Raw genomic sequence first — 45,963 nt, 5'->3', positions numbered from 1 at the left:
AGCTGGGGCGCCCTCTGGGAAGGTTGGGAAGCCCTGCAAAGTAAACTGGATGGCTTTCTTGCCGCCAAGGATCTGATGGCGCAGGGGATCAAGATCTGATCAAGAGACAGGATGTACACAACTGGCGACGGGCTTTCACCGAGGTCCCGGCCTATTACTGGTTTGTCAAATCGCCTTATGGCGATCAGGTCTACAAACGGTTGGACTGAGATCTCGAAGCTCTGACTGCCGTTGACAGCAGGATGTGCCGAGAGGGCCACAGCGCCCGACTGTTTGCGGCGCCTTGGGCAACTTGCAGGGACTGCATATCGGCAGGATACTTTCAGCATCCCTTGGGGTTCAGAGACTATCCTGTTTGATTTATGCGTATTCCGGTGAAGTTGAACAGTGATTCCGGAATCTGTGAACACCATTTCCGGAAAGTATGCGGACAGGGATTCTTCGAGCAGAAGCTGAGCTTTGAGGGGAGGCATCTTTTCGACTCACTGAACAAGCCAGCAGCCAAGCGCAGCGCGGCAGTTGTGGATCCAAGACGTTGGAACAGGACGGTTCATCTGACATCAGAGTACGTGCACTGAGGTGTCCGGAATCGGTGTACACGCAAGCCGGAATCAGCGTTCATTTTAAACCGGAATAGGTGTTCATTTTCGACCGGAATATGCAATTTATGCAACAAGGAGCATGTATGAGCTCGAGCATCGTCACTCTCAGTATCTTCTTTCTAGCCATGGAGCTGATCGCCTTTGCTGCTGGATATCTCTACCTTGAGGGCAGAAAGCTGAAAAAACAGACAACCCAGACACCCAATAATTTCGATGAAAAGAGTGGGGCAGGATCCTGAAACCAATTGGTTAGGGAATTTGAGCTCAGCCCGTGAGAGGGGTGGGCTCAATGGGCGGGGATGACCCCCACTTTTCAGAGCCGCGCCAGAAAGAGTTTGCTTGGCTAATCCCATCGGGGTTCATCCTGAGCAACAGACCATTCGGCGGCGCGTTGACGGCCTTCTTCATTTAGTTGCTCTACGACATCCCTGTAAACATCCTCATCAGCCCTCTGTAGAGCCTCATGGAATAATGACCCACATAGCGCCATTTCATAGCGCGTCATGTCACGGCTCATCCTGTCAATTTCCATCAGTACCTCGTACGTCATTGGATTGGTGTCGGCCAGTTTTGCGATGCGTTGCAGATTTTGTGAATCGCCAATTTGCCAGCGGCGGATGCTGGTCGCCTTGAATAGGATTATGGCAAAGCGATGAAACAGATAGCGCAACATCGGTGATGAATGGCCCGCCTGGCATAATTCCTCCTTGGGGTGGTTTAGGTATAAGTAGGCATAGCCTTGGGGAAACTGCTGCACTTTGCGCAGCGTGCTGCGCTCGACGGCCAGCGCTGGATGAAGGTGCCAGCGTTTGGCAGGTTTATCTTGGGGCACGTGGAGATCAAGTCGCCACTGAGACCAGGGATATAACTTGCTGACAAAGGTCATAAAGCGGCGGAAGATTTTTGGAGAGGTGAATTTGATCCCGGCATGGGAGCTGTTTGAGTTGGTCAGGCAATAGCGGATGGCCCACCTGAACTCGGCCATCTGTTTGGGTCTCTTTCTCATGGCTTGGCAGACTGTCAAGACGTCAGCCAGTGCATGTTTCTCTGCGGTTGTGCCGAGTTCAGCCGGGAGCAGTTGTCGCTGCCGGTTGCGGGGAATCAACCGTGAGCGGGCTTTTTGTGTCACCAGATTGCCTAGTTCGATTGCGCTCGCATGCCAAGTCGCCAGCAACTCTGCGCTCAAGCCAAATTGGCTGGCTATCTCCCGTAGATCCTTTCCTTTTTCAAGATGCTTGAGGACGGCTTCACTCTGCACGTAATGACTGGCTCGGTTTGCATCGGCGAGGGTTTTCGCCTTGATGCCTTGCCGCACTTGGCGCGGTGGTGTTGCCTGATAGGCTCCCAGCCTTTTCAGTAGGTGGGGCATCAGCTTAGCCGGGGTCAGGGGCGTTGGTTTTTCCTGTTCGCAGTCTAGTGTGCGTTGCTTGTGGGTCGATATACCAAACAGATATTGGCTCTCTTGCCTGGAGAGCGGGGTTTGGTTGCATGCTAGGTGGCAGCCAAGTAACAGGTCGGTGAAGTGCAGGTAGTGATTCAGTGTGATCTCGGGACTGCTGTGCCCAGCCATCACTGCGAGCGCCATATAGCGATCCCGCAGGCGATGCTGGCCTGCGATCAGGCGGACAATCTCCTCGCGTTGTGTGTCGGGGTAGGGCAACAAGGCTCGCTGGACAATGTCTGGCAAGGACACCAGATCGTGGTGCAGCAGCAACTGCATCCGAGAAAAACAGCTGTGACGCAGGTGGTAGAGTCGATAATGAAGGCCGCCACTGAGTTGGTAGAGTACAGACCTGACCATCAGGGATATCTGTTGCAGGTTGACCCGCTCGTGGGGATTGCCCGCAGCGTGGAACAGCAACTCCTTGTTGCTATCCGCCTGCATCCGTCGCTCGCCAATATAGCGTTTGAGGAGATCGCGCTCATTGCCGGTGAGCATGGGGTAAAGTGGTACTTTGCGCAGTGCCGCATCGGTCTTGTTATGACCGTGGCGGTTGTTGCGGACAAAAAGCCACCCGATGGGGGAGGGCTCAACATCCATTAGCCGCAACTTGGCGAGTTCTCCGGGGCGCAAACCGGTGCGATAGGCCATGATAAGAAAGGATTTAAGCATCATCCGCAGAGTAACGTCGGTATCGATGAAGCAATCGACCTGTGCCAGCAAACCGGCAAAGAGGGGCTCATCGACTATGGCTGCGCTGACATGGGGGATTTTCTTCTCGCCGGTTGCAAGTGATTCTGGTAGCGCTGCCATATCAAACGCCTCGACGGCGAAGACATGCATGTCCTGAAGGCGGCCTGCCATGAAGTCACGCTGATATTGGCTGCGTGGGCGGTTAAGAATGCTGTGATAGAGTTCGGTAAAATCGATGCCATCGTAGCTTGCAAGCGGTAGTTGTGCGGTCATCGATAACCACTCCTTGCCGATGCTTTCGAGGTAGCGCTGAGCAGTCGACGGGGCCAAACGGCGTGTCAGAAGCAATGACAGCAACCAGCTGACTAGCACTTGTTCGCTGAGCGTAAGGGCACTCGTGTTCCCAAGAGCATCGAGTTCCGTGATGATGGTTTTCGGGCCCTTGGGCGCGGCTGGGTCTTGTCGAAAAATCGCTCTTAATTCATCTAGCAGATAGGGTTTTTGCGATGGCTGGCTGGTGCTTGCCATTGGCCATTTCGCCACGCTTTCTAGAGAGTTAAATTTCTGATAGGTGTCCTGGTTGGCTGGGTACAGGCGAGGTTGGAGCAGCCGGTGCCAGTATGCGAGAGGGAGGGATGCACTTGGGGTTCGTCCTGCTGCATATTCCAGCAGTACCTGCGGGAGTTCAGTACCAAGCTGATGTTCGGTTAAGCCGATGGCTCCTCTGCAGAGCGCTTGCTGGCTGATCTCTGCTCCCAATTCCTTTTGCAACAATCCAAGGCACTCTGCCTGTTTGGTTGGAGGGCACCAAGTTGCGGGGCGATGTTTGAGCAACTGCCGCAATATACCGAGGCTGATTGGGTCAGGCATGTAATTCACTTGGGTGATGGCCCGTATACCTGTCTGGTGTATCTCGTTGTGTTCTGCATTGCCATCGTGTTCGTCATGACGGTAATAGCTGTTACTGGGAAGCTCGCCAGGCTCGAGGGTTAGGGTGATCCAAGTTAGTTCATGATTACCGGACAGCGGCTGGATTTCGAGCAATGCACGCCCCATGGCGAGCCACAAATAGGGGCGATTGAGCCCGCCATAGAGGATTCCGCAGACGAGCAAACGGGCGAATAACCGGTCGGGATCTTGGGTCGGTTCACTCAATGTGGTACGCCAAGTATGAGCTGCGTTGGCCATAGTGATAGTCGCTTGGTGCCAATGCTCGGAGCGAAATGGGTGAGGGCGTCGCACAGTCAAGTAAGGAGGGGGGATCGCAATGCACCAGATTCCCTGCCGGTTCCCCATCTCCAGTTTCTGGCAGATAACCGAGTAGGCAAAGCGGTAGGCGTGCAGGGTCTTTAGATCTTGCCGCAGCTGGGCATCAATGTCTGGCCACAACCGTTCAAATCGGTCGGCACAGGGAGATTCTTCCAACATCTCTGGCAGATGATGACGAAAGATCTTGATGGCCTGGGTGATCACCACTTCGGCCTCATCTTTACGGTCCTGTCGGCGCTTATCTCGGCCAAGTTGTACCATCAGCTCACGGCGCCGCGGTGATAGGATCAGAGGATTTGCCATCCTGCCCTTGCCTCAATCTGGTGAAAATTCAAATGTGCTTCAATGAGGTCGGCAACGTGTTGCAGAGTCTGGATGGACAGGCAACTGTGGCGACCGAATATCGACTCGCCGATCTCCTCGTGCCCCATCCAGCCATCGATCACTGACGGTGCCAGTTCGCTGCGCAGCAGGACGCTGCGTAGGTGGTGGCGAGCCCAGTTGTGTTGGATCGGCAGCCGGTTACCCAGTTGCTGATTGAGGTTGCTGGGTGTGGGATCCTGAGGCAGCAGATGACCCTGACTGTCATGAAGGATGAAAAACAGCAGATTTTTGCTGCCATCAAGTGCGGCATCGCAGCGCTGTGCCAGCTCGCGATGCAGGAGTCGGTAGCGTTGACCCAGGGCATGTAGATGGGCTTGGTAAAATGCGACCTGGCGAGCGGCGGTGACAGGGATCACCAAGGTCCGAGCCGCCAGCCCATTACGGATCTCTTTATCGCTTATCCACCATGTACGCGTGATGGGGTTGTAGTCAGCGAGCGATCCCAGTGGAGCAGTCACATCCCGGTGACCAGTTACAAACGTGAGCAGTGCCCACACGTAGCAAAGGTAGTGATTGTGAAAGCTGGCCACCTCCTCAAGGACTGCATCACGCTTGGGGGCCGGTGGCGGTATTAACAGCCGGTTAAACAGGTTATGCAGCACCTTGCCCGGCAGGAGCAGACTACTGCCAACCGTGGCAGGGATGCTACGGGCTGGCGGCAGACCCGCATCCAGTCCCGCCAAGTTAAACAAAAACTGTAGATAGGCTCGATGGTGCTTGGTCACCTGGTCGGTGGGGGTATTGCTGTACGCCAGAGCCGGTCGCTTCTTGTAGTCCTGACCCCGGACGAGCGCCACCTGCATCAGATCGAAGCCCTGGTTGATATACCAGTGCTCCAGATAACGAGTGACTCGCCCCAGGGTTAACCGGGTTTGGTGGCGTTCGTTGATAAGCGCAAGGTACTTTTTCAACAACTGTTCGCTCGGGGGCGGTGCATTGACAGCCAAATGTTGTAACACCGTTGGGAGCGGCAGAACGACACGTGAGTGGGTGGGGGGCAGCAGAGCATGCAGTCGTTCATCCAGTGTACTAGCTGGTACCTTGTGTTCAATAACGAGGCAGAGGCGCTCTTTTATGACCTGCAAACTACGGCCTGTTGCCAGACCGCCAGGGATACCGCCGCATACGAGAGCTAGCAATAACCAACCTCCAGCAGGGTCACCCTCGTTGACTGCATCCCTCACTAGATGCTCGATATCCCAATCACTGGCCTGCTCGAAGCTACACGGAAGTGACAGCTGACGCACTGCCAGTTGTTCGGTGACTCGCCTGTTCAATTCGGCGCGTAAAAATGGTGAGCGGTGCGGAGAGCTGGGGTCGTGGATGCGCACGGTCTTGGTATCAAGAGCGAAAGGCGGCTCATCGATCGGCTCTCCATTAGGCCCTGGTCGCATAACTAGCTCTTCGATCACGATGTCAGTGTCATCAGTTTTTTCTAGCTGAATCAATTGGACATAGTGCTCGGCGACGGGCAGTTTCTTTGATCTGCGATAGCGAGTGATGCCTTTTGCTAGGCGATAGGCATCGTAGATGACCACACACAGAAAACCTAGCCCTCGCTCGATGAGCGGCGATAGCGCGTGTTGGCGGTTGGCACGTAGCGTCGTGATGAGTGTCGCCAGATCTGGGTGAGCCGCCATATCCGGCAGTTCTTGCAGCACCGGTGTGTGCCGTGCTTCGGTAGCGATCAGACGGATCTCCCGCAGCGCGTTTTCGATGGCGGAGTCATGATCACCGATGAGGTGTAACTGTAGACAACTCACGATGACCAGTTGCTGGTAACGTCGATAGTGAGCGTGATCGTCATCTGACCAAGACAAGGGGGAAGTGATATTGATCGCAGCGGCGAATCCGCACTCGGTCAGTAATTGCTGTCGCCTGAGGTAGTGACAAGCCTCAAATGGGGTTTTTATGTTAAGAGCACTGGGGTTCACCCGATAGCGTGGATGGCTAGCCCAGCGTTCCAAATCTCCGTAACGGTGCCAGTAATCATCTGGCATGTTTCCCATCAGCCACTTGAGCATCGCGAAGGTGGTCAAGCGCAATGGGGCCGGTAGAAGCCTGGGGCATACCACATGGGACAGGTGGCACAGCCGTCTGTGGTAACGTTCCCGATCCAAGGGGGGGCTCTCATCCATGGTTCGGACTCCAGTCTGTATTGAGTTGCGCAATCGGATCAGCGAAGGGGTTGGCGACCGGAGTGTCGCTGACCGCTCGTCGGCGTTGCTGGACCAGCGTGCCCCGGCTACACCCCGTCCATAGGCAAAGGTCGGCATCGCTCACCTGCGACTTGTCGAAAAAATACTGTGCCATATGCCGGGGCAGTTGGGCCTGAAAACTCTCTCGCAAAGCGGCGAGCTCTCTGCTGTCGATGCTCATAACGAGCAGGCTGAGGGCGCTGGCCCACGCCTGTTGTTCAATGTCGGCATCGTTGGAGACGTGGGATGGGGTGTTATGAATGAGCAGCGTGCCCTCCGGCGGATAGGGAGCCTCCCAGTACAGCGCCGGCCACAGCGGTGAAAACAGCAGAAATTCCGTTGGGCGCATCTTTTTGTTTTTACCCTGCTGGTACAACATGACGCCCTGTAACGGTTGTCTGAGCAGTTGGCTGGTCAGACCGCCGGGCAGGTTTTTCCAAGAGACGAGACGGGGGTAGGTGAGGATCCACTGATACGCTGCGTGGGCGAGCGGATGGATAGAGAAACGGAGAGTCGGATCAGCGCGGGATAGGGTCATCGGCTCACTCATCAGACACCTCAAAATGGTGATTGGCCTATTTTGAGACTAACGCCCCGCAAATTCGTGATCAAATATTGATCATTAAAATATCGAGATTTTGTGACCGTGACCACGTATGTGGCGTAAATTGTTCTTAATGGTAAAACCGAATGTCAAAGGTAATTGTCATTAAAAAACAATTAATTACATTTAATGCCACATAAGTGAAATAGAGATAATCTGGCTGGAACGGCCTGTCACGCCGGGGGTCGCGGGTTCGAGTCCCGTCCGCTCCGCCACTACTCAAGAAGCCCAGTCTAACGACTGGGCTTTTTTTCGTTCCCGAGACAGCACTTATTTCCCCTTACATCAACATCGCCATCATCCGATCATCGCCCCTGACGGAGGTTGCCGCTATAATGGCCGCCCTCAAGCAAGGTGGTGGTATGAAAGCAGAGTATCTACAGCGATTCGGGGGCATAGCCCGTCTTTATGGCCAGCGTGCCCTTGGCTCCTTCAGCCAGGCGAAAGTCTGCGTGGTCGGGATCGGTGGCGTCGGCTCCTGGGCGGCCGAGGCGCTGGCTCGGGCCGGCATCAACCAGATCACTCTGATCGACATGGATGATATCTGCATCACCAACACCAATCGCCAGATCCATGCCATGCAGGGCACGGTCGGCCGTCTCAAGACGGAGGTGATGGCCGAGCGCATCCGTGCCATCAACCCGGATTGCGAGGTGATCGAGGTGGATGACTTCGTCACCGCCGACAACCTGGGCGAGCATATCAAGCGGGAGTTTGACTATGTGGTGGATGCCATCGACTCGGTCAAGGCCAAGGTGGCGCTGATTGCCTTCTGCAAGCGCAACAAGATCCCGGTGATCGTGGCGGGCGGTGCCGGCGGGCAGATGGACCCGACCCAGATCACCGTGGCCGACCTGGCCAAGACCATTCAGGATCCGCTGGCCGCCAAGGTGCGCTCCGACCTGCGCCGACTGCACAACTTCAGCAAGAATCCGGCGCGCAAATTCGGGGTGGAGTGTGTCTTCTCAACCGAGCAGCTGAGTTATCCGGATGGCAATGGCGGCACCTGCCAGGCCAAGGCGGCCAGCGACGGCAATATGAAGATGGATTGCGCCTCCGGCTTCGGTGCCGTGACGCCGGTGACGGCCACCTTTGGCTTGGTTGCCGCGTCCCGGGTATTGAAGAAGATTGCCGAGCGGGGAGCCCGCGCCGAGAAAGAGGCTGGAAATGAAGACGCAGGGTCGATTGGCGAAGCCTGATCGACCACTGTACAAGGTGGGTTAGGCAGCCTGCTCCCGGATTGCCAACACGATTGCCCTGAGCCCGTTGCCTCGCGACGGGCTCAGGTGTTTCTCGAGCCCCAATTCGCTGAAATAGGCATCCATATCAAAAGCTTGGATAGCGTCGGCACTCTGATGATTGAGTGCCGCCAGCACGATGACGATAAGACCGCGCACGATGCGGGCATCGGAATCACAGGCAAAGTGCCAGCAACCATCCTTGCTCTTTTCCCCCTTCAGCCAGGCCTGGCTTTCACATCCCTTAAGGCGAAATGCCTCCTGCTGCCACTCTGCTGGCAAGGTGGGTAGCAGCTTGCCGAGCTGGATGATGAGTCGGTACTGGTTCTCCCAGCCGTTTGCTGCCGCAAACTGCTGACGGATACTATTTGCGTCGGGCTCAACGCCTATCCGGGTGTAGGTTGCGAGGCTGTTCATCGGGTGTCTGCCTTAGAAGAAGTCACGGAGTTTGTGCAGGGCGGCCAGCAGGGCGTCGACATCGTCCCGATTGTTGTAGCAGGCCAGCGAGGCGCGCATCGTGCCGCCGACACCAAGAGATTCCATCAGCGGCATGGCGCAGTGATGGCCGACCCGCAGGGCTATGCCCTGCATGTCGAGCAGGGTGGCGGCATCTTGCGGGTGGATGTCGTCCAGCAGAAAGGAGACCGCGCCGGCGCGCTGACCGGGTTCGCCGACCAGACGCAGCCCTGGCATCTGTTGCAGTCCGGCAACCAGATAGTCGGTCAGCACCGCTTCATGGCTGGCCAATGAATCCTTGTCCTGCTCCATCACAAAGCCGATGGCTGCGGCCAGGCCGATGGCGCCAGCAATATGGGGGGTGCCTGCCTCGAATTTGAAGGGCAGGATGTTGAAGGTGGTGCCGCTGAAGCTGACTCTATCGATCATCTCGCCGCCGGCCTGCCAGGGCGGCATCCGCTCCAGCAGTTCGGTGCGCCCCCACAGCACGCCGATACCGGTCGGGCCGTAGAGCTTGTGGCCGGAGAAGGCGTAGAAGTCGCAGCCGATGGCCTGCACATCTACCTCCAGGTGAGCCACTGCCTGGGCACCGTCGATGAGGCTCAGGGCCCCGACCGCCTTGGCCGCTGCCACCATCTCTTTGACTGGATTGACGGTGCCAAGGGCATTGGAGACGTGAGCCACGCTCACCAGTCGGGTACGTGGTCCCAGCATGGCCAGATAGGCGGCCATGTCGAGATCACCCCGCTCATCGAGGGGGACGACCCGGATCACGGCGCCGGTGCGTTGGGCGATCAGCTGCCAGGGGACGATATTGGCATGGTGTTCCAGGGTGCTGAGGATGATTTCGTCTCCCGCCTTGAACTCGCTCATTCCCCAGCTCTGGGCCACCAGGTTGATCGCCTCCGTGGTGCCACGGGTCCAGATCACCTCGTGGCTGCGAGGGGCATTGATAAAGCGGGCAACCGTCTCGCGGGCATCTTCGAAGGCGCGGGTGGCCCGGCCGCTCAGGGCGTGGGCGGCACGGTGCACGTTGGCGTTGTCGGCCCGGTAGTAGTGATTGATCGCATCCAGCACGGCTTGCGGCTTCTGGGTGGTGGCGGCATTGTCCAGATAGACCAGCGGGTGGCCGTTGACCTCCTGCGCCAAGGCCGGAAACTGGCTGCGCAGCCGGTCGTGCTGTTGCTGGTTCATGCTCCCCTCACTGTCTGGAAAAGTAGTCATCATCTCGAAAAGTCGGTCATGATCCTGAAAACCGCCGCCGAACACAAGGCATCCGGTGAGGTATTGCTCGATGGGGCTGGCCGAGTGATTTCTGTTACAATGCCGCCCCTCATCATAAGCCAAGAGATCCGGCCCATGAAGCTCAACCCCAATCAGAACGAAGCGGTCAAGTATGTCTCCGGCCCTTGCCTGGTGCTGGCGGGTGCCGGATCGGGCAAGACCCGCGTCATCACCAACAAGATCGCCTATCTGGTGCAGCAGTGCGGCTACAATGCGCGCAACATCGCTGCCGTCACCTTTACCAACAAGGCGGCGCGAGAGATGAAGGAGCGGGTCGGACAGACCCTGGGCCGCAAGGAGGCGCGGGGGCTGATGGTCTCCACCTTCCATACCCTGGGGCTCGAGATAATTCGCCGCGAGCACAAGAGCCTGAATCTGAAAGCGAACTTCTCCCTGTTCGACGATACCGATCAGTTGGCCCTGCTCAAAGAGCTGACGGAAGCCGAACTCGACAACGACAAGGACAAGCTCTCGGCCCTCATCAGCCAGATCTCCAACTGGAAGAACGACCTCATCCTGCCGGCCAGAGCCATGCGCATCGCCCGCGGGCCGGAAGAGGTGCTGATGGCCCAGCTCTACGAGCGTTATCACCGCCAGATGGTGGCCTACAACGCCCTGGATTTCGACGACCTCATCGTGATGCCGACCCTGCTGCTCAAGAGCAACCAGGAGGTACGCGAGCGCTGGCAAAACAAGATCCGCTACCTGCTGGTCGACGAATACCAGGACACCAACACCAGCCAGTACGAGCTGGTGAAGCAGATTGTCGGCGAGCGGGCCCGCTTCACCGTGGTGGGGGATGATGACCAGTCCATCTACTCCTGGCGCGGGGCAAAGCCGCAGAACCTGGTGCTGCTGAACGAGGATTTCCCCAATCTGCGGCTCATCAAGCTGGAGCAGAACTACCGCTCCAAGCGGCGCATCCTCAAGTGCGCCAACATCCTGATCGCCAATAACCCTCACGTCTACGACAAGGCGCTCTTCTCCGAGCTGGACGAGGGGGTGAAACTCAAGGTGCTGTTTGCCAAGAACGAGGAGCATGAGGCGGAGCGCATCGCCGCCGAGCTGATGGGCCACAAGTTCATGAATCGTACCCGCTTCAAGGACTACGCCATCCTCTACCGGGGCAACCATCAGTCGCGCATCTTCGAGAAGGCGCTGATGACCAACCGTATCCCCTACCGCATCTCGGGGGGCACCTCGTTTTTCTCCCGCACCGAGATCAAGGACATCATGGCCTACCTCAAGCTGCTGGTGAACCCGGACGAGGACACTGCCTTCCTGCGGGTGGTGAATCTGCCGCGCCGCGAGATAGGCCCCACCACCCTCGAAAAACTGGGCCAGTACGCCAACCAGCGCGGCAAGAGCCTGTTTGCCGCCAGCTTCGAGCTGGGGCTGGAGCAACACCTCTCCGGGCGCGGTCTATCCGCCTTGCAGGCCTTCACCAACTGGCTGGTACGGCTTGGCGATCAGGCGCTGCGCGGCAATCCGGTGGAGGCGGTGCGGGACATGATCAAGGAGATCCACTATGAGGAGTGGCTCTATGAGACCTCCCCCAGTCCGAAGGCGGCGGAGATGCGGATGCAAAACGTCTCCACCCTTTATCGCTGGATCAGCGAGATGCTGGAGGGGGATGAGCTGGAGGAGTCGATGACGCTTGCTCAGGTGGTGACTCGCCTCACCCTGCGGGACATGATGGAGCGCAACGAAGGGGAGGATGAGGCGGATCAGGTGCAGCTGATGACATTGCACGCCTCCAAGGGACTGGAGTTTCCCTATGTCTACATGGTGGGCATGGAGGAGGGGTTACTGCCGCACCAGACCAGCATCGACGAGGACAACGTGGAGGAGGAGCGACGCCTCGCCTACGTGGGGATTACCCGGGCCCAGACCGAGCTGACCTTTACCCTCTGCAAGGAGCGTCGCCAGTTTGGCGAGTCGGTGCGGCCGGAGCCGAGTCGCTTCCTGCTGGAGCTGCCCCAGGATGACCTGGAGTGGGAAAACCAGAAGAAGGTGACGGCAGAGGAGCGCCAGCAGAAGGGGCAGGTTGGTGTCGCCAACCTGCGGGCCCTGTTCAAGAAGGATTGAGGCCGGAAGGCTTGGCCTCTCGGGCGGCCTGACCCAGCAGGGGGGGAATATCGGCTCCCGGCAGCGGGGGGGAGATGTGGCGCCCCTGCCCGAGGGCGCAGCCAAGCTCGATGAGCTTTTGCAACTGTTGCTGATTTTCGATCCCCTCGACCACCAGGGTGAAGTCGAGGTCCTGGCAGATGTCCCGCATGGCACGGATAAGCGCCAGATCCTTGGGTGAGTTCAACATGCGATGGGTGAAGCTGTCGTCCACCTTGATGTAATCCACCGGGAAGTGAAACAGGGCGTTGAGGGAAGAGAAGCCGGTGCCGAAGTCATCCAGGCTGACCTGGATCCCTTTCGCCCTCAGTTCATGCAAGGCTGTGAGGGAGTCGGCACTCTGCCGGGAGAGCTCGCGTTCGTTGAACTCAAAGATGAAACATGCGGGGATGACACCCTCCTCCTCCATGATGGTGAGCAGTTGCATGATCTGCTCGTGGCTGGCCAGGTGCTTGCCGGAGAGGTTGATGGCTATCCTGAAACGACCGACCCCGGAGGCGGGTTGCCAAAGCTTCAGTTGCTGGCAGGTGCGCTTGAGGATCTGGCGGTCCAGATCCTGAATGAGGCCGCACTGTTCCGCCAGAGGAATGAAGTCGAATGCATCCTTGAGCTCCCCTTCCTCCGTTATCCAGCGCGCCATCACCTCCAGTCCGACCAGGCGGCTGTCACACAGCCTGATCACTGGCTGGAAGTAGGGCACAATCCGCCCTTCCCGCAAGGCTCTGAAGAGCCGCTCTTCCGGTGACCCCGCCTGTTCGGTACAGGCCTCCGAATACATGACGATGCGGCTGCGGCCGTTGCGCTTGGCCTGGTACATGGCGAGGTCTGCCTGGTGCAGCAGTTCACTGACATCGGCCGTTTGCTCCGTCACGCTGGCGACCCCCAGACTGACGGTGATGGTCAGTTCGTTGCCCTGGAGCCGGAACGGATGGCCGATACGGCCAATCAGGCGATTGAGCACGGGGCTGATGTCCTCTTCCCGCTGGCTGTTGTCCAGATAGATGACGAATTCGTCCCCTCCGAGCCTCGCCACCATGTCATTTTGCCGGATGCAGCCTTGCAGCCTGCTGCCCAGCTCCTGCAGCAACTGATCGCCGGCACTGTGGCCCAGGGCGTCATTGACCTGCTTGAAGTGATCCACATCGACGAAAATCAGGGTGAAGCCGGCTGTCTGGTAACGGCGGTAGCGGGTCATGGCATGATGCAGGTGATTCATCAGCAGCGCCCGGTTTGGCAGCTGGGTCAGCGGGTCGTGCAGGGCATTGAACTGGAGCCGCCGCTCCAGCTCCTGATGATGCTTGAGCCGTTTCTGCAACCTCAAGTTGGTTTGGCGCAGCTGTTGGAGTCGCTGGTTGATGGACTCCTCCGAGTTGAGCTCATCGAGTTGCTGTCGCACCCTTTTGAGCTCCAGCAACAGGGTCAGCTGATGGCGCAGGAAATCGAGGAACAGCCTGTCATCGGTTTCCAGAGGCCGGGTCATGTTGAGGATGAGGTGGGCAAAGTATTGCTGCTGCTGGCGCAGGGGCAGGCTGTACCAGTAAAGTCCCTCTTCATGGCGCTCTACGCTGTTGGTGCTGTGGCACATGGCCCGAATGATGTCATCGTCGTATGTCAGGTGTGGTGGATAGAGTCGCTCCAGTCGCTGGTTTTCCAGCCGGATCAGCAACATGTCGCTTACCGAGAGCATCTGGCGCAACACAGCTTCCAACTGGGCAAACAGGGCATGCTGAGGCAGGTTGTGAGCCAGGCGCATGACTCGGCCGATCTTCTCGATTTTCTCCTGCCACTGGGGATCCCGCTGCATGAGAGGGGAAGCCTGCCCCGCCAGCTGGGTACCGGTCTGGGTTTCGTGCAGGCGTTTGGCCAGGCACTCCAACAGCAACCTCAGGGTGGGTGCCTGATCCGGGGTGCTGCGTGCCAGCAACCACTGCACGTCGATATGCTCCACAGGCTGCACGCACCAGCCCTGACCTTCATCGAGCCGGGTGAGCTGTTCGGTGAGGCGAGGTTCTTCCCGTCCCAATTGTTGCTTGAACACGTCGGGAAGCTGATAGGTGTAGCGCCAGTTCAGCCCCCCGTCGGCCAACCCCAGCATGGCGAAATGTTGCAGAGGGCAGAGTGTGTCCAGCAGACCGACCAGTCGGGCGTAATCCTCGGGGGAGGCAATGCCGGGGGCGGGGAAATCCATGATGGAGGAGACGACCGCCAGCAAGGAATGCGAGTCTGGCGGTGTGGTGGGCTGAACTGACATGCAACACTCCCGAAAAAACTTACCTTCAAGCGTAGTCGGAAGTGATGGGATTGAAAGGGCTGCAAGAGGAGCCCTTTCAATTACTTAGAGCTTGTCGATCATGTAGTGAATGGCGTTCTCGATCTCTTCGTCACTGCAGGTGGCGCAGGTCCCCCGCGGTGGCATCATGCCAGCCTTGCCGGTGAAGCCTTCGATGGCGTGTTTGCGCAAGGTGTCGAATCCCTGGGCGATGCGTGGCTCCCAGGCGGCCTTGTCACCTCGCTTGGGGGCGCCGGCGGCACCGGTATCGTGGCAGGCGAAGCAGGCACCCTTGAACACGGTCTCTCCGTCACGTGGGCCGGAGGAGGCTGCCGCAGGCGCGGCCGCGGCGGTCGCAATGCCTTCCAGATCCTTGGCGGTATAAACCTGGCCAACCGGGGCAATACGCTCGGCGATGGCCTCTGTCGACATGTCATCGGCGGCAAGGACGGCGCCGGACAGAGTGGCAGCCGCCATCCCGGCAGCCAGCAAATAGCTCAGTTTTTTCAACACGCTCATGTACTCCCAGCAGGCTCTTATTATCCCCAGAAAACGACGGGATTATAACCGAATAGTTACAGTCATTTAAACGCTTGTGTGTGAAGTGTTAAGCAATCTGCAAACAAAGTGGCAGAGCAGGAAAGTGTGATCCCACATAAAAAAACCCGGCATGCGCCGGGTTTCGTGAGGCTGAACAAAATAGGGCGCGCTGATTGCCCAGGCGCCCCTCGCGTGTCCTCAATCCCAGTTCAGGATCACCTTGCCGGACTTGCCCGAGCCCATGGCTTCGAAGCCCTGCTGGAAGTCATCGATATGGAAATGGTGGGTGATGATGGGGCTGAGATCCAGGCCAGACTGGATGAGGCTTGCCATCTTGTACCAGGTTTCGAACATTTCGCGGCCGTAGATCCCCTTGATGAAGAGTCCCTTGAAGATCACCTTGCCCCAGTCGATGGCCATGGTGGAGGGAGGAATGCCGAGCATGGCGATTTTGCCGCCGTGGTTCATCTTGTCGATCATGTCCTGGAAGGCGCTGGGCACCCCGGACATCTCCAGCCCCACATCGAACCCTTCGGTCATGCCGAGATCTTCCATGACATCGGAGAGCTTCTCCTTGGCCACGTTGACGGCACGGGTGGCGCCCATCTTGCGGGCCAGTTCCAGCCGGTATTCGTTGACGTCGGTGATCACCACGTGACGGGCGCCAACGTGACGGCAGACGGCAGCAGCCATGATGCCGATGGGGCCTGCGCCGGTGATGAGCACGTCTTCACCCACCAGGTCGAAGGAGAGGGCGGTGTGCACGGCGTTGCCGAACGGATCGAAGATGGCGGCCAGCTCATCAGGGATGTTGTCCGGCAGCTTGAAGGCGTTGAAGGCCGGGATCACCAGGTATTCGGCGAAGGATCCCGGGCGGTTCACACCCACACCAATGGTGTTGCGGCACAGGTGGGTGCGACCGGCACGGCAGTTGCGGCAGTGGCCGCAGGTGATGTGGCCTTCGCCGGAGACGCGATCGCCGATGGCGAAGCCGCGCACTTCCTGGCCGACGGCGACCACCTCTCCCACATACTCGTGCCCTACCACCATGGGGACGGGAATGGTCTTCTGGGCCCACTCGTCCCAGTTGTAGATGTGCATGTCGGTGCCGCAGATGGCGGTCTTGCGGATCTTGATGAGCAGATCGTTGTGGCCGAGCTCGGGAGCCGGGACATCGGTCATCCAGATGCCGACTTCGGATTTGAGTTTGGAGAGTGCTTTCATGACAGATTCCTCACGGCGCCATGCCGGGTACAGAGGGTAATAAAATGGGGCCCAACCTTGGCCCCCGTTTTAATCAGCCAGCCATGTGATCAAATCACACCGAGCTCGCGACCGATGCGAATGAAGGCATCGATCGCCTTGTCCAGTTGCTCCCGGGTATGGGCGGCGGACATCTGGGTCCGGATGCGCGCCTGACCCTTGGGTACCACGGGGAAGGAGAAGCCCACCACGTAGATACCGGCGTCCAGCATGCGGCTCGCCATCTCGGCGGCCAGTTTGGCATCCCCCAGCATGACCGGAATGATGGCGTGATCGGCACCGGCCAGGGTAAAGCCGGCGGCGCTCATGCGCTCGCGGAAGTAGGCACTGTTCTCCTTGAGGCGGGCACGCAGGTCGTGACCCTCGGCCAGCATGTCGATCACCTTGATGGTGGCCGAGACGATGGAGGGTGCCAGGGAGTTGGAGAAGAGGTAGGGACGGGAGCGCTGACGCAACCAGTCGATCACCTCTTTCTTGCCGGATGTGTAGCCACCGGACGCGCCACCCAGCGCCTTGCCCAGGGTACCGGTGATGATGTCGACCCGTTCCATCACCTCGCAGTATTCGTGGGTGCCGCGGCCGTTCTCACCGATGAAGCCGACGGCGTGGGAGTCATCCACCATCACCAGCGCATCGTACTTGTCGGCCAGATCGCAGATGGATTTGAGGTCGGCGATGACGCCATCCATGGAGAAGACGCCGTCGGTGGCGATCAGCTTGAAGCGGGCGCCGTCGGCATCGGCCTGCTTGAGCTGGGCTTCCAGTTCGGTCATGTCGTTGTTGGCGTAGCGATAGCGCCTGGCCTTGCACAACCGCACCCCATCGATGATGGAGGCATGGTTGAGGGCGTCGGAGATGATGGCGTCTTCGGCACCGAACAGGGTCTCGAACAGACCGCCGTTGGCGTCGAAGCAGGAGGAGTAGAGGATGCTGTCTTCGGTGCCGAGGAAGGCGGACAGCTTCTGCTCCAGCTCCTTGTGCTGGTCCTGGGTACCGCAGATGAAGCGCACGGAGGCCATGCCGAAGCCGTGGCTCTCGAGCCCCTGATGGGCGGCGGCAATCAGGTCGGGGTGGTTGGCCAACCCCAGGTAGTTGTTGGCACAGAAGTTCAGTACCTGCTCGCCGCCCACCGCAATCTGGGCCTGCTGGGCCGAGGTGATGATGCGCTCCTGCTTGTATAGCCCTTCCGCCTTGACCTGTTCGAGCTGTTCGGTCAGGTGACGATAGAATCCGTTAGACATCCTCGGTCCTCATTGCTGTATCGACTGTGTTATCAGGATCCCGGGCCGTGCAACCCGTACGGTTCGGCGTCGTCACGGTCGCGACGAAACGCCGACAGACCCTAGAATGGGCAACATTTTACTGTAATCCCTGCGTATAAATTCAAATTTTTATGCTGATAATCAACAATTGTGAAACAGATCTCACCCGGCTGGTTGGGCCAGTTGGTGATAATGTTGCTCCAGTTGATGTATCTGGGGGGCCACCTGTGGCTGCACGTAGGGGCGCAGCAAAAACAGCACCCGCAAGACCCCCTGGTAGAGCAGGGGTTTGGTGATGCGGGTGGCCGGGGCCTGGGCAATCTGGAACGGGATCCAGCAGGTGACGACCATCTTGATGGTCTGGCCGAGATCCGGCAGGTCTTCATCGCTGACGGCGATGATACCGCCTTCGCGCAGGCTTCTGAGCAGCGTCTCCACGGTGGCACGGAGCTGCTCCTGTGCCTTGAGGTATTTCTGCTGCAGAAGCTCGTCGCGACTCAGGATGTCCGGCAGGTTCGCGTAGAAGAAGCGGAACTGCCACATCAAATAGAAGATGGCATCCAGGTAGCCCATCAGATCCTCCAGTCGGATCTCGCTGCTGCGGATCGGAGTGAAGCTGTCGCTCAGGTGGCGGGCGTACTGATCGAAGATGGAGTGGATGATGTCTTCTTTGTTTCTGAAGTGGTAGTAAAGGTTGCCCGGGCTGATGCCAAGGTGTGCGGCAATGTGGTTGGTGGTGATGTTGCGCTCGCCCTGATCGTTGAACAGCTCGGTGGCGCTGTGGATGATCCTGTCTCTGGTCTTCATCGCTGGTCCCTCTGCCGGGCCCGAAGGGGAAAAGTCATCGAGGTCGAATCCCCTTGCGGCCCGTGATAAACTTTTCGGCAATTTCAAATTGGCCCACTATACACAGCTTTAACAGGCAGTCACACGGGGCCACAACGTACGCGAGGCAAACTCCATGATCGTAGTAACTGGCGGTGCTGGCTTTATCGGCAGCAATCTGGTCAAGCAGCTGAACGCTCAAGGACGGACCGATATCGTGGTCATCGATGACCTGACCGACGGCACCAAGTTCGTCAACTTGGTCGACCTCACCATCGCCGACTACATGGACAAGGACGAGTTCCAGGCGCGGATCGTCTCCGGTGACGAATTCGAGGAGTGGGATGACGGCATCGAGGTGATCTTCCACGAAGGCGCCTGCTCCGCGACCACCGAGTGGAACGGCAAGTTCATCATGGAGGTCAACTACGAGTACTCCAAGGATCTGTTCCACTACTGCATCGAACGGGAAATCCCCTTCATCTACGCCTCTTCCGCCGCGACCTATGGCGGGCGCAACGACAACTTCATCGAAGACCCGAGGTTCGAGCAGCCCCTCAACGTCTACGGCTACTCCAAGCAGCTGTTCGATCAGTACGTGCGTCGCTGGATGCCGGAGATCAACTCCCAGGTGGTGGGTCTCAAGTACTTCAACGTCTATGGTCCCCGCGAGCAGCACAAGGGCTCCATGGCGTCCGTGGCCTTCCACCTCAATACCCAGGTGAAGCAGGGTGACAATCCCAAGCTGTTCGAGGGCTGTGACGGCTTCCCGGATGGCGGCCAGATGCGCGACTTCATCTACGTGGACGACGTCTGCAAGGTGAACCTCTGGTTCTGGCAGAATCCGCAGCACTCCGGCATCTTCAACTGCGGCACCGGCCGTGCCGAGCCGTTCCAGAACGTGGCGGAAGCCGTGATCAGGCATCACCAGAAAGGCGCCATCGAATACATTCCCTTCCCGGATCACCTCAAGGGTCGCTACCAGAGCTTCACCCAGGCGGATCTCACCAAGTTGCGCGGCGTCGGCTATGACGGCGAGTTCAAGACTGTGGCCGAAGGCGTGGCCGATTACATGGCCTGGTTGAACCGATGAACGCTCCGGCAAATGTGGTTGCGCCGGGTAGTGTATTGCAGATCTGCCTTTCTCAGGGTTGGGGGGGGTTGGAGATGTACCCTATCCGGGTCGGCAAGGGGCTGGTAGAGCGAGGTTGGCGTGTGTTCGGGTTGGCACTGGCAGGTAGTCGAGTTGCCTCAGATATGAAGGCCGCTGGTTTTGAGGTGTTTGAGGCGGCATCACGCAATCAGGCCATCTTGCGCCTGCCTGCGCTGCTGCGCTGGATGAAGCAAAGCGGCATCCAGATCGTGCACTGCCACAAGTCCAGCGATCTGCTGTTGGCCGCATTACTTGGCACTATTTCCTCGTTTCGCCTCATTTTCACCGAGCATATGGGCTCAAAACGACCTAAGAAGGATCCGTTGCATCGCTGGATCTACGGCAAGGTCGATAGGGTGCTCTCCATCAGCGACGAGACACTGAGGCGCAATCGCGCCGCCTTGCCGCTCCCCGCCGAGCGTATTCAGCGGCTGTGGCTGGGCACCGAGTTGACCTCTTGCGAGGAAGAGCCAGCCCTTATTCGCGGTGAGCTGGGTATTCCCACTGGCCCGCTGATCGGGATGGTCGGCCGTTTCAGTCCCGGCAAGGGGCAGCGTGAGCTGCTTGAGGCCTTTGCCCTGCTGCGTACCGAATTCCCCGACCTTCAACTGCTGCTGGTGGGGGGGACGCTTGCCACCGAGGGGGCTGATGAGCCCTTCGTCACTGAGCTGGAGTGCGACATTACCCAGCGGCAACTCGGTGGTGTCGTGCATTTTTCCGGCTTCCGGCGAGATACCGCCCGTATGTTGCAGGCGATGGATGTGGTGGTGATCCCTTCTCATAACGAGGCATTTGGCCTCACCGTGATCGAGGCGATGGCCGCCGGTAAACCGATCGTCGGGGCCACTACCGGTGCCGTGCCAGAGGTGCTTGGTGGTGTGGGTTTATTGGCCGAGCCATTGCAACCGCAAGTTATCGCTGCGCAGATCAAGGTACTGCTGCGAGATCCTGAATTAAGTGAGCGCCTGGGGAAATTGGCTCGCGAGCGGGCCGAGCAAAAATTTGATATGTCCCTGCATCTGGATTTGTTGATTGATATATACCAAGGGTTATCTTGATGTTGTTTGCCGATATACCAAAGAGAGCCTTCTGCTTTTCTAAATCACAAATATATACCTCACTTATCTCTATGTGGTGGTCACAATCTACCATTTCAATGTTTAAATCCTATTCTATTTCCTCCGTATTGTTATTTCCCTCTATTCCGATGTATTTTGGTTATGGAGAAAAACTCGGGATAATGATGCCTTTAGAAGGTTAGTCATCAAATGAAAATTTATGTCATTAGTCTCAAGCGTTCACCAGCCAGACGCCAACGAGTCATCGAGCAAATGGCTAGTCACGGTGTTGATTTTGAATTTTTTGATGCGGTAGATGGTCAGTTTGAGCACCCACTTTTTGCTGATTATAATTATAAAAAATGTTTATGGTTGACCAGTGGCAAAATGCCGACGCGTGGTGAAATGGGTTGTTATGCCAGTCACTATTTACTCTGGATGCATAGTGTTGCCATCAATCAATCCATTGTGGTGTTAGAGGATGATGCTATTTTGCTCCCATCCTTTAAGAAGACAATTAATATGATTGCTGATGATGTAAATAAATTTGGATTTATTAGGCTGGAGCCTGTCATTCGGGGGAAAACACAGCTGGTATCCGTGCGAGAAAATTACAAAATATTGATGATGGAAGATAATTTTGGGGGAATGAGGGGCTATGCAATCTCACCAAAATCCGCTGCTAAATTAATCAAACACAGGTGGTCATTGCCTGTAGATTGTTTTGTTGGGTTAGCCTATCTACATAATATGACCTCTTATGCTATTGAGCCTAGCATTGTTGCTCATGATGAGGTTGTGCCTACAACAGTCCAACTTGGATTTTCTAAAACAGCCTGGTACAGGAAACCAAGCCGAGAGCTGTATACACTCTATAAAAAGATAATGATTAAGCTTGCCTATCTTAGAAAGACAGGAAAAGATGGATTATGATCACCATCTGTAAAAACAAAAAGATTGTAAGCTATATGTTGCATGCTTATTATCTCTTGCCAATGTTGATATTATCATGCTTGGCATTTAATACTGAGGATGGGAAACATTATATCTCTCGTCTTGTAGTGGCTATGTTTATAATTTCTCTATTTACTGCTAGAAAGATATTATGGTCAAATTTAAATAACCCTGAAATAAAGAGGATAATGTTTTTTTGGATCCTAATTGCAGTTGTTTTTGCTGGTTACCATATTTTTCGTGGAGAGGTATTTAGTGCCCCTCGTGCTATTTTAGTATCACTGCTTTACCTGCTTGTTGTGCCTTGGCATAGGATACAAAAGCAGATGGTATTGTTGGTGATATTATTTGGTGGTTGTGTTGCTGGTGCTGTGGGGCTCTATGAGTATGCGGTGTTGGATATCAGAAGGGTTGGTGGTGTCATTAATCAAATTCCATTTGCATTATACGTTGCCATTACATTGTTAATCGCCATCTATACTGTTCTGAATAATCAAAACAGAAATGTAAATTTATTGGTATGGTTGTCTATTATTGGCTCAGTCTTTGCAATCGTCATGAGCGAGGTGCGGGGGGTTTGGCTAGCACTTATTTTTACTGCGATTATATTGGTGTGTTACCAATTGAAAAAATGGACTGTGCGCCGTATGGCCTCAATGGCGGTCGTTGCATTAGCCATGTTAGTGTTGCTATCTTTAATTCCCGCGATTGAACAAAGAGTTGATGAAACCAGGCAAGAAATCACACAAATATCGGCGGGTAATAAAGATACATCTATCGGTATCAGGCTTCAGTTATGGCACTCAGCGATAGAAATAATCAAAGCTCACCCCTTGATGGGAGTGGGTACCAAAGGCTACCAAAATATAATGGAGCAGCAATATCAACAAGGTGTGATAACCAGTGCAGTTCTCTCATTTAAAAATGCACACTATCATAATCAATATCTTGATAGCTATGTGCGCTATGGTGTGCCTGGCTTATTAATAGTTTTCGTTATTTTTATGTCACCTTATTTACTGTATGGGTTGCAATGTACCCCACAGGGTTTTTTGTGTATTTCAATTAGTAGTGTGTGCCTTATTGCAGGATTAACAGATGTACCATTAATACATACAGGAATAATTTATGTAATAATATTATACTCAGCGGTAATATATCTAACATCATGTGATTATAAAAAAACACAACTATGATAAAATATTTTATTCTGGTTTGAATGTTATTTTCATTTACAATATATTGAGGTTCATGTGTCGTTTTTTTTGAACAAAATCCGCCTATGGCTTAGGAATAAAATTTATTGTCAGCCTGGAAATGAAATAAATATTTCTGGGCGAGTACGGGTGAGAAGATGCAAAATATCCCTAAAGGGACATGGCTGTTCGCTGACACTCCATCCTGATGTAAATCTAAGGGGGGTTAACATAGAGATTGATGGTATTAATTGCCATATAAATATTGGTGCCAATACGGTTGTTGGCGAGAATACATACCTTTCTTGTCGTGAAAGAGATATTAGTTTGACGATAGGTGATTACTGTATGTTTTCAAGGAATGTGAAGGTAATGACGTCGGATGGGCATGATATTATTAGAAGTGGAGAAAGGATGAATTATGCAAAAAATATAACAATTGGTAATAAAGTATGGTTGGCCGATGGCGTTGTTGTCCTAAAGGGGGGGGATATTGGGGATGGTTGTGTTATTGGAATAAATTCTGTTGTCACTAATAAGGTTCAGGGAAATACTGTCGCGGTAGGCTGCCCCGCACGAGAGGTATCCAAGAACGTTAGTTGGCGAAAAGAATTAACATATTGATATAATTGTTTTTTTAAAATTCATATCCAATAACATGAGTCAATAATAATGTATCAACGCCGCCTTCAACAATTATTACCCATACTTTGGCCTCAACTTATCTGGTTGACATTAATCCTTATGGTGGCGCGAGTCGTAATGTATAACTCCTTCGTCGAGCCCGATCTGGTGGCCGACAAGGGGGACGATCTGCTGAGGATGTGGGTCACCGGGTTGCGCTATGATCTGCGTATCGCGGGGATGGCGGTCGCGCCTTTCCTGTTGTTCGGGTTGGGACTTGCCGGTTGGAGCAAGGGCTGGGGATATCTGTGGCGCAGTTTGCCGCTGTGGTTTGGGTGGGTGGCATTTATTGTGGCTAGCGTTGCAATCGGCAATTATTTCTATTACCAGACCTATCACAACCATATCGATGTGTTCGCCTTTGGTCTGGTTGACGATGATACCTGCGCCGTGTTGGCCAATATGTGGCAGGACTATCCGGTTATTAAAGGGGGTATCGCCGCTACCCTGTTGGCACTTCCTCCTGTCTGGTTCAGTTATCGTGTCCGATCCATGACGCTGCGGCCTTGGCCGAGTGCCCTGTTCTGGGTGGTGTTGGTTCTTTCGGTCATCCTGATCGCCGTTGCCGCACGGGGTAGCGTGGGGACTTTCCCTCTTCGTCGTGCCAATGCTCAGGTTTCTGACCTGACGGTGCTCAATAAATTGACGCCCAATGGCTTGATGGCGATTGATTGGGCCATCAAGGATTATCAGGCTGATATTCAGTTTGAGATAGTCGATGCCGCCGAAAAAATAAGACTGCTTAAGGCCGCTGGGCTTGATTCATTAGCAGGACGGACCCCGATCAATACATGGCTTGCTGACCACAAACCCCATGTGGTGATGAGTCTGATGGAGAGTTTTGGCAGCAATATGCTGGCACTGGATGAGCCGGGTAAAAACGATCTGCTGGGCAGTTTGCGCGAGCCGTTCCGGCAGGATTTCGTATTCAAGCGTTTCGTGTCGGAGGGGAATGGCACCGCTCCGTCTCTGGCTGCGCTGTTTTTCCATAGCCCCATGGAGAACCTTAGCCACTCTTCGGCACAGTCCAAGGCGCTGACCGGTACGCCATTCTCTATTTATAAACAGGCGGGTTATCGCGTTATCTTCATCTCGCCAGGTAATATGATGTGGCGCAATCTGGCCAATTATTTGCCGGTGCAGGGGGTTGATGCGTTATATGACCAGAATGCCCTGCTGGAGATGTATCCGGAGTCGGCCAAGGAAATGACGGATTGGGGTGTGCCTGATGAATATGCCTATCACCTGGCTGAGAAGTTGCTCAAAGAGGCGAAACAGCCGCTCTTCATCAGTATTTTGACCGTGACCAATCACCCCCCTTATGTGGTGCCGTCCCATTATGTGCCGCAGCCGGTGGCCGTGACCGACGGGGTGCGACGTCACGCCGAAGATGGCCAGATTGATCAGCTGAATATCTTACGCACCTACCAATATGCGGCGGATGCCTTCGGGCGTTTCGTGGCTGATATCAAAGAATCTGCGCTCGGCTCCCACACGCTGATCGCTGCCAGCGGCGATCACCAGATGCGCAGGGTTAAGGCTTACTATCCCGCCGAGCAGATGCTCGATCGGGCGGTGCCTTTCTATCTCTATGTGCCGAAAGCCATTCTGGATCGGGTACCCTGGCGTTTTGAGTCGGCGCGCCCAGGCTCCCACAAGGACATCTTCCCGACGCTCTACGCCTTCAGCCTCTCGGACGTACCCTACCAGGCGCTTGGTGGACGTAATTTGTTGGCGCCACAGGACGATCCGACGCGGGCGTTTGGTTACAACGAGACGGTCTGGATTGATGCTAATGGTGCCTACCCCCTGACTGGCAATCCGGTCAGGTATCTTTGGGTCCCAGGAGAGAGTTGGTATCTGGGTGAGGCCGTACAGCCGATCGATGAGGTGCAGCGGCAGCGGATGCAGGCTTATCCGGCATTGCTGCGTTGGCAGCTTAATGCCAGAGTCGCGGGCGTGATCGCCGATGATGAGATCGAGTGAATGTTACCCCTTCACCCATAGAGAGGCACACATGTTCAAGGCTGACTGGCTGTTGCCCTTGCCCGCCGGGCTGGATCAACACCAGGCCATGTGCAACGGCACCGCTGGTCTCACAGCCGTGTCCCTGCTGGCGGCCCTTGGTTATTAGGTGGCTGCCCTGACCGGTCGCCACAAAGAGCAGGGGGGCCATACTGACCGCCTTGGGAGCGAGTCACATAGTGCCGCGCAGCGAATTGCTGGAGCTGGCCAAGCTGCTGGCCCAGATGAACTATGGCGGTCTGCGGTCTGCGGTCTGCGGTCTGCGGTCTGCGGTCTAGCGGGCGGCTTCGATCTGCCCACCAGTGTAATGCCTTTCATCCTGCGCAACGTGCAACTGCAGGGTGCATTCGGTGATGTGCCCGCTGGCGCGTCGTCAACTGGCGTAGCGGCGACTGGCGCGGGATTTGCCCGCCAGCCCAGGCGGTGACTGAGATCGGACTGGAGCAGGTGGTGGATGCTGCGAGGCCATCACGCAGGTGAAAATTGCGGGGCGCACGCTGGGGGGGGGGGCCTTAAATGGAGCCAATTGCGAGCCCCATTATTCTGGATAGACTTTGTAGGCCGGTGCACTATCCAAGGAGAATGAGCATGGGTACGCAGACGCCTGATTTCGATCTCGATGATGACTGGGAGCCGGAATCCTGGGAAGACGAGCTGGAGGAGCTGGATGACGAGAGCTGGCAGGACTATGACCCTCTCGACGATCAGTGATTCCCTGTAACACCTGAGGGCGGGCCTGGTGCCCGCCCGATTTTTTGTGTGGCGAGGGGGGCAGCCCTTGGTGAGAACGGGGCGGGCTGGTTAGAATGAACTGCTCAAATGACGCTGTACGAGGCAGGCAGCGGCTCAACAACGATTCCAACGACGCCAAGGATGAATATGCGCTCACTCGTCATCATGTTTTGTGCCGCCCTGCTCGGGGGCTGTGTTTCCAACTCCGACGACCCTTGCGAGAAGGTGTGGAGCGACGTGGGAGAGGCGGACGGCAAGCTCGGTTTTGCTGGCGATCGGGTGGCATTTCACCAGACCCAGTGCGGGGAAAAAGTGGACGTTGCCCTTTGGGAGCTGGGTCGCCAGAAGGGGCTGGCCTGGTATTGCCGACCCGAGCATCTCTATCTGGCAGGACGGTCGGGAGAGGAGTATCGCGGCGTCTGTCCCAACGACGTGCAGGCCCGTCGCCTGTTTGAACAGGGTCGCCATGGCTGGACTGATCAATAAATCAGCCTTCCTCTCTCTTCTGAAATCTTGCGTGAATCTCTTCGTGAGAAGAGGGACCTACCCTTCCTTATGTTTCAGCCGCAGCGGCTGGCACAGGTAATCCTTGTCATTGGCGCTGCGGGCACACTTGCCACACACGAATTTGGGTTTGCGCACAATCTTGCGCAGCGTCTTGAGATCGGCGGGGATCTCGTGACGGCGCCACTCACACAGCGTCTTGTGACCCATGACGTCCTCGACAGTGAATGCAACGGGTGAGAGGGGCAGGACCCCTCCCGGTGTGGTTACTGGTACAGGTATTTGGTGAAGATGAGCTCGCGGACCGCCTTCTTGCCCGTCTCCTTGACCAGCAGTTCGTTGACCTTGGCCTCACACTCCTTGCGCAGCTCTTCCCGGTTCACCAGGGACTTGATCTGTGCGCCCGTCTTGCTGCCAATCAGCCGGATGATGGCGTCGCGGATCAGGGGGTCGTGCTGCTCCAGCAACTTGAGGTCGGCAGCGTCCGTGGCCATCAGCTCTACCGTCACCCGTACATAGCCGAGGGTTTTGCCGTCGCCAAGGTAGTTGGTGATGATGTCCGGATCCAGAGCGTGATAGGCGAATCCCGGCTGGACGGCGGAGGAGGCGGGATCGGTGGCCTCTTCCTCATTGGCGAAGGCCTGTGTATTCAAGAGGGTACACCCCAGGGACAGCAGCAGAATTCTGAAGATCTTCATCTGGATGGCTCGGCAGCGACGGATGCCCCATTTTTGATGCTGCCATCGGGGCCGTCAAGCACGGATGTTCTTACAATTCGCCATTGATTTACGGATAATAAACCGGTTTTTAACCTGACAACGGAAATCTCCGGATGGTGAAGCTGTGAAGTCCGAGTTGACTGTTCCCCTCGTCCAGCTCGTCCCGTGGCGGGCGCCTGCAGAGTGCGAACCGCCCGAGGCGCTGCGTCCCTGGTTGCTGGAGGCCGATTCCATGACCCGGCGCCTGCGTCGTTACAATCATCATCTCTCGGTGCAACTGCTCGGCAATCGCGCCGTGTCGCTGACGGTGGACGAGCAGGCGCTGGTGGCGGTGTCGGCCCCCGTGGGCATGTGCCGCGAGGTGATCCTGCACGGTGATGGCGGGCCTGCCATCCTGGGTTGGACCCTGTTTGCCGAAGCGGCCTTGCAGGGGGGCGGTTTGCAGGATCTGGGAGAGCAGCCGCTGGGAGAGCGCATTTTCGGTGAGGCACCGGCGCGGCGGGATCACCTGCAACTGGCCTGTTTCGAGATAGCGAGCAATCCCTGGTGTCCGGCCGCCACCGTCTGGGGGCGTCGTTCCCGCCTGTTTCTGGGGCAATGGCCACTGCTGGTCCATGAACTTTTCCTGCCCTCGCTATCGTCTCATTCGTTGCCATCGGATAAGGAGCTGGAGTGAAGCTGTTAACCAAGGAGCGGGGACTGGCCTATGCGCAGTTGGCCCGCATCGACAAGCCCATCGGTACCCTGCTGCTGCTGTGGCCGACCCTGTGGGCGCTCTGTCTGGCGGCTGGTGGCCTGCCTGACCCCTGGATCCTGACCGTGTTCGTGGTGGGCGTCTTCCTGATGCGCTCCGCCGGCTGTGTCATCAATGACTATGCGGATCGCAACTTCGACGGTCATGTGAAACGCACCGCCGGGCGACCACTGCCCATGGGGCGGGTCGCCGAGCGGGAAGTGCTGGTGCTGTTCGCCGTGCTGGCGCTTCTCTCGTTCGCCCTGGTGCTGACGTTGAACCCGCTCACCATCAGCCTGTCCTTCGCCGGTCTGCTGCTGGCGGTCTGCTACCCCTTCATGAAGCGCTTCATCCCCATCCCCCAGCTGGTGCTCGGCATGGCCTTCTCCTGGTCCATTCCCATGGCCTATGCGGCCCAGGCCAATGCCCTGCCGCCGGAAGCCTGGCTGTTGTTTCTTGCCAACCTGCTGTGGACCATCGCCTATGACACCGAGTACGCCATGGTGGACAGGGATGACGACCTCAAGCTCGGCCTGAAATCGAGCGCCATCCTGTTCGGCCGTCACGACAAGCGGATCATCGGCGCGCTGCAACTGGCGACCCTGCTGATCCTGCTGGGGGTCGGGCAGCTGATGGGGTTGGGATCCGGTTATTACTGGGGACTGCTGGGGGCGGCGGCGCTGTTCGTCTACCAGCAGCGACTGATCCGGGGGCGGCAGCGGGAAGCCTGCTTCCAGGCCTTCCTCAACAACAACTACGTGGGGGCGCTGGTGCTGCTCGGGGTGATGGTTCACTACCTCTAACCCGCCCCCTTCCTTGATGAAAAAAGGCCGCATGATGCGGCCTTTTTGTTGGGTGTCGACGCCTCAGAGCCGGTTGCCCGCCTGGATGGTGCGGCGGATCTTGTTGCTGAGCAGCGGCACTATGTTGTCGGCCAATGCCTGGAAGCGGCCGAGATCCGGTTTGCAACCCGGATCCAGATAGCCTTCGCTGCGCAGGGTGTGGATCAGGGTGCTGAACAGCTTCTGGTCGAAGAACTCGGGGGCGTTGATGCCGTGCAGGGTACCGAGACGCTCCGCCATCATCAGGCCGTCCGCTTCCAGCTGCTCCGCCTCGATGTGGGGCTGGGCCAGCATGCGGGTCAGCACGATGGCGTAGCGCTGCAGGGTCTCCTGGATGCTTTCGGCCAAGAGCAGCAGGCGCATCTGGTTGCCGGGGTTGACCCAGTAGCCGCCGTCGCGTGCCTCGACCAGTTGCTGGCGCAACAGCTCGGCCAGCAGGGCATCGATCAGCTCCGGCAGCTCGTCCTCTTCATAGCGCAGGAAGAGTTCGGTCTTGAGCAGCGGGTAGATGTCGACACAGCGGGCGACGATCTCGCTGCGGGAGATCCCCTCGCACCGCTCGATCAGGGCCGCCACCAGGGAGGGCATGGCGAACAGGTGCAGTATGTTGTTGCGGTAGTAGGTGAGCAGGATCGCCTGATAGCGGTCCAGGCTGATGATCTGGCCCAGCTTGTCCTCGCTCACCTCGAACTTGTTGAGCTCCATCGCCTGCTCCAGCAGGGTCCTGGCGTCCTCGTCCGGCATGGTGCTGTGCGGGCTGTAGGGCACCTGCTTGAGCAGGTCCAGATAGGTGTTGAGCTGGGCCTGGAGTTCGTCCCGGGTCAGGGCGTGGCGCTCGGCGGCCAGCAGGGCCAGGGCACTCAGGGTCAGGCCGTTGACGGCGGCGGCATCGTTGATGCGGGTCATCAGCAGCTCGGCCAGCTGGTTGACGGTGGAGGCCATCCACTCGGGACGCTCCTCCTCACCGATGTGATCCTTCCAGCTGGGCACGTGCTCGTTGAGGTAATTGTTGAGGGTCAGCGGCTCACCGAAGTTGACGAAGCCACGGCCATAGTTGCGCAGCTTGCGCAGGATGCCGAGCACCTGCAGGAAGCTCTCCTTCTCCTTGCGGCTCCCCTTGAGTTCGTTGTGGTAGGTGTTCACCTCCATCACGTGCTCGTAGCCGAGGTAGACGGGGACCAGGGTGACCGGCCTGTCCAGCCCGCGCATCATGGCCTGCAGGGTCATGGCCAGCATGCCGGTCTTGGGGGGCAGCAGGCGACCGGTACGCGAACGCCCGCCCTCGGTGAAGAACTCCACCGAGTAGCCCTTGGCAAACAGCAGGTTGAGGTACTCCCGGAATACCGTGCTGTAGAGCGGATTGCCCTTGAAGGTGCGGCGGATGAAGAAGGCGCCGCCGTGGCGGAAGATGGGGCCTGCCGGCCAGAAGTTGAGGTTGATGCCCGCCGCGATGTGGGGTGGCACCATGCCCTGGTGGTAGATGACGTAGGAGAGCAGCAGGTAATCCATGTGGCTGCGATGGCAGGGGACGTAGACGATCTCATGCCCTTCCTGGGCGAGCTGACGCACCTGCTCTGCTCCGTTGACCGAGAGGCCGCGATAGAGCTTGTTCCACAGCCAGCCGAGGAAACTCTCCCCGAGGCGGATCAACCGATAGGAAAAATTGGAGGCGATCTCGTCCATGTAGCCGTGGGCACGCTTTTGCGCCTTCTCCAGGCTGATCCCTTCCCGTCTGGCCTCCTCCTCGATGGCCTGCTGGATCACGCTCGAATCCAGCAGTTGCTTGAACAGCAGGTTGCGGTTCGGCAACTTGGGTCCGGTGGCGGCCAGCTGTTGGCGGCTGAAGTGGGTGCGGGCCACCCGCGCCAGCTTGTGGGCGATGGCCTCGTCGGTGCCGTGCTTGTCCGCCATGTAGCGCAGGGAGAGGGGCGGGGAGAAGCGCACCAGGTTCTCGCGCCCTTTCAGGATCACGATCAGCGCCTTCTTCAGGCGGTTTGGCGCCAGGCTGCTGATGATGTTCCAGCCGGAGGCCTCCTCGCCTTCCCGGCCCGGGGCGCGGCCCCAGAACAGGGTGACGGGTACTACCTGGATGTCCAGCGCCGGATCCTGCTTGTGCAGGTCCAGCAGCTGGTGGAACTCCTGCAGGAAGGGGAGCGGCTTGTTGCGCGTGCCGAACAGGGGAGGCGGACGATCCAGACAGACGTAGCGTGGCAGCAGCTGACCGTTCAGTTCCAGCGGCGTGAAGGGGCCGGGCAGGCCGAGATCCTCGCAGCACTGTTGCAGGGTCATCAGGTCGGTGATCGAGCTGGTCTTCAGGGCATAGACGATGGGTCTGGCCGGATCCAGCTTGAGCTCGGTGATGGGGTTTTCCGGCAGGCTCTTGTGATTGACCAAGCCGCTGACCGGCCATTGCAGGATGGCTCTGGAAATCTTCTGTCCAAGGGACATGTGCGTCTGCTCTCCAAAAAAATGCGGCGTGAGCATAGCAAATCACCGGCTGCTTGTCGCCGAGAGGTACGATGAGTCGGCACTTCAGAGCAGGGGGAGGGACAAATGTGCGTCGGGTCGCGACAAATGCCAGTTGCGCCTTGCCTTGGCCCCAGCACTGTATATACTGCCAGTGTGCTGTATAAAAAGACAGGTGCCCATGCTATGAAACCCCTTACCCCTCGCCAGGCTGAAGTACTCGAGCTCATCAAGGCGAACATGAACGAGACCGGCATGCCGCCGACTCGCGCCGAGATTGCCCAGAAGCTTGGCTTCAAGTCGGCCAACGCGGCCGAAGAACATCTGAAGGCCCTGGCCAAAAAAGGGGTCATCGAGATCATGCCGGGTACGTCCCGCGGCATTCGTCTGCTGCTCGAAGAAGAGGACGTGCAGCCTGAAGAAAACGGCCTGCCACTGATCGGCAAGGTGGCGGCCGGGGAACCCATCCTGGCCCAGGAACACATCGAGAGCCATTACCAGGTGGATCCCGCCCTGTTCCACCCGCGGGCAGACTTCCTGCTGCGGGTGCAGGGCATGAGCATGAAGAACATCGGCATCATGGACGGGGACCTGCTGGCGGTACACAAGACCCAGGAGGTACGCAACGGCCAGGTCGTGGTGGCACGGCTCGACGAGGACGTCACCGTCAAGCGCTTCCAGCGCAAGGGCAGCCAGGTATGGCTGCTGCCGGAAAACGAAGAGCTCTCCCCAATCGAGGTGGATCTCGCCAGTCAGCACCTCACCATAGAGGGCCTGGCGGTCGGCGTGATCCGCAACGCTGACTGGATGTAAGCATCCGATGCGATGAAGAGGCTTCCTGCGGGAGGCCTCTTCATTTTCATCTGCCGATGGCATCTCCCTCCCCACCTTTTCGCTTCTCCTTCCTGTGCGCACAGTCTCGCCGCACGACATGCATTTCGGATATATCCTTTGATAAGGCCCCTGTCATGGTCGGTGATCAGGGAAGGGGGAGTCGCACCGGGCAGTACGCCATGGCAGGGATGCATGATCGCCGGGTCGGTGCGCAGAAGGGAGAGTCGCCTCAGACTGGGGACTCGTACAGTCAGTACGCTGCCGTGGTTGGTTCGTCGTTGGGGACAAAGAGACCCGTCAGCGTGACCTGTTGAGCAAGGAGGACAGGTATGGCTTCAAGCTCGCCGTGGGATCCGGTGCCGGCCGCAGCGCCCGCATCTTCCATCACCCGATTCATCAAGGGCAGTCGGATGACATGGTTCTATGCGCTCTGGGTCTATCACAAGGGAGATGGTTGGACCATCTGGCTTGGGTGCCCCAAAGACAAGATTGTCCGCCTGGTTCGTCTGTTTCGCCGTCATCACGACATCGGATTGCCGGATGAGCCCTGGACTGCCCCCGTCATCCCGCTGCGCGTCCCCCTGAGACGTGCCCAGCCGCAGCACAGGCTGCGGCCCTGATCCCTCTTCCTGTACAGACAAGAGCCCCGCCAGAGCGGGGCTCTTGTTTTGGCGCCGATGCGGCTTATCCATGGCACAGACGCTTTCCCGCCGGGATGCAAGACTAGCCAGCGGCGGGGGCGGGCGGGTTACAATGACCCCTACCGGTTTTGCCCCTAGGGCTTCTAACATAAGCAAGGCTTTGTTTTATATGGTTAAACCACGCTTTTACCTGCTGCTGTTGCTGTTCATCGGCGCCATTGCTGCGGCTTATTACTGGAGTCAGCCCGCGGTGCCGGAACAGGCCGATTACTACCCGGCGGGGCGAGACATCAACCCGTTTACCCTCACGGATGCGGATGCACAGCCCTTTACCCCTGCCAACCTGACGGGACACTGGAGCTTTCTGTTCATCGGCTACACCTACTGCCCGGATGTCTGTCCGACCACGCTGGCGGACCTGCGCAGCGTCTATCCGGCGTTGAAGAAGATAGCCCCCACTAGCCAGGTGGTATTCATCTCGGCGGATCCCCAGCGGGATGACAGCGCCCGCCTGAAAAGCTATACCGCCTTCTTCGAGCCCGAGTTCAAGGCGGCGACAGCACCTCACAGTGCCCTCTTTCCTCTGGTCCGCAATCTGGGGCTGGTCTATTCCATCGTGGAAGGGGATCGCAAGGACTACCTGATCGACCACTCCGCCTCCATCGTGCTGATCAACCCCGAGGGGAAGCTGGTGGCCACCTTCCGACCCAAAGTGGCACCGGGTGAGGTGCCCCACGTGGACATGCAGGCCATGGTGGCCGACTTCGCGCGCATCGTGCGGCTGGCTGGCGAGTGATCCCGGCGCGCACCATGCTGATTCCCGCCTGGTTGAAGGATCCTCGCCGCCACAGAGCCGTCTTCGCCCTGGCCCTGCCCATGGTGTTCTCCAACGTCACCACGCCCTTGCTGGGGTTGGTGGACACCTGGGTGATCGGTCATCTTGGCCAGGCCTGGTTTCTCGGCGGCGTCTCGGTCGGTGCGACCTTCATCAATCTGCTGTTCTGGTTGCTTGGCTTCCTGCGCATGTCCACAACAGGGCTGACTGCCCAGGCTCAGGGTGCAGCCCATGCCGAAGGGCAGCTCGACACCCTGGCGCGGGCCCTGGGCTTGGCGATCGGACTGGGCATGGCGCTGTTGCTCCTGTTGTTGCCGTTCCTGCCTGCCATCATCGCCCTCGGTGGCGCCTCTTCCGAGGTACAGACCTATGCCGGTCAGTATGTATCGGTGCGGATCTGGAGCGCCCCGGCGGCCTTGTGCAATCTGGTCATCATGGGGTGGTTGCTGGGCATGCAGGATGCACGCAGTCCCATGCTGCTGCTGATCCTGGGTAATCTCGTCAACATGGTGCTGGATGCCTGGTTCGTGCTGGGATTGGGCTGGCAGGTGAAAGGGGTGGCCGCAGCGTCCCTGCTGGCGGATTACAGCGCGCTCGGGGTGGGGTTCTGGCTGGTGAGCCGGCATCTGCGCCGACTTGACCCCGGGGTGTGGCACAACGCCTGGCAGCGCTGGCGCCAGTGGCCGGCCCTGCTGCGGCTGCTCGCCCTGAACCGGGATATTTTCATCCGCTCCCTCTGTCTGCAACTCTGCTTCGTGTTCATGACTCTGCAGGGGGCCAGGCTGGGGGATGTGGCGGTGGCCGCCAATGCGGTGCTGCTCAATTTCCTGATGCTGATTTCCTACGGGCTGGATGGATTTGCCTATGCGGTGGAAGCCATGGTAGGGCGCGCCATCGGGCGGCGTGATAGGCCGCTGCTGCGGGAGGCCATCGTCCTCAATCTGGGCTGGGCGCTGCTGATCGCCCTGGCATTCACCCTCTCGTTTGCCCTGGGGGGCCACTGGCTCATCCGCCACATTACCGACATACCGGCGGTGATCGCCGAGGCGCAACGTCAGCTCCCCTGGCTGGTGGCCATGCCGCTGCTGGCTGTCTGGTGCTTCCTGCTGGACGGGGTTTTTATCGGCGCCACCCGGGCCCGGGAGATGCGCAACAGCATGCTGGTGGCGGTGTTTGCCGGCTTCTTTCCCATCTGGTGGCTCTGCCAGGGATGGGGTGTGGCGGCCCTGTGGGCCGCCATGAGTGCCCTGATGGCCGGTCGTGGCCTGACGCTGGGCTGGCTCTGCTGGCGACTGGAACGTGATGGACGGCTGCTGGCGGGGCAGGGGACGGCGCAGTCAGTCTGAATCCTGGCCGCCTTGCCAATATCGTCAGCGGTCAGAGCGAGCCTGAATAGTCGAACTGTCGCCAGCTCTCGTAGACGAACACCGCGACGGCGTTGGCCAGATTCATGCTGCGGCTCTGGGGCAGCATGGGAATGCGCAGCCGCTGCTCGAATGGCAGGCCCTCGATGATCTCCATAGGCAGGCCTCGGCTCTCGGGCCCGAACAGCAGGGCGTCACCGGGGGCAAACCGGGCCGCCGAGTGGGCGGTGCGTCCCTTGGTGGTGCAGGCAAAGACCCGTTGGGGGGCGACGGCCGCCAGAAACGCCTCATAGTCAGGCCAGCGCTTGACGTCGGCAAACTCGTGATAGTCGAGCCCGGCCCGCTTGACCCGCTTGTCATCCCACTCGAACCCCAGGGGCTCTATCAGGTGCAACCGGTAGCCGGTATTGGCGCAGAGGCGAATGATGTTGCCGGTGTTGGGGGGGATTTCCGGTTGGTAGAGCACGATATCGAGCATGGAAGGATCCTGGGCTGGTGCGAAACGGGCGCCAGCATACCCAGCACCCGTGCCGATGAAAAGGGGGAGGTCAGGGCATGGGCAGACGGATGGTGATGACCAGTCCGGTCGGCTGATTGCTGCTGGCCCGGATGGTCCCCCCATGACGCTGGATCGCCTCGGCGGCGATGGCAAGGCCGAGACCAGTGCCCCCGGTCTTGGCGTTGCGGGCATCGTCCACCCGAAAGAAGGGCAGGAACAACCGGGGCTGCTGCTCCACCGGCACGCCAGGGCCGTCATCCCGTATGGTTATCACCCATTCCCGTCCCTCCCGGTACCAGTCCACCTTGATGAACTCGCGGGCATACTTGAGGGCGTTGCGCAGGGGATTTTCCAGGGCGCGCGCCAGCAGCTCCGGCCACATGGTGAGGGATTCGGCGGGCAGGGAAGGGAGCCTGAGCTGTTTGCCGTTCTGGTTTGCCTCGAACATGGCATCGTCCAGGATGGGCTCCAGCAGCTCCGCCAGGGGCAGCGTCACCGGCGCTTCCACATGTTGCTGCACCCGCGACAGATCCAGCAGATCCCCAATCAGCTTGTCGAGCCGGGCTATCTCCCCTTCGATGCGCGCCAGCTCGGCGCTGTCCCCCTGCTTGCGGCGGATCAGCGCCTGTGCGAGCTGGATGCGGGTCAGGGGGCTGCGCAGCTCGTGGGAGATGTCGGAGAGCAGCTGCTTCTGCTTCTGGATCATGTCCTTGAGGGTATCGACCATGCGACTGACATGTTCGGCCAGCTGGCCTATCTCGTCGCGCCGCCCCAGGTTGGGGATCTGTATTTCCAGGTTGCCCTGGGCGAGTTGGGAGACCGACTGCTGCAACTGCAGTATGGGGCGGGTCAGGCGCCAGGCGAGCAACAGACAGAGCGGGGTGCTGACCAGCATGGCGATGCCCAGGATCTGGATGGGGTGATCCAGGATCTGGATGAAGAGGAACAGGTAGGAGTTTTCGACATTCAGACCGAAATAGACGTGATAGGTCTGGCCGTGATGGACCATCTGGAAGGGGCCGGCGATGGCGCGCTGGTGTTCGCTGCCCAGCATGGGCTTGGCCGGGTTGTCCGAGTCGAGCATGAAACGGATCACGAACTTGCTCAGCCGGGTGCTGGACTGCATCTGCCCCTTGGCATCGCGTAGATAGATGTTGTCCACCGGCAAGAGGCCCGCGGCATCGATGGCCTTGGCCAGATCGAAATCCTGCTCGGGATCCGCGCCCCGTTGCAGCGCCGCCAGGTTGTTGTTGAGACGGGTGATCTCGTGGGCCGGCAGCGGGATGATGTTGCGGGGGTCCAGGGTGGGGAGGATTACCACCGCGGCCACGACCAGCAGCAGGATGAACCAGAACCAGAGGAAGATCTGGGTGGACAGGCCGTTGAAGGTGCGGGCCGATTTCATGCCTGCTCCAGCCACAGGTAGCCTCGTCCCCGCACCGTCTTGAAGCGGGGCTGGCCGTCGGCCCGTTCCGGCAGCTTCTTGCGCAGGTTGCTCAGGTGCATGTCGATGGCCCGATCGAAGGGTTCGAGCTTCTTGCCCAGCACCTGCTCGGAGAGCAGGCCCTTGCTGACGATCTGGCCCGGATTGCGCAGCAGGCACTCCAGCAGGCCGAACTCGGTGGCGGTGAGTTCCAGCAACTGATCGTCGCAGCGAGCCTGTTGCAGGCCGGGCTGCAGCACCAGATCCATGAAGCGCACCTCTTCCGAGCTGCCGCCGCGCTGGGGCTGGGTGCCCTGGGTACGGCGCAGGATGGCGCGCACCCGGGCCAGCAGTTCCCTGTCGTCGAACGGCTTGGCGAGATAGTCGTCGGCACCGGCCTCCAGCCCGTTGACCCGATCCTGGCTGTCGCCACGGGCGGTCAGCATCAACACCGGGGTGTCGTGGGTCTTGCGCAGCCGGGTCAGCATCGCGAAACCGTTGAGTCTGGGCATCATGACGTCCAGCAGCACCAGGTCGAATGCCTGTTCTGCCAGTCGCTGCAATCCCTCTTCCCCATCCTCGGCGACGGTGACCTCAAACCCCTCCAGGGTCAGGATTTCGGTGAGCAGCTGGGTCAGTTCGAGATCGTCGTCGACCAGGAGTATTTTGTTCATCTGGGAGTCACTCTGTTGATTTTGCACGCCAAACTGACGTCCGGGTCAGGGTATAATAAGTTTTTACGCGTCGGAGGAAAGCCGGTTTTGAGCCACCAACACTATTCCCGCTGGGTCACCCTGGCCAGCATGGCCGCTGTGACCACCGCCACCCTGCTCATCCTGGGCAAACTGATCGCCTGGCTGATGACGGATTCATCCAGCCTGCTGGCATCCCTGACCGATTCCTTCATGGACATCAGCGCCTCTCTCATCAATCTGCTGGCCATCCGTTATGCGCTGGCCCCTGCCGACGAAGAGCATCGCTTCGGCCACGGCAAGGCGGAGTCCCTGGCGGGTCTGGTGCAGTCGGCCTTCATCTCGGGGTCCGCCCTGCTGCTGGTGATGCACGGCATCTCGTCGATGCTGAATCAGGTGCCCGTGGTGCGCCTGGAGGCCGGGATCTGGGTCAGCGTCGGCTCCATCGTGCTGACCCTGCTGCTGGTGAGCTTCCAGAGCTTTGTCATCCGCAAGACCAACAGTGTGGCCATCAAGGCTGACATGCTGCACTACCGTTCCGACCTGCTGCTCAATGGCGGCGTGCTGGTGGCACTGGTGCTGGCGGGGCAGGGGTGGTACTGGGCCGACGGCCTGTTTGCCATTCTGATCGGTCTGTTCCTGGTGTGGGGGGCTGTCCATATCGGCTACGAATCGGTGCAGGCCCTGCTCGATCGTCAGTTGCCAGAGGAGGAACAAGCGAGAATAATGGCCCTCTGCTGCGCCGTAGAGGGGGTGCATGGCGTACATGACCTGCGTACCCGCCAATCCGGGCCGACCCGTTTCGTGCAGTTGCATCTGGAACTCGATGATCAACTGCCTCTGGTCAGGGCCCATCAGATAGCCGACGAGGCTGAACTGGCCGTCCGCCAGGCCTTCGAGCGGATGGATGTGATCATTCACATGGACCCCATCTCGGTGCTGACAAAAGAACGACAAAGCACTCACCCTGAACAACAGTAGGCTGCAACATGGATGATCTGGTTGCCAGAACCTGGCAAAAAATTCAGCAGGAAGCGCAGAGCATGGCGGCCCAGGAGCCCATGCTGGCCAGCTTCTTTCATTCCACCATTCTCAATCACCGGGATTTGCGCTCGGCGCTGAGCTTCCAGCTCGCCAACAAGCTCGACAGCACCACCATGCCTGCCATCGCCTTGCGGGAAGTGATCGAGCTGGCCCTGCGCAGCGAGCCCGAGCTGCTGGCCGCAGTGGCCGCCGACATCTGCGCGGTGCAGGATCGCGACCCGGCGGTCGACCTCTTCTCCACCCCGCTGCTCTACCTCAAGGGATTCCATGCTCTTCAGGGGTATCGGGTGGCCAACTGGCTGTGGCGTCAGGGACGCCGTGCCCTGGCGCTCTATCTGCAAAACCAGATCTCCGTGGTGTTCGGCGTGGATGTACACCCGGCCGCCCGCATCGGCAAGGGCATCATGTTTGACCATGCCACCGGTATCGTGGTCGGGGAAACCGCCGTCATCGAGAACGACGTCTCCATCCTGCAGAGTGTGACTCTGGGAGGGACCGGCAAGGAGAGTGGCGATCGTCACCCCAAAATCCGGGAAGGGGTGATGATAGGGGCGGGGGCCAAGGTCCTCGGCAACATCGAGGTGGGCGTCGGCGCCAAGATCGGTGCCGGCAGCGTGGTGATCAACCCGGTGCCGCCTCACACCACGGTCGCTGGCGTGCCCGCCAGGATTGTGGGCCGCCCCGAGTGCGACAAACCTTCCCTGGACATGGATCAGTGCCTCTGATCCCCTGACCGAGGCCGTTGTATGGTCAAGCGCTGGTCAGGCTTTCTGATCCTGGGGATGTGGCTGCTCAACCTGCTGCACCTTTATCTGGACTTCTCTCCCTGGCCCGCCGCCATCGCGGCCTGGGCCGCCTCCCTGCTCACCTGGCCCTGGCTGGTGGGGGCCGCACGGCGCCAGGCGCTGGCCCTCTACGGCGCGGCGCTCCTGCTGCTGCTCTTTTCCTGGTGGCGGGGGGCCAGCCTCAGCCCAGGTGACTGGCTCTTGCCGAACATCAACATGCTGACCATGTTTGCCGCAGTGAGCACCCTCAATCTGGCCACCTCCGGCCTCTTGACAGGCACCGCCTCCTGGTCCGGCCGCAAGGGGCTGTGGAGCACCATGGCCAGCCTCAATCTGCTGGGGGCCGTCATCAATCTTTCGGTGCTCTTCATCATCGGCGATCGGCTGGAGCGCAACGGGACGCTGGAGCGGCGTCAGGTCATGGTACTGAGCCGGATCTTCTGTGCGGCTGCGTTTTGGTCCCCCTTCTTCGTCGCCATGGCGGTGGCCCTCACCTATGCACCGGGTCTGCAACTGGGCAGCATACTGCCTTTTGGCATACTGGCGGCCTTGCTGGCCATGGGGCTGACAGCCTGGCAGGTAGAGCGACTCGGTGTGGAGACCTTTGAAGGTTATCCGCTGCGGCTCCAGACCCTGGGGCTACCGGTGACCCTGGCACTGCTGGTGCTGGTGATCCACCGTTTCTGGCCCGGACTCAGCATTCTGGCGGTGATCGCCCTGGTGGCGCCCTTGCTGGCCTTGCTGTTCATGCCGCAAGCGGGGCGAGGGGCTGCTCTCAAGCGCCAGGTGGTGGAGCGCTTCCCGGCCATCGGTGGCCAGCTTGTGCTGTTTCTGGGGGCCGGCCTGCTGGCGGCTGGCATCAACAGCGCGCTGTCAGTACTGGACTTTGGCAGTGGCCACGGCCTGCCGCTGTTCAACCACTTCGGCTGGCTGGAAGCCTGCCTGACCCTGCTGCTGATCTTCCTGGTGGCCATAGTGGGCGTGCATCCTCTCATCAGCATCTCGGGGGTGGCGCCGCTGCTCTGGCCGCTGGCACCGGATCCCAGCCTGCTTGGCATGTGCTTCCTCATGGGGTGGGGGCTGGCGACCGGGACGAGCCCGCTCTCCGGCTCCAATCTGGCGCTGGCGTCCCGCTACAACCTGAGCGCCGGGCTGCTGCTGCGCTGGAACCTGCTCTACGGCCTGTTGATGTACGCCGTGGCCTGTCTGATGATGGGGGGCTTCATCGCCTTGCATGGCTGATGGCGGCATCGGCAGGAGGGCGGGTTGTGCCACGGCGGACGCCCGGGATCGAGGTTCCTGCTGCCTGCGAGAAAAACCGACGCATATTTAAGCAATACCGGGCCGCAGGGCGCATTTTGCAACGTGCTGGCTTGTTTGTGCCGAGCGCATCAGGGTATGCTGGCTCCACGCGCTTGAATCGCCCTCTGTGGGGCATCGCAATTGAACATACAGGTATGCATATGTCACTAGAAGTCCTTGAGCAACTCGAATCCAAAGTACAATCCGCCGTCGACAACATCTCCTTGCTGAAGATGGAGCTGGACGAGCTGAAAGAGCAGAACAGCAAGCTGCAAGACGAGAACCACCAACTGCGCAACGAGCACGTTGCCTGGCAAGAGCGTCTGCGTGCCCTGCTGGGCAAGATGGACCAGATGGGCGATGCCATCTGATCCCGTCTAGATTGACCGGAATGAAAGCGGGCCGCTCCTTGAGCGGCCCGCTTGTTTTGGTCTGCCGGGCAATCAGAGTGCCAGCAGCTGTTTGACGGTCTTCTCGATGCCGTCCGCCGCCTCCACAATATTGTTGGCCAGCATGTAGGCAGGAGTGGAGATGACCTTGCGCTCCTGATCCACCACGAATTCGCGCACCGGGCAGTCGAGATGACTGCCACCCATGGCTTCGATGGCGTTGGCGGCGCCCTCGTCGTTGCCAATGGTGGCCAGGGTGCCGGCGCCATAGATGAGCGGGATCATGGCCGGTGCGATGCAGATGTAGGCGGCCGGTTTGCCTGCTCTGGCAAAGCTCTGGCAGGCCTTCAGCACATCCGGCTGGATGCGGCACTCTGCTCCCTTGATGGCGAAGTCACACAGGTTCTTGGCGGCGCCGAAGCCGCCCGGCACCAGCAGGGCGTCGAAGTCGGCTGCATCCAGTTCAGCTACATCCCTGATCTGGCCGCGGCAGATGCGGGCCGCCTCGACCAGCACGTTGCGGCTCTCTCCCTCGCTGACCTCGCCGGTCAGGTGATTGATGACATGAAGCTGAGGGACATTGGGGGCGAAGCATTGAACGGATGCTCCCTGACGGGCCAGCGCCAGCAGGCTGATGACGGCCTCGTGGATTTCGGCGCCGTCAAACACGCCACAACCACTCAAGATCACGGCCACTTTTTTCATGACAGACTCCTCGTTGTTGAAAATGTGAGCCAGGGTAGATTGTTGTACTTTTGTATGGTTATCGTTCGACCTCCGCTGGTCAAGTCATCTCCCTGTGCTAGGATTGTTTCGTTTTGGATCCTGCCTCAGTACCCCCCTTGAATTTTTTTCCACATTGATCGAGATCATGATGCGTGCATCATGTTGAGTTTTCATGATCTCAACGTAATGTTTTAAAAGATATTTTTTGTTTTAATCCACAGCTTTGTCACGGCCGTGATGCAATGGTGCCATTTTTGAGCACAGAGTTATCCACAGCAATGTGCCCCACCGGTGCGCCGTGGTGATGGTGGGAGTCCCCTTGGTGTGGTGCGGGCCCTGTGGCATCCTAGCGGCTGTTTATTCTTGGCAGGACGATTTCATGGCCCCTAGCAATCCTCTTATTCTGGTCGACGGCTCTTCATATCTTTACCGTGCCTTCTTTGCCTCGCAGCAGGCCGATCTGCGCACCTCGACCGGCTTGCCTAGCGGCGCCGTCCGTGTCATGGCCAACATGATGCGCAGCCTTCGCAAGCAGTACCCCGACTGCCACGTGGCTGTGGTGTTCGACGCCAAGGGCAAGACCTTCCGTGACGACATCTATCCCGAATACAAGGCAACACGCGCCAGCATGCCGGACGATCTGCGCAGCCAGGTCGCTCCTATCCACCAGATGATCAAGGCGATGGGTTTCCCCTTCCTGATGGTCGAAGGGGTGGAGGCCGACGACGTGATCGGCACCCTGGCCCGTCAGGCGACCGAGAAACAGCTGCCTGTGCTCATCAGCACCGGCGACAAGGACATGGCGCAGCTGGTCTCCGACCATGTCACCCTGATCGACACCATGAAGGATGTGAAGACCGATCGGGAAGGGGTGATCGAGAAGTTCGGCGTACCGCCCGAGCTCATCATCGATTACCTGGCGCTGATGGGGGACAAGGTGGACAACATTCCCGGCATGACCGGTGTCGGCGAGAAGACCGCACTGGCTCTGTTGCAGGGGATAGGCAGCATCGACGAGATTGCCGCCAACCTCGACAAGGTGGCGGCGCTCGGCTTCCGCGGCTCCAAGGCGTTTGCCGACAAGTTCCGCGAGCAGGAAGAGCAGGTGCGCCTTTCCTATGTGCTGGCCACCATCAAGACCGACGTGGTCCTGGAGCAGAGTCTGGAAGAGCTGCAGCTTGGCCCCATCGACAAGGAGGCTTTGCTGGCGGTCTACCGCGAGTACGAGCTGCGCAACCTGATCAAAGAACTGGAGTCTGGTGGCGAGGAGAGCGAAGCCGCAGGTGATGAGGAAGGCGCCGCCCCGGCAGCCGCCATCGAAACCGACTATCGCTGCATTCTGGATGAGGCCGAATTCGATGAGTGGTTGGCACGGTTGCAGGCGGCGCCGCTGTTTTCCTTCGACACCGAGACCACCAGTCTCGACTATATGGAAGCGCGCGTCGTGGGCGTCTCCTTTGCCATCGAGCCGGGCAAGGCGGCCTACGTGCCCTTCGGCCACGACTATCTGGGGGCGCCGGTACAGCTGACCGAGGCCGTGGTGCTGGGCAAGCTCAAACCGCTGCTGGAAGATCCGACCCGTCTCAAGGTGGGGCAGAACCTCAAGTACGACCGCAACGTGCTGCTCAACCACGGCATCGAGCTGCAGGGTATCGCCTACGACACCATGCTCGAATCCTATGTGCTCAACTCTACCGCCAGCCGCCACGATATGGATTCCCTGGCCCGCAGGTATCTGAACGTCGAGACCATCTCGTTCGAGGACATTGCCGGCAAGGGGGTCAAGCAGCTCACCTTCAACCAGATCGAACTGGAGCAGGCGGCTCCTTACGCGGCGGAAGATGCCGACATCACCCTGCGTCTGCATCAGGCACTGTGGGGCAAGCTCTCTGCCGAGCCGGGCCTTGCCAAGGTGTTCAGCGAGATCGAACTGCCGCTGCTGCCGGTGCTGGCGCGGATGGAGCGACTCGGTACCACCATCGAGCCCAAGCTGCTGCATCAGCAGAGCCAGGAGATCGAAGTGCGTCTGGCAGAGCTGGAGAAGCAGGCCCACGAGCTGGCCGGGCAGGAGTTCAATCTCTCCTCGCCCAAGCAGCTGGGTGAAATCCTCTTCACCAAGCTGGGGCTGCCGATCATCAAAAAGACCCCCAAGGGAGCGCCATCCACTGCGGAAGAGGTGCTGGCCGAGCTGGCGGAGACCTATGAGCTGCCGCGTCTGCTGATGGAGCACCGTGGCCTGGCCAAGCTCAAGTCCACCTACACCGACAAGCTGCCGCTGATGATCAAGCCGCAGACCGGGCGGGTGCACACCTCCTATCACCAGGCGGTGGCGGCGACCGGTCGACTGTCGTCCACCGACCCCAACCTGCAGAACATTCCGGTGCGCAACGAACAGGGGCGCCGCATTCGGCAGGCCTTCATTCCGTGCGCCGGTTACAAGCTGGTGGCGGCGGATTACTCCCAGATCGAGCTGCGCATCATGGCCCACCTCTCCGGTGACAAGGGGCTGCTGACCGCCTTTGCCGAGGGCAAGGACATCCACAAGGCGACCGCCGCCGAGGTATTCGGCGTCGCGCTCGATGCGGTGACCAGCGACATGCGTCGCAGCGCCAAGGCGATCAACTTTGGTCTCATCTATGGCATGAGTGCCTTCGGTCTGGCCAAGCAGCTGGGGATCGGTCGCGCCGAAGCGCAGAAGTACATGGATCTCTACTTCGAGCGCTACCCGGGTGTGCTGGAGTACATGGAGCGTACCCGCCAGCAGGCGGACACCCAGGGCTATGTCGAAACCCTGTTTGGCCGTCGCCTCTATCTGCCTGATATCAAGTCCCGCAACGCCGGTCTGCGCAAGGCGGCCGAACGGGCCGCCATCAACGCCCCCATGCAGGGTACGGCTGCCGACATCATCAAGCGCGCCATGATCAACGTGGATGGCTGGATCCGCGGGATTGAAGACGAGTCGATCCGCATGTTGATGCAGGTACACGATGAACTGGTGTTCGAGATCCGCGAAGAGAAGCTGGAAGAGTACATCGGCCTCATCAAGGAGAAGATGTCGGGTGCGGCCGAACTGTATGTGCCGCTGGTGGTGGAAGCGGGCACCGGTGACAACTGGGATCAGGCCCACTGATCCTGCCTGATGGTCACATAGCTATAGTTATATAAGAAGAGAAGCCCGGCATCATGCCGGGCTTCCTGTTTGTGGCTGCAGGGTCAGGCCTCTTGCAGGTATTCATCCTTGAGCAGCACATAATTGTCGGCCGAGGTCTTCAGGAAGGCGATCTCGGCCGGCTTGAGAGGGCGGGCCTGCTTGACGGGATTGCCCATATAAAGAAAGCCGGCCTCTAACCGTTTGCCCGGTGGCACCAGAGAGCCGGCGCCTATCATCACATCATCCTCGACGACCACCCCATCCAACAGTATGGCCCCCATGCCGACCAGCACCCGGTCGCCTATGGTGCAACCGTGCAGCATGGCTTTATGACCGACCGTGACATCTTCACCTATCAGCAGCGGATAGCCCCCGGGGTTGCTGGCACTCTTGCGGGTCAGGTGCAGCACTGTGCCGTCCTGGATATTGCTGCGGGCACCGATGCGGATATGGTTGACGTCCCCTCTGGCGGCCACCATGGGCCAGATGCTGGCATCGTCACCCAGCTGGATATCCCCCACCAGGGTGGCGCAGGGATCCACATATACCCGTTTGCCCAGTTGCGGGCGTTTTCCCTTGTAAGGTCTTAGTCGCAAGTCCATCTTGGCCTCCTTGTTTTCGGCCATTCTAGCAAGATAACACCGGTTTCTGTGGATAAGTTTGTATAAAAGCTGTGCTTGGATATGAATAACTAAAAAAGTGCCGATTTTTACAATTTTATTGCAGAGGAGGGGTTGCCAGAACGAATTCGCTCCCT

40 protein-coding genes and 1 pseudogene are annotated in these 45,963 nt (G+C 58.6%); 23 read left to right on the top strand and 18 right to left on the bottom strand.

The genetic code is table 11. The features are described 5' to 3' along the window. The first annotated feature begins 685 nt into the window (after positions 1 to 685). A complete protein-coding gene (locus PG883_RS13475; protein WP_158657400.1) occupies positions 686 to 841 on the top strand; it encodes a hypothetical protein in 156 nt (51 codons plus the stop codon). A gap of 104 nt (positions 842 to 945) precedes the next feature. Here the strand turns inward: PG883_RS13475 and PG883_RS13470 are convergent, their stop codons facing one another. From PG883_RS13470 to PG883_RS13460, 3 genes are all read right to left on the bottom strand, one after another. Continuing rightward, positions 946 to 4,308 (bottom strand): tyrosine-type recombinase/integrase, encoded by a 3,363-nt coding sequence (locus tag PG883_RS13470; RefSeq protein WP_201964336.1) that lies wholly within the window; start codon positions 4,306 to 4,308, stop codon positions 946 to 948. Beyond that, positions 4,293 to 6,413, bottom strand: coding sequence for a hypothetical protein (locus PG883_RS13465; protein WP_235465564.1), 2,121 nt, complete (start codon positions 6,411 to 6,413; stop codon positions 4,293 to 4,295). The genes PG883_RS13470 and PG883_RS13465 overlap by 16 nt, the downstream gene beginning before the upstream one ends. Before the next feature lie 106 nt (positions 6,414 to 6,519). Then, positions 6,520 to 7,125, bottom strand: coding sequence for a hypothetical protein (locus PG883_RS13460; protein ID WP_201964338.1), 606 nt, complete (start codon positions 7,123 to 7,125; stop codon positions 6,520 to 6,522). A 428-nt stretch (positions 7,126 to 7,553) separates the two neighbouring features. On the opposite strand from PG883_RS13460, the gene tcdA reads away from it, so the two are divergent. Continuing rightward, positions 7,554 to 8,390, top strand: coding sequence for a tRNA cyclic N6-threonylcarbamoyladenosine(37) synthase TcdA (gene tcdA, locus PG883_RS13455; protein WP_109112201.1), 837 nt, complete (start codon positions 7,554 to 7,556; stop codon positions 8,388 to 8,390). A 21-nt stretch (positions 8,391 to 8,411) separates the two neighbouring features. On the opposite strand, the gene PG883_RS13450 is transcribed toward tcdA, so the two are convergent. Continuing rightward, on the bottom strand, positions 8,412 to 8,846 hold the full coding sequence (locus PG883_RS13450; RefSeq protein WP_201985760.1) for a SufE family protein: 435 nt from the start codon (positions 8,844 to 8,846) through the stop codon (positions 8,412 to 8,414). Positions 8,847 to 8,858: 12 nt separating this feature from the next. Next, positions 8,859 to 10,079, bottom strand: a complete 1,221-nt coding sequence (locus PG883_RS13445; RefSeq protein WP_270807303.1) for an aminotransferase class V-fold PLP-dependent enzyme — start codon at positions 10,077 to 10,079, stop codon at positions 8,859 to 8,861. 165 nt (positions 10,080 to 10,244) lie between these two features. On the opposite strand from PG883_RS13445, the gene rep reads away from it, so the two are divergent. Beyond that, positions 10,245 to 12,257, top strand: a complete 2,013-nt coding sequence (gene rep, locus PG883_RS13440) for a DNA helicase Rep (protein ID WP_043155654.1) — start codon at positions 10,245 to 10,247, stop codon at positions 12,255 to 12,257. Here the strand turns inward: rep and PG883_RS13435 are convergent. The 5 genes from PG883_RS13435 to PG883_RS13415 form a co-directional block, all read right to left on the bottom strand. After that, entirely contained in the window at positions 12,244 to 14,547 is a 2,304-nt protein-coding gene (locus PG883_RS13435) for a putative bifunctional diguanylate cyclase/phosphodiesterase (protein ID WP_050498260.1), read from the bottom strand. The genes rep and PG883_RS13435 overlap by 14 nt on opposite strands. Before the next feature lie 84 nt (positions 14,548 to 14,631). Further along, positions 14,632 to 15,084, bottom strand: a complete 453-nt coding sequence (locus PG883_RS13430) for a c-type cytochrome (RefSeq protein WP_039041132.1) — start codon at positions 15,082 to 15,084, stop codon at positions 14,632 to 14,634. Between the two features lie 219 nt (positions 15,085 to 15,303). Next, positions 15,304 to 16,329, bottom strand: a complete 1,026-nt coding sequence (tdh, locus tag PG883_RS13425; protein WP_010672427.1) for an L-threonine 3-dehydrogenase — start codon at positions 16,327 to 16,329, stop codon at positions 15,304 to 15,306. A gap of 89 nt (positions 16,330 to 16,418) precedes the next feature. Further along, complete coding sequence (locus tag PG883_RS13420) at positions 16,419 to 17,609, bottom strand: glycine C-acetyltransferase (RefSeq protein WP_042879183.1); 1,191 nt, start codon at positions 17,607 to 17,609, stop codon at positions 16,419 to 16,421. Positions 17,610 to 17,792: 183 nt separating this feature from the next. Then, positions 17,793 to 18,437 carry a TetR/AcrR family transcriptional regulator gene (locus tag PG883_RS13415; RefSeq protein ID WP_010672429.1) on the bottom strand — a complete coding sequence of 215 codons (645 nt, stop codon included), beginning with the start codon at positions 18,435 to 18,437 and terminating at the stop codon, positions 17,793 to 17,795. Between the two features lie 154 nt (positions 18,438 to 18,591). Between PG883_RS13415 and rfaD the strand changes: the two genes are divergently transcribed. From rfaD to PG883_RS13370, 9 genes and pseudogenes are all read left to right on the top strand, one after another. Next, positions 18,592 to 19,548 (top strand): ADP-glyceromanno-heptose 6-epimerase, encoded by a 957-nt coding sequence (gene rfaD / locus PG883_RS13410; protein WP_010672430.1) that lies wholly within the window; start codon positions 18,592 to 18,594, stop codon positions 19,546 to 19,548. Continuing rightward, a complete protein-coding gene (locus PG883_RS13405; RefSeq protein ID WP_081250410.1) occupies positions 19,545 to 20,666 on the top strand; it encodes a glycosyltransferase family 4 protein in 1,122 nt (373 codons plus the stop codon). Before rfaD ends, PG883_RS13405 begins: the two co-directional genes overlap by 4 nt. A gap of 210 nt (positions 20,667 to 20,876) precedes the next feature. After that, positions 20,877 to 21,599 carry a glycosyltransferase family 25 protein gene (locus tag PG883_RS13400; protein WP_064339113.1) on the top strand — a complete coding sequence of 241 codons (723 nt, stop codon included), beginning with the start codon at positions 20,877 to 20,879 and terminating at the stop codon, positions 21,597 to 21,599. Beyond that, positions 21,596 to 22,816: an O-antigen ligase family protein gene (locus PG883_RS13395; protein ID WP_064339114.1), complete on the top strand. Its 1,221-nt coding sequence runs from the start codon at positions 21,596 to 21,598 to the stop codon at positions 22,814 to 22,816. The genes PG883_RS13400 and PG883_RS13395 overlap by 4 nt, the downstream gene beginning before the upstream one ends. A 57-nt stretch (positions 22,817 to 22,873) precedes the next feature. Next, on the top strand, positions 22,874 to 23,440 hold the full coding sequence (locus tag PG883_RS13390) for an acyltransferase (RefSeq protein WP_102948994.1): 567 nt from the start codon (positions 22,874 to 22,876) through the stop codon (positions 23,438 to 23,440). A 48-nt stretch (positions 23,441 to 23,488) separates the two neighbouring features. Continuing rightward, positions 23,489 to 25,486, top strand: a complete 1,998-nt coding sequence (locus tag PG883_RS13385; RefSeq protein WP_064339115.1) for an LTA synthase family protein — start codon at positions 23,489 to 23,491, stop codon at positions 25,484 to 25,486. Positions 25,487 to 25,523: 37 nt separating this feature from the next. Then, positions 25,524 to 26,076 (top strand): annotated as a pseudogene (locus PG883_RS13380) (hypothetical protein); the annotation flags it as partial. A 37-nt stretch (positions 26,077 to 26,113) separates the two neighbouring features. Then, entirely contained in the window at positions 26,114 to 26,236 is a 123-nt protein-coding gene (locus PG883_RS13375; protein ID WP_010672437.1) for a hypothetical protein, read from the top strand. A 162-nt stretch (positions 26,237 to 26,398) separates the two neighbouring features. Continuing rightward, positions 26,399 to 26,743 carry a DUF2799 domain-containing protein gene (locus tag PG883_RS13370; protein WP_080560357.1) on the top strand — a complete coding sequence of 115 codons (345 nt, stop codon included), beginning with the start codon at positions 26,399 to 26,401 and terminating at the stop codon, positions 26,741 to 26,743. A gap of 57 nt (positions 26,744 to 26,800) precedes the next feature. On the opposite strand, the gene PG883_RS13365 is transcribed toward PG883_RS13370, so the two are convergent. Both PG883_RS13365 and PG883_RS13360 read right to left on the bottom strand, forming a co-directional pair. Beyond that, positions 26,801 to 26,971 carry a hypothetical protein gene (locus tag PG883_RS13365; protein WP_010672439.1) on the bottom strand — a complete coding sequence of 57 codons (171 nt, stop codon included), beginning with the start codon at positions 26,969 to 26,971 and terminating at the stop codon, positions 26,801 to 26,803. A gap of 56 nt (positions 26,972 to 27,027) precedes the next feature. Next, a complete protein-coding gene (locus PG883_RS13360) occupies positions 27,028 to 27,459 on the bottom strand; it encodes a flagellar basal body-associated FliL family protein (protein ID WP_010672440.1) in 432 nt (143 codons plus the stop codon). Between the two features lie 145 nt (positions 27,460 to 27,604). Here PG883_RS13360 and PG883_RS13355 point away from each other — a divergent pair, with 145 nt between their 5' ends. Together PG883_RS13355 and ubiA are read left to right on the top strand one after the other, a co-directional pair. Next, positions 27,605 to 28,156: a chorismate--pyruvate lyase family protein gene (locus tag PG883_RS13355; RefSeq protein WP_042879173.1), complete on the top strand. Its 552-nt coding sequence runs from the start codon at positions 27,605 to 27,607 to the stop codon at positions 28,154 to 28,156. Next, the gene (gene ubiA, locus PG883_RS13350; protein ID WP_102948995.1) at positions 28,153 to 29,016 is read left to right on the top strand and encodes a 4-hydroxybenzoate octaprenyltransferase; all 864 of its coding nucleotides are present in this window, start codon (positions 28,153 to 28,155) and stop codon (positions 29,014 to 29,016) included. The genes PG883_RS13355 and ubiA overlap by 4 nt, the downstream gene beginning before the upstream one ends. A gap of 63 nt (positions 29,017 to 29,079) precedes the next feature. Here ubiA and plsB read toward each other — a convergent pair whose 3' ends face one another. Next, positions 29,080 to 31,503: a glycerol-3-phosphate 1-O-acyltransferase PlsB gene (plsB, locus tag PG883_RS13345; protein WP_041214121.1), complete on the bottom strand. Its 2,424-nt coding sequence runs from the start codon at positions 31,501 to 31,503 to the stop codon at positions 29,080 to 29,082. A gap of 204 nt (positions 31,504 to 31,707) precedes the next feature. On the opposite strand from plsB, the gene lexA reads away from it, so the two are divergent. From lexA to PG883_RS13325, 4 genes are all read left to right on the top strand, one after another. After that, a complete protein-coding gene (gene lexA / locus PG883_RS13340; RefSeq protein ID WP_010672444.1) occupies positions 31,708 to 32,334 on the top strand; it encodes a transcriptional repressor LexA in 627 nt (208 codons plus the stop codon). Positions 32,335 to 32,684: 350 nt separating this feature from the next. Beyond that, on the top strand, positions 32,685 to 32,975 hold the full coding sequence (locus tag PG883_RS13335) for a hypothetical protein (RefSeq protein WP_010672445.1): 291 nt from the start codon (positions 32,685 to 32,687) through the stop codon (positions 32,973 to 32,975). 190 nt (positions 32,976 to 33,165) lie between these two features. Further along, on the top strand, positions 33,166 to 33,792 hold the full coding sequence (locus tag PG883_RS13330) for an SCO family protein (protein ID WP_045522510.1): 627 nt from the start codon (positions 33,166 to 33,168) through the stop codon (positions 33,790 to 33,792). Between the two features lie 14 nt (positions 33,793 to 33,806). Beyond that, on the top strand, positions 33,807 to 35,177 hold the full coding sequence (locus PG883_RS13325; RefSeq protein ID WP_161646970.1) for an MATE family efflux transporter: 1,371 nt from the start codon (positions 33,807 to 33,809) through the stop codon (positions 35,175 to 35,177). A 31-nt stretch (positions 35,178 to 35,208) separates the two neighbouring features. On the opposite strand, the gene trmL is transcribed toward PG883_RS13325, so the two are convergent. From trmL to PG883_RS13310, 3 genes are all read right to left on the bottom strand, one after another. After that, complete coding sequence (gene trmL, locus PG883_RS13320; RefSeq protein WP_069784747.1) at positions 35,209 to 35,673, bottom strand: tRNA (uridine(34)/cytosine(34)/5-carboxymethylaminomethyluridine(34)-2'-O)-methyltransferase TrmL; 465 nt, start codon at positions 35,671 to 35,673, stop codon at positions 35,209 to 35,211. A gap of 70 nt (positions 35,674 to 35,743) precedes the next feature. After that, the gene (locus PG883_RS13315) at positions 35,744 to 37,099 is read right to left on the bottom strand and encodes an ATP-binding protein (RefSeq protein WP_128313984.1); all 1,356 of its coding nucleotides are present in this window, start codon (positions 37,097 to 37,099) and stop codon (positions 35,744 to 35,746) included. Then, positions 37,096 to 37,791, bottom strand: a complete 696-nt coding sequence (locus PG883_RS13310) for a response regulator (RefSeq protein WP_119197079.1) — start codon at positions 37,789 to 37,791, stop codon at positions 37,096 to 37,098. Before PG883_RS13310 ends, PG883_RS13315 begins: the two co-directional genes overlap by 4 nt. Positions 37,792 to 37,878: 87 nt before the next feature. On the opposite strand from PG883_RS13310, the gene fieF reads away from it, so the two are divergent. From fieF to PG883_RS13290, 4 genes are all read left to right on the top strand, one after another. Continuing rightward, a complete protein-coding gene (gene fieF / locus PG883_RS13305; RefSeq protein ID WP_010672451.1) occupies positions 37,879 to 38,790 on the top strand; it encodes a cation efflux pump FieF in 912 nt (303 codons plus the stop codon). A gap of 8 nt (positions 38,791 to 38,798) precedes the next feature. Then, positions 38,799 to 39,578 (top strand): serine O-acetyltransferase, encoded by a 780-nt coding sequence (gene cysE, locus PG883_RS13300; protein ID WP_010672452.1) that lies wholly within the window; start codon positions 38,799 to 38,801, stop codon positions 39,576 to 39,578. A gap of 21 nt (positions 39,579 to 39,599) precedes the next feature. After that, positions 39,600 to 40,880: a hypothetical protein gene (locus PG883_RS13295; RefSeq protein ID WP_010672453.1), complete on the top strand. Its 1,281-nt coding sequence runs from the start codon at positions 39,600 to 39,602 to the stop codon at positions 40,878 to 40,880. A gap of 221 nt (positions 40,881 to 41,101) precedes the next feature. Beyond that, positions 41,102 to 41,311, top strand: coding sequence for a cell division protein ZapB (locus tag PG883_RS13290; RefSeq protein WP_010672454.1), 210 nt, complete (start codon positions 41,102 to 41,104; stop codon positions 41,309 to 41,311). Positions 41,312 to 41,383: 72 nt separating this feature from the next. Here PG883_RS13290 and elbB read toward each other — a convergent pair whose 3' ends face one another. Beyond that, entirely contained in the window at positions 41,384 to 42,034 is a 651-nt protein-coding gene (gene elbB / locus PG883_RS13285; RefSeq protein ID WP_039041149.1) for an isoprenoid biosynthesis glyoxalase ElbB, read from the bottom strand. Between the two features lie 400 nt (positions 42,035 to 42,434). Here elbB and polA point away from each other — a divergent pair, with 400 nt between their 5' ends. Then, positions 42,435 to 45,185 (top strand): DNA polymerase I, encoded by a 2,751-nt coding sequence (gene polA / locus PG883_RS13280; RefSeq protein ID WP_270807301.1) that lies wholly within the window; start codon positions 42,435 to 42,437, stop codon positions 45,183 to 45,185. Between the two features lie 83 nt (positions 45,186 to 45,268). Here polA and PG883_RS13275 read toward each other — a convergent pair whose 3' ends face one another. Continuing rightward, a complete protein-coding gene (locus PG883_RS13275) occupies positions 45,269 to 45,808 on the bottom strand; it encodes a gamma carbonic anhydrase family protein (protein WP_200163702.1) in 540 nt (179 codons plus the stop codon). Positions 45,809 to 45,963: the final 155 nt, after the last annotated feature.

Origin of the sequence: Aeromonas sp. QDB25, assembly GCF_027707725.1 — a bacterium.
Taxonomy (GTDB): Bacteria; Pseudomonadota; Gammaproteobacteria; order Enterobacterales; family Aeromonadaceae; genus Aeromonas; species Aeromonas caviae.
This window is presented reverse-complemented; position numbering and strand designations above follow the sequence as displayed.

Coding starts and splice junctions, on each gene's coding strand:
- plsB (WP_041214121.1), bottom strand. CDS start 31,503: ATGTCCCTTGGACAGAAGATTTCCAGAGCCATCCTGCAATGGCCGGTC.
- PG883_RS13290 (WP_010672454.1), top strand. CDS start 41,102: ATGTCACTAGAAGTCCTTGAGCAACTCGAATCCAAAGTACAATCCGCC.
- PG883_RS13415 (WP_010672429.1), bottom strand. CDS start 18,437: ATGAAGACCAGAGACAGGATCATCCACAGCGCCACCGAGCTGTTCAAC.
- PG883_RS13295 (WP_010672453.1), top strand. CDS start 39,600: ATGGTCAAGCGCTGGTCAGGCTTTCTGATCCTGGGGATGTGGCTGCTC.
- cysE (WP_010672452.1), top strand. CDS start 38,799: ATGGATGATCTGGTTGCCAGAACCTGGCAAAAAATTCAGCAGGAAGCG.
- lexA (WP_010672444.1), top strand. CDS start 31,708: ATGAAACCCCTTACCCCTCGCCAGGCTGAAGTACTCGAGCTCATCAAG.
- polA (WP_270807301.1), top strand. CDS start 42,435: ATGGCCCCTAGCAATCCTCTTATTCTGGTCGACGGCTCTTCATATCTT.
- PG883_RS13400 (WP_064339113.1), top strand. CDS start 20,877: ATGAAAATTTATGTCATTAGTCTCAAGCGTTCACCAGCCAGACGCCAA.
- rfaD (WP_010672430.1), top strand. CDS start 18,592: ATGATCGTAGTAACTGGCGGTGCTGGCTTTATCGGCAGCAATCTGGTC.
- PG883_RS13445 (WP_270807303.1), bottom strand. CDS start 10,079: ATGAACCAGCAACAGCACGACCGGCTGCGCAGCCAGTTTCCGGCCTTG.
- PG883_RS13275 (WP_200163702.1), bottom strand. CDS start 45,808: ATGGACTTGCGACTAAGACCTTACAAGGGAAAACGCCCGCAACTGGGC.
- PG883_RS13405 (WP_081250410.1), top strand. CDS start 19,545: ATGAACGCTCCGGCAAATGTGGTTGCGCCGGGTAGTGTATTGCAGATC.
- PG883_RS13450 (WP_201985760.1), bottom strand. CDS start 8,846: ATGAACAGCCTCGCAACCTACACCCGGATAGGCGTTGAGCCCGACGCA.
- tcdA (WP_109112201.1), top strand. CDS start 7,554: ATGAAAGCAGAGTATCTACAGCGATTCGGGGGCATAGCCCGTCTTTAT.
- PG883_RS13360 (WP_010672440.1), bottom strand. CDS start 27,459: ATGAAGATCTTCAGAATTCTGCTGCTGTCCCTGGGGTGTACCCTCTTG.
- PG883_RS13385 (WP_064339115.1), top strand. CDS start 23,489: ATGTATCAACGCCGCCTTCAACAATTATTACCCATACTTTGGCCTCAA.
- tdh (WP_010672427.1), bottom strand. CDS start 16,329: ATGAAAGCACTCTCCAAACTCAAATCCGAAGTCGGCATCTGGATGACC.
- PG883_RS13325 (WP_161646970.1), top strand. CDS start 33,807: ATGCTGATTCCCGCCTGGTTGAAGGATCCTCGCCGCCACAGAGCCGTC.
- PG883_RS13470 (WP_201964336.1), bottom strand. CDS start 4,308: ATGGCAAATCCTCTGATCCTATCACCGCGGCGCCGTGAGCTGATGGTA.
- PG883_RS13465 (WP_235465564.1), bottom strand. CDS start 6,413: ATGCTCAAGTGGCTGATGGGAAACATGCCAGATGATTACTGGCACCGT.
- PG883_RS13365 (WP_010672439.1), bottom strand. CDS start 26,971: ATGGGTCACAAGACGCTGTGTGAGTGGCGCCGTCACGAGATCCCCGCC.
- PG883_RS13435 (WP_050498260.1), bottom strand. CDS start 14,547: ATGTCAGTTCAGCCCACCACACCGCCAGACTCGCATTCCTTGCTGGCG.
- PG883_RS13370 (WP_080560357.1), top strand. CDS start 26,399: ATGAATATGCGCTCACTCGTCATCATGTTTTGTGCCGCCCTGCTCGGG.
- elbB (WP_039041149.1), bottom strand. CDS start 42,034: ATGAAAAAAGTGGCCGTGATCTTGAGTGGTTGTGGCGTGTTTGACGGC.
- PG883_RS13335 (WP_010672445.1), top strand. CDS start 32,685: ATGGCTTCAAGCTCGCCGTGGGATCCGGTGCCGGCCGCAGCGCCCGCA.
- PG883_RS13460 (WP_201964338.1), bottom strand. CDS start 7,125: ATGACCCTATCCCGCGCTGATCCGACTCTCCGTTTCTCTATCCATCCG.
- PG883_RS13310 (WP_119197079.1), bottom strand. CDS start 37,791: ATGAACAAAATACTCCTGGTCGACGACGATCTCGAACTGACCCAGCTG.
- rep (WP_043155654.1), top strand. CDS start 10,245: ATGAAGCTCAACCCCAATCAGAACGAAGCGGTCAAGTATGTCTCCGGC.
- PG883_RS13475 (WP_158657400.1), top strand. CDS start 686: ATGAGCTCGAGCATCGTCACTCTCAGTATCTTCTTTCTAGCCATGGAG.
- PG883_RS13395 (WP_064339114.1), top strand. CDS start 21,596: ATGATCACCATCTGTAAAAACAAAAAGATTGTAAGCTATATGTTGCAT.
- trmL (WP_069784747.1), bottom strand. CDS start 35,673: ATGCTCGATATCGTGCTCTACCAACCGGAAATCCCCCCCAACACCGGC.
- PG883_RS13315 (WP_128313984.1), bottom strand. CDS start 37,099: ATGAAATCGGCCCGCACCTTCAACGGCCTGTCCACCCAGATCTTCCTC.
- PG883_RS13375 (WP_010672437.1), top strand. CDS start 26,114: ATGGGTACGCAGACGCCTGATTTCGATCTCGATGATGACTGGGAGCCG.
- PG883_RS13330 (WP_045522510.1), top strand. CDS start 33,166: ATGGTTAAACCACGCTTTTACCTGCTGCTGTTGCTGTTCATCGGCGCC.
- PG883_RS13420 (WP_042879183.1), bottom strand. CDS start 17,609: ATGTCTAACGGATTCTATCGTCACCTGACCGAACAGCTCGAACAGGTC.
- PG883_RS13430 (WP_039041132.1), bottom strand. CDS start 15,084: ATGAGCGTGTTGAAAAAACTGAGCTATTTGCTGGCTGCCGGGATGGCG.